We start from the raw sequence: 57,671 nt of genomic DNA, 5'->3' as shown, positions 1-57,671 counted from the left end.
CAGCGCCAGGTCGAGGCGGCGCTTCTCACCGCCGGACAGCTGCTTGACCCGCACGTTTCCCCTGCCGGTCAGGCCGACCATCTCCAGGGCCTCGCCGGCCGGGCGTGCGCCGGTGGTGCAGGCCGACCACATGCGCACGGTCTCCATGACCGTGAGGTCGGAGGGGAAGCCGCCCTCCTGGAGCATCACCCCGGTACGGGGGCGGACGGCGGCGCGTTCGCGGTACGGGTCGTGGCCGAGGACCCGTACCGTCCCGTCGGTCGGCGGTGCCAGTCCTTCGAGGAGTTCCACGGTGGAGGTCTTGCCCGCGCCGTTCGTCCCGAGCAGGGCGAACAGTTCGCCGCGGGCCACGGAGAAGGAGATCCCGGACACGGCCTCGAAGCCGCCGGCGTAACGCCGCCGGACCCCGTTCGCCTCGATCACGGGACCGTCCGCGCGGTCGCTGAGAATGTCGTCGCTGGTCATGCTTCAAGGGTTCCGCCGGAACGGGCCCGCGAGCAGTGCGCGCTGTCACCACTGCTCATGACAAACGTCATGAGGGCGGCGGGGGAGGCGAGAGGCGGGAGCACGACAAAGGCCCTGACCGAGAAGGTCAGGGCCTTTGATGCTGAGCGGACGACCAGGTTCGAACTGGCGACCTCAACCTTGGCAAGGTTGCGCTCTACCAACTGAGCTACGTCCGCAGTGCAGCCACTCGGCTTTCACCGGTGGAGCGAGCACTACTCTACCTGATCCAACGAAGTGGTTCGAAGAGTTGTGCAGAGCGGGTGACAGGAATTGCACACTGCGCCTTCCCCCTGGAAGGGGGATGTTCTACTACTGAACTACACCCGCACGCTGCGTGGGATTCGGCTTTGCGGCCTCGCCCCTCGGCGTGCTCCAGACTCTAGCCGACCTGCGGGGGTGTCGCGCAAGTCGGCTCCCCGAGGGCCCTGCGGAACGGCCCCCGGGACCCGGCCGGCGGGGCGCCCGGGGACGCCTGACGGGGCGTCCGGCTCCCGGACCCACCCCGCACCCGATGGGCCGCCGGGCCCGGAACCGCCACCGCACCAGCACCTGGCCCGGGCGGCCCGCCGGCCGGGCCGGAATCACCGTGGCTCGTCCTGCCGGCCACCGCCGCGGTTCCACCGGCCCGCGCGGCCGAGTCCGGCCGGTCGCCACCGCGGTGGCTCAACTCGCCGCGTCGAACGCCTCGTAGACCTTCTTCGGGATGCGGCCCCGGGCCGGCACCTCCATCCGGTGCGAGCGGGCCCAGGCGCGGACGGCCGCCGGGTCCGGGGCGAGGGAGGTGTGGTGGTAGGCCGTCGGTGTCCTGCCGTGCTTGCTGGCATTTGTCTGCTTTCGACCGGCGGCCACGTAAGGAGCCAGGGTCTTCCGCAGTTTCTTCGCATTGGCGGGATTGAGATCGATCTCGTACGTCTTCCCGTCCAGGGCGAAGGTCACCGTTTCCGCCGCTGCTCCCCCGTCGATGTCGTCGGAGAGCGTCACCACTACGCGCTGAGCCACGGATATCGGTCCTTTCCTACGGCGCCCGCGCGTCCATCGTGCGCGGGTGCCTGCCTTCCGGCTGCCAGGCGGGCGGATGTGGATCGACGAGATGTCGACTGTTCCGTTGTCCCGGGGGCAATGTTGCTTTCCCCGGTAATCATTTGTACAGCGGTGGGTACCGCATTGTGAAGCCCAGCCAATTGCATCCGCGTGTCCGTGTGCAATCCGTGTGCAATCCGGACGTGATTTTTCCAGACCTTTTCCCGCGCGGTGGAGCGCCCGATATCTCGGTGTGATCCGCGCAGGGCCCCGCGATGTCCGTCGCGCCCGATATCTACCCGCGTAGAAATTTTGGCCAGGTACGCTGAGTGGACCCGCGGGGGTCTGGGGAACCCCCCGGAGAGACAGCCGCACCACACCACCACACCGGGAGTGCCAGTGGCACGCGTCGTAGTCGACGTCATGCTCAAGCCCGAGATCCTCGACCCGCAGGGACAGGCGGTGCAGCGCGCACTGCCCCGTCTCGGCTTCGAGGGAATCGCGGACGTTCGTCAGGGAAAGCGTTTCGAGCTGGAGGTCGAGGGACCGGTGGACGACGCCGCCCTCGCCCGTATTAACGAGCTGGCCGAGACGTTCCTCGCCAACACCGTCATCGAGGACTTCGTCGTGAAGGTGGAGGAGGAGAAGTGACCACCCGTATCGGCGTCGTCACTTTTCCCGGCACCCTCGACGATCAGGACGCCCTGCGCGCCGTCCGGATCGCGGGCGCCGAGCCCGTATCCCTCTGGCACCGCGACAAGGACCTGCACCAGGTCGACGCGGTCGTCCTGGCGGGCGGTTTCTCCTACGGGGACTACCTCCGCGCCGGTGCGATCTCCCGCTTCTCGCCGGTCATGGAAACCCTCATCGAGCAGGCGAAGGCCGGCATGCCGGTCCTCGGTATCTGCAACGGCTTCCAGATCCTGACCGAGGCGCACCTGCTGCCCGGCGCGATGCTGCGCAACAACCACCTCCACTTCATCTGCCGCGACCAGGCGCTGCGGGTGGAGAACGCGGAGACCGCCTGGACCTCGGACTACAGCGCCGGCCAGGAGATCAGGGTCCCGCTCAAGAACATGGACGGCCGGTACACCGCCGACGAGCGCACGCTCGACGAGCTGGAGGCCGAGGGCCGCGTCGCCTTCCGCTACCTGGACGGCAACCCCAACGGCTCGCTCCGTGACATCGCGGGCATCACCAACGCCGCGGGCAACATCGTCGGCCTGATGCCGCACCCGGAGCACGCCGTGGAGCCGCTCATCGGCACCGGCCGCACCGACGGCCTCGGTTTCTTCACCTCGATCATCAAGAAGCTGGTCAACGCATGAGCCTGGATACGGTCAAGCACGCGGCCGAGACCCCGGACGCCGAACAGCCCTGGAAGGAGCTCGGCCTCAAGGAGGACGAGTACGCCCGGATCCGCGAGATCCTGGGCCGCCGTCCCACCGGCGCCGAGCTCGCCATGTACTCGGTGATGTGGTCGGAGCACTGCTCGTACAAGAGCAGCAAGGTCCACCTCAAGCAGTTCGGCGAGAAGGTCCCCGCCAACGACGCCATGCTCGTCGGCATCGGCGAGAACGCCGGCGTCGTCGACGTCGGCCAGGGGTACGCGGTCACCTTCAAGGTCGAGTCGCACAACCACCCCTCGTACATCGAGCCCTACCAGGGCGCGGCCACCGGCATCGGCGGCATCGTCCGCGACATCCTCGCGATGGGCGCCCGCCCGATCGCGGTCGTCGACCCGCTGCGCTTCGGCGCGGCCGACCACCCCGACACCAAGCGCGTCCTGCCGGGCGTCGTCGCGGGCATCGGCGGCTACGGCAACTGCCTGGGTCTGCCCAACATCGGCGGCGAGGTCGTCTTCGACGCCTGCTACCAGGGCAACCCGCTGGTCAACGCCGGCTGCATCGGCGTGATGAAGCACGAGGACATCCACCTCGCGCAGGCGTCGGGCCCCGGCAACAAGGTCATCCTCTACGGCGCCCGCACCGGCGGCGACGGCATCGGCGGCGTCTCCGTGCTGGCGAGCGAGACCTTCGAGTCCACCGGGCCGGCCAAGCGCCCCGCCGTCCAGGTCGGCGACCCGTTCCAGGAGAAGCTCCTCATCGAGTGCACCCTGGAGATCTTCAAGGAGAAGCTCGTCGCGGGCATCCAGGACCTCGGCGGCGCCGGGCTCTCCTGCGCCACCAGCGAGCTGGCCTCCGCTGGCTCCGGCGGCATGCGCGTCGAGCTGGACACCGTGCCGCTGCGCGACTCCTCCCTCTCGCCCGAGGAAATCCTCATGAGCGAGTCGCAGGAGCGCATGTGCGCGATCGTCGAGCCGCAGCACGTGGACCGCTTCCTGGAGATCTGCGAGAAGTGGGACGTCATCGCCACCGTCATCGGTGAGGTGACCGACGGCTCCCAGCTGGAGATCTTCTGGCACGGCGAGCAGATCGTGGACGTGCCCCCGCGCTCGGTCGCCCACGACGGCCCCGTCTACCACCGCCCGTTCGCCCGCCCGTCCTGGCAGGACGCCCTCCAGGCGGACGACGCCGGCAAGCTCACCCGCCCGGCGAACGCGGCCGAGCTGCGCGAGCAGGTCCTCAAGCTGGTCGCCTCCCCGAACCAGGCCTCCAAGGCGTGGATCACCGACCAGTACGACCGCTTCGTGCAGGGCAACACCGTCCTCGCGATGCCCGAGGACGCGGGCATGGTCCGCATCGACGCCGAGTCGAACCTGGGCGTGGCCATGGCGACCGACGGCAACGGCCGGTACGCCAAGCTCGACCCGTACACCGGCGCGCAGCTCGCGCTGGCGGAGTCGTACCGCAACGTCGCCGCCTCCGGCGCCAAGCCGCTCGCCATCTCGGACTGCCTGAACTTCGGCTCCCCGGAGGACCCGGACGTCATGTGGCAGTTCGCCGAGGCCACCCGCGGTCTCGCGGACGGCTGCCTGGAGCTGGGCACCCCGGTCACCGGCGGCAACGTCTCGCTGTACAACCAGACCGGCGAGACGGCGATCCACCCGACGCCGGTCGTGGCCGTGCTCGGCGTGATCGACGACGTCAACCGGCGTACGCCGGTCGCCTTCGCGGAAGAGGGCCAGCTCCTCTACCTGCTGGGCGACACGGCCGAGGAGTTCGGCGGCTCGGCCTGGTCCGAGGTCGTCCACCAGCACCTGGGCGGCCTGCCGCCGAAGGTGGACCTCGGCCGCGAGAAGCTGCTCGCCGAGATCCTCATCTCGGCCTCCCGCGACGGCATGATCGACGCCGCGCACGACCTGAGCGACGGCGGCCTGATCCAGGCCGTCACCGAGTCCTGCCTGCGCGGCGGGAAAGGCGCCCGGCTGGTCGTGCCGGACGGCCTGGACGCGTTCACGTTCCTCTTCTCCGAGTCGGCGGGACGCGCGGTCGTCGCGATCCCGCGCAGCGAGGAGCTCCGCTTCAACGACATGTGCGGTGCGCGCGGTCTGCCCGTCACCCGCATCGGGGTCGTGGACGGCGAGGAGATCGAGATCCAGGGCGAGTTCAGCATCCCGCTGAGCGAGCTCCGTACGGCGCACGAGGCGACGATCCCCGCGCTGCTCGCCTGAGCCGCGCGCCGACCGGCGTTTTCGAAGCCCCCGCCCGGGCCCTCCGGGCGGGGGCTTCGGCTTTCCCCCACACTCTTGTCAGAGATTACGTAATTACGTAAGGTTGGTGTCATGGAGCTGGAGCAGCGGGTCGCCGAGCTGGAGAGGCGGCTCACGGCGCTGGAGCGGCGGGACTCCGAGTCCCCCCGCTTGGGCGACGGCGACTTCTGGGCGCTGGACGGGCTGAAACAGCAGCTCGCCGAGGTCGGGGAGGCCGCGGCCGACGGGGGAGTGCTCTACACGGGCTCGGTGCGGCTGCCCACCGGTGAGAGTTACGAGTGGCAGTACGGCGCCCTCACCGAGGCCCTGTTCGACGGGGACTGGGCGGACGCCGCCGATTCGTTCGCCGCGCTGGGCCACCCGGTCCGGCTGCGGCTGCTCCGCGAGATCCTCGGCGGCCTGAGGACGACCGCCGAACTGGCCGCGCTCGACGAACTGGGCACCACCGGCCAGATCTACCACCACCTGCGCCAGCTGACCGGCGCGGGCTGGCTGCACGCGGCGGGCCGCGGCCGGTACGAGGTGCCGCCCACCCGGGTCGTACCGCTGCTGGTGGTGCTGACGGCAGCGCGGCCGTGACCTGACGACGAGAAGACACGAAGCCCTGGGGGAGACATGTCCGTCCGCACCGCCGTTCCGATCGCCATGCGGCTGTCCTGGCTGGTCCTGTTCGCGCTGATGATCAGCGAGTTCTTCACGGATCTGCCGGGACCGGGCTGGGCGACGACCTTCCTGCCCGCGACGGTCGTCCTCACCCTCGTGGTGGCGACGATGGCAGGGCAGACCAGGGCCGCCGCACCGCGGGGCGAGCCGAGGCCCCCGGTGGAGGTCGACCCGCCGGTCACCGGACGCTGGACGGCCCTGAACAGCCCGGCGGACAAGGTGCCGAGCCATGGGACGCACGTCTACGGGCAGACGTACGCGATCGACATCGTGGCCGAACCGGAGACGGGGGAGGGCGAGCCCCCGGCCCGGCCGGCGTTCGGTTGGGTCTGGCCGTTCTTCCGCCGCAACCGCGCCTTCCCGGCCTTCGGCGCCCCGCTGCTCGCGGTGGCCGACGCCACGGTCGTGAAAGCGAGCGACGGCCAGCGCGACCATCTGAGCCGCAACTCACTGGCCGGGGTCGCCTATCTGATGCTCATCGAGGGCACCGTCCGGTCGATCCTCGGCGTGCGCCGGATCATCGGCAACCACGTGATCCTCGACCTCGGCGACGGTACGTACGCCGTCTACGCGCACGCCCGGCGCGGCTCGCTCCGGGTGAAGGCCGGGGACACCGTCCGGGCCGGGCAGCCGATCGCGCGGTGCGGCAACTCCGGGAACACCACCGAACCGCACCTCCACTTCCAGCTGATGGACGGCCCGGACCTGGACGACGCCCGGGGCGTCCCGTTCACCTGGCGGGGCGTGGGAGTCCCCGCCAACGGCGAGGCGTTCACGGTGGAGGAGTATGTGGAGGGGCAGCAGAACGCACCGGCCCGACCGGGCGATGTCAGTGGGGCCCGCTAATCTCGGCCCCATGCCCCCGGCAAAGAAGCGCCCGCGCGCCTACGACCACTTCAGGACCCGGACGGCGGTCCTCGCCCAGTTCGCCCATGTCCGTGACGCCGTCGCCGCGTTGACGCCCGACCAGCTCGCCCGGCCGACCAGGCTCGGCGACTGGACGGTGCGCGAGCTCGCCGTGCACATCGCGATCGGGCTGAGCAGTGTCACCCGGGCCCTGGCCCTGCCGGAGCCGCCCGGCCCCAAGCCCCAGGTCGCCCTGCTGGAGTGGCCGTCGGTCACCGCCGCGTACGCCGCCGGTATCGCCGAGGGCGTCGAGGAGGTGGCGGCCGGCCGGCCCGACCTCGCCACGCTGTTCGAGGAGGCGGAAGAGGGGTTCACCGGAGCCGTCCCGGCCACCGGCACGGGGGAGCGGCTGCTGTCCGTCCGGGTCGGCTCCATACGGCTGACCGACTGTCTGGTCTCCCGGACCGTCGAGCTGGTCGTCCACACGGACGACCTGAACGAGGCGCTCGGCTCGGAGATCCCCTACGACCGCCAGGCCCTGGCCGCCTGCACCCGGTTGCTGGCGGACGCCCTCGCGGACCGGGCGCCCGGCGGCTCGGTCGAGGTGCGGGTCCCGCCGTTCGCGGTGGTCCAGTGCATCGGCGGGCCCAAGCACACCCGGGGCACCCCGCCGAATGTCGTGGAGGCCAGTCCGCTGACCTGGATCCGGCTCGCCACCGGGCGTACGGAGTGGGCGCGGGCTCTGGAGGACGCCGAGGTCAGCGCGAGTGGAGAGCGTGCCGACCTGGCCGCGCTGCTGCCGCTGATGGGTTGAGACGGCCCACTCGGCATCCCGCCTGGAAGCGGAGCCGACGGAACCGGATCGGCCCCCCGCTCCGTCACATCGCCATGCGCACACAACGGATGACCCTCAGCGTCAGTGTCCTGGCCCTCCTCGCCCTCGCCGCCTGCGGTACGGAGTCGGGTTCCGGCTCCGGCGACGGCGGCGACACCGTGCGGAGCGACGTCCCCGTCACCGGGGTCGCCTGGAGCGTCGACTCGGTGACCGTCGGCGGGAAGAAGACCGAGGCCCCGCCGGGGGCCCGGATGGAGATCGACCCGAAGGGCCGGGCCACGGCCGACTTCGGCTGCAACCACATCGGCGTGGACGCCCGGGTGGAGGGCGACCGGATCACCCTGGGCAAGCCCGTCACCACGCAGATGGCGTGCGACGAGGAGATCGAGAAGTTCGAGAAGGCCGCCATCGACGCGATGGGCGGCGAGCTCACCGCGAAGCTCTCCGGCGAGAAGCTGACCCTCACCAAGGAAGGCGGCCACACCATGGAGCTCAGCGAGGAGAAGGCGGCCGACCTGGTCGGCACCCGGTGGACGGTGACCACGCTGCTCAGCGGTGAGACCGCCACGACCGTGCCGGCGGATCTGCCGAAGGAGCGGACGCCTCATCTGACCTTCGCCGACGACGGCACCGTACGGGGCAACTCCGGTTGCAACTCCTTCAGCGGCCAGGCCACGGTCAAGGGCTCCACGATCGTCTTCGGATCGACGGCGGGCACCCGGAAGATGTGCCCGGAGGCGGAGATGGAGACGGAGCGTGCGGTGCTCGCCGCCCTCAGCGGCCCGACGACGTACACGATCAAGGGCAGCACGCTCACCCTCACCGCGGCCGACGGCAAGGGCATCGGCGCCACGGCCGCACGCCCGGGGGCCGGGAGCGCCACCCAGCACGGCTGAACCGGAGGACAGCCGTGCCCGCGGGCCCCGCGGCACGCGCCGAGCGGGCATCGGCCCCCGCCCCGCGCGTCCGAGGGCCTGCCGACGGAGACGCGACCGCCCGGCGCACGGCGGTGGGTCAGGAACTCGTTCCCGTGTCACGTCGTCGGCGGCCGTGGTGGCGGCGGCTGCCGGAACGGCCGCCTGTATCCCGGCCGCGGTGACGGCGGTCGCGCCGACCGCGGTCGCGAAGGCGCGCCGGCTCCCCGCCGTCCGCACCGCCGTCCGCACCGCTGTCCCGCACCGCTGTCCCGGCTCCCCGGGGTGTGAGGCTCACCACGAAACGAGCGTTCGGCCAGCGGGTCGGGGCGGCGATCGGGCAGTTCACCGAGCGCCACGCCCGCGCGTCCGCCCCCACCGTCCCCTACCTGTCGGTAACCGGGCTCTCGGCCCGGAAGTGAGCCGCGCACTCGCCTGGCGGGGCCCGTCCCGCCCGTGCGATGGTCACACAGTGTCACCGGTCGAAGTCCCGCGAATCGCCCGCTCCGGGCGGCGGGCGGGCCCGTTCCCCATGGACCGCCGTGGGTTTGTCCACCGGTCCCGAATTCGGACCAGTGGTCGATCTCGCCTACACTCGGTGTCGTGCCCCGTGGTGATGGACGACTCAACCACGACCTGCTCCCCGGAGAGAAAGGCCCCCAGGACGCTTGTGGCGTCTTCGGTGTCTGGGCTCCGGGTGAAGAGGTCGCCAAGCTCACCTATTTCGGACTGTATGCCCTGCAGCACCGCGGACAGGAATCCGCGGGCATCGCAGTGAGCAACGGGTCCCAGATCCTGGTCTTCAAGGACATGGGACTGGTCTCGCAGGTCTTCGACGAAACGTCTCTGGGTTCCCTCCAGGGCCATATCGCGGTCGGTCATGCCCGCTACTCCACCACCGGCGCCTCGGTGTGGGAGAACGCGCAGCCCACGTTCCGTGCCACCGCGCACGGCTCGATCGCCCTCGGCCACAACGGGAACCTGGTCAACACCGCCCAGCTCGCGGAGATGGTCGCCGACCTCCCGCGCAAGGACGGCCGCGCCACCCAGGTCGCCGCGACGAACGACACCGACCTGGTGACCGCGCTGCTCGCCGGGCAGCGCGACGAGAACGACAAGCCGCTCACCATCGAGGAAGCCGCCGCCAAGGTGCTCCCCGACGTCAAGGGCGCGTTCTCCCTCGTCTTCATGGACGAACACACGCTGTACGCCGCCCGCGACCCGCAGGGCATCCGCCCGCTGGTGCTCGGCCGTCTAGAGCGCGGCTGGGTGGTCGCCTCCGAGTCCGCCGCGCTCGACATCTGCGGCGCCAGCTACGTACGCGAGATCGAGCCGGGCGAGCTCGTCGCCATCGACGAGAACGGCCTGCGCACCTCGCGCTTCGCAGAAGCGAAGCCCAAGGGCTGTGTCTTCGAGTACGTCTACCTGGCCCGCCCCGACACCGACATCGCCGGGCGGAACGTCTACCTCTCCCGGGTGGAGATGGGCCGCAGGCTGGCCGCCGAGGCCCCCGTCGAGGCGGATCTCGTCATAGCGACCCCGGAATCCGGCACCCCCGCGGCCGTCGGTTACGCCGAAGCCAGCGGAATCCCGTTCGGCGTCGGACTGGTGAAGAACGCCTACGTCGGCCGGACCTTCATCCAGCCCTCGCAGACCATCCGCCAGCTCGGCATCCGGCTCAAGCTGAACCCGCTGAAGGAAGTCATCAAGGGCAAGCGCCTGGTGGTCGTCGACGACTCGATCGTCCGCGGCAACACCCAGCGCGCCCTGGTCCGGATGCTCCGCGAGGCGGGCGCCGCCGAGATCCACATCCGGATCTCCTCGCCGCCGGTGAAGTGGCCCTGCTTCTTCGGGATCGACTTCGCGACCCGCGCCGAACTGATCGCCAACGGCATGACCGTCGACGAGATCTGCACCTCCATGGGCGCGGACTCCCTCTCGTACATCTCGATCGACGCGATGATCGAGGCGACGACGATCGACAAGCCGAACCTCTGCCGCGCCTGCTTCGACGGCGAGTACCCCATGGACCTCCCGGACCCGGAGCTGCTCGGCAAGCAGCTGCTGGAGACCGAGCTGGCGGCGGGCCCGGCGGCGACTGCCGCGGCCGACGCGCTGCGCCGTCCGTGACCCGGACGCGCCGCCGCATCCCCCACCAGCCCCGTATCTCCACACGAAAGATCCCAGGCCATGTCTGAGACAACAGGTGCTTCCTACGCGGCGGCCGGCGTCGACATCGAAGCCGGTGACCGTGCCGTCGAGCTGATGAAGGAGTGGGTGAAGAAGACGCAGCGCCCGGAGGTCGCGGGCCTCGGCGGCCTCGGCGGTTTCGCCGGCCTCTTCGACGCCTCGGCGCTGAAGCGCTACGAGCGCCCGCTCCTGGCCTCCGCCACCGACGGCGTCGGCACCAAGGTGGACCTGGCCCGCCAGATGGGCGTGTACGACACCATCGGCCACGACCTCGTCGGCATGGTCGTGGACGACCTCGTCGTCTGTGGCGCCGAGCCGCTGTTCATGACCGACTACATCTGCGTCGGCAAGGTGCACCCCGAGCGTGTCGCGGCCATCGTGAAGGGCATCGCCGAAGGCTGTGTCCTGGCGGGCTGCTCCCTGGTCGGCGGCGAGACGGCCGAGCACCCGGGTCTCCTCGGCCCGGACGACTTCGACGTCGCCGGAGCCGGTACGGGCGTGGTCGAGGCCGACCGCCTGCTCGGCCCGGACCGTATCCGCAAGGGTGACGCGGTCATCGCCATGGCGTCCTCCGGTCTTCACTCCAACGGGTACTCGCTCGTCCGCCACGTGGTCTTCGACCGGGCCGGCTGGTCCCTGGACCGCGAGGTCGCGGAGTTCGGCCGCACGCTCGGCGAGGAGCTCCTGGAGCCCACCCGGATCTACTCCCTGGACTGCCTGGCCCTCACCCGGACGACCGAGGTGCACGGCTTCAGCCACGTCACCGGCGGCGGCCTGGCGAACAACCTGGCCCGGGTCATCCCGGACGGCCTGCACGCCACCGTGGACCGCTCCACGTGGACGCCCGGAGCCGTCTTCGACCTGGTCGGCAAGGCCGGTCAGGTCGAGCGGCTGGAGCTGGAGAAGACGCTCAACATGGGCGTCGGCATGATCGCGATCGTCCCGGCCGACTCGGTGGACGCCGCGCTGACGACACTGGCCGACCGCGGGGTCGACTCCTGGGTCGCCGGCGAGATCACCGACCGCGGTGAGCACACCACGGGCGCCGAGCTGACCGGCGACTACGCCCGATAGTCACCGTCGCGCCGTGGTGCGCCGGGCAGCCCGCCCGCCGCACCACGGCACCGTGGCACCACGGGATGGCACCGTGGCACCAGGGGATGGCACCACGGGAAAGCCTGGACCGGGACACACAGAACCCGGTCCGGGGCAGGCCCGGACCGGGTTGATGTGTCAGCGCGAGGTCAAGCGCCGCGGCGCTGTGACGACGGACCGGACTGATCGTCCTGATTTTCGTCATCGTCCTGGTTGTAGCGATCCGCGTACTGTGCGTACGGGTCATCTTCCTCGTCGTCGTCCTCGAACGGCTCTGCGTTCGGTGGCTGACTCGAAGGCGATGCGCCCAGCTCATTGGCCAGACGCGACAGGTCAGTCCCGCCGCTGCTGTACTTCAGCTGGCGGGCGACCTTGGTCTGCTTGGCCTTTGCCCGGCCGCGCCCCATGGCTCGACCCCCTCGGTGACGGGGCTCGACGGCCCCAGAGTCTTGACACGCGTTCATGTTTCGGGACGGACTCTCGACAGAGAGGCCGCGCCCGTAGAGCTTTAACGGTACCTGCTTCCGTGGCCATACGGTACGCCGCCCGCATTCCGGTCCCGACACAGGGCCAGCGAGGAGCCCCGTCCTCCCTGGTCAACCGCGATTTTAACCTCTTGTGGAGGTACGACCCGCCGACCGGCGTGAGTCTTGTCTCGTCGGCCGGTGGGTCGTAGGGGTGGTCGAGGGCCGCCCGGTCAGCGGGTGTGCGCCTCCGCCATCCGCTGTTCGGCGAGCCGGTCGGCCGCCGCGGCCGGCGGGATCCCATCCGCCTTCGCACGTGCGAATATTTCCAGCGTGGTGTCGAAGATCTTCGTCGCCTTCGCCTTGCACCGGTCGAAGTCGAACCCATGCAGCTCGTCGGCCACCTGGATGACGCCACCGGCGTTGACCACGTAGTCGGGCGCGTAGAGAACCGACCGGTCGGCCAGGTCCTTCTCGACGCCGGGGTGCGCCAGCTGGTTGTTGGCAGCGCCGCACACCACCTTCGCGGTGAGCACGGGGACGGTGTCGTCGTTCAGCGCGCCGCCGAGCGCGCACGGCGCGTAGACGTCCAGGTCCTCGGTGCGGATCAGCGCGTCGGTGTCCGCCACCACGGTCACCTCGGGGTGCGCATCGGTGATCCGGCGCAGCGACTCCTCGCGGACGTCGGTGATCACGACCTCGGCCCCGTCGGAGAGCAGGTGCTCGACGAGGTGGTGGCCCACCTTGCCGACCCCGGCGACGCCGACCTTGCGGCCGCGCAGGGTCGGGTCGCCCCACAGGTGCTGGGCCGAGGCCCGCATGCCCTGGAAGACGCCGAACGCGGTGAGCACCGAGGAGTCGCCCGCGCCGCCGTTCTCGGGGGAGCGGCCGGTGGTCCAGCGGCACTCCCGGGCGACGACGTCCATGTCGGCGACGTAGGTGCCGACGTCGCAGGCGGTCACGTAGCGGCCGCCGAGCGAGGCGACGAACCGGCCGTAGGCGAGGAGGAGTTCCTCGCTCTTGATCTTCTCCGGGTCGCCGATGATGACGGCCTTGCCGCCACCGTGGTCGAGACCGGCCAGAGCGTTCTTGTACGACATCCCGCGCGACAGGTTCAGCGCGTCGGCGACGGCTTCCGCCTCGGTGGCGTACGGGTAGAAGCGGGTGCCGCCGAGGGCCGGGCCCAGGGCGGTGGAGTGGAGGGCGATGACGGCCTTGAGGCCGGTGGCACGGTCCTGGCAGATCACGACTTGTTCGTGTCCTCCCTGATCCGAGTGGAACAGGGTGTGCAGGACGCCGTCGGTCACATCGGTCACTGTGGTGACTCCCAAGTACGAAGCGGCGGAGACCCTCCTGGGGGTGGGGAGGGCCCCGGACCGACCGGCACGGCCGGTCCGATGGGCAAGAGCGTAAGTCCTCCGGCGGCGCGGATCCGCCCCCGTGCGGAGGATCACCCCCTGGGGCCTCTCGTTCGGATCAGGTCGGGCTCGCGGGGTCCGGCACGCGCATCTGCGGCGTTGTCGTCAATCACCATGGCTCCGCCATGCCTCAATCCTCCGCCTTGCAGCTGCACGCACCGGACCCCGCTCCCTGATCCGACCTGATCCGAACGAGAGGCCCGGGGGTGTACCGCCGTGACACGATGCGCTGCATGTCGGTGGTGTCTTCGGTGCTCGTCCCTTACACGTCCTACCTCCGGATCTACGAGCCGCTCGCCGCGTTCGCCGAGCCCGAACGGAGTCACTGGGCGCGCTACGCGCGGCGCGAGGACCTTCCCACGGCCCAGGACGAACTGCGTCGCTCGCTGGCCGACTTGGCGTCGACGCCGCCGGTCGGGGTGCCGGTGCGCGAGAGCGGCGACGCGTTCGTGGCGGAGCTGGACGGGGTGGTGTGCGTCTGCCCGTGGCGGACCAGGTTGCGGGGCTGGCTGGCCCTGGAGGAACTGGGGGGCATGTTTCCGGCCAACGTGCTCGACGCCGTGCTCCCCGCGGTGGTGCGCGGTCAGGCGGCGGCGGATCACGAGCGCTGGCGGCGGCTCCACCCGGACGCGAGGCCCTGGATCCGCACGACGGTGTGGCAGGTCCCGGTGCGCTGGTTCGTCCTCTTCCGCGACGAGGAGCGGGAGTACGTGGTGGCGGACGCCGAGGGGGCGGGGCCCGTGCTGCGCTACCGCACCCCGATGGTCGAGGCCCGGCGCCGGCTGGCGCGGGCGCTGCGGACGCTGCGCGGGCACGTTCCCGAGGGCCCGCTGACCGAGGGCCTGGTGGACGTGGGGCGCTGGCTGGAGGAGTTCCACCCGCGCTCCCTGGTCGAGCTGGACTACGGGGGCCTGGTGCACGCGTTGTCGGCGGAGCGGCTCGCCGGGGACCGGTCGGCGGCGGATGTGGCGGAGGGGCTCGCCGCGCTGCGGGACGGCGACGGCGAGGGCGCGGGGGAGGCGTACGCGCGGCTCGCGGAGCGCTGGCGGGCGGTCCGGGACCTCCAGTTCATCAATTGACGTGAAAAGGCCCACAGTGGCATCAAGGTGATGGAACCGGGGCATCCTTCATCCAGGACGGCCGAGGGGCCGGCGGGCAGGCCGCGAGGCCGGGGCGTACGGAAGGAGGAGGAAGCCGGGTCGCCTCGACGGAGGGCGACGAAGTGGGGCTCGGCAAACAGTTGACGGGCCGTGAACCTGCGCCCTGTGTGGCGCGTGTGATGTGTGGGGCGGAAGCGTACTCCGCTGGGCTTAGGACCTACGTCCTGAACCGGGCCTTTGCCTCAAGCGTGATGGACAGCACTAACGGGGCCCTTGCGCCTATCCCTACCCCTCATGCCAAAATAGGACAAGGAGTCCGGGGAGGGCTCCTTCTGTCCAAGTAAGGGCGGAATGCTCGGTATTGCACTCTATGGGGGGTCTGACGGCTCCTGTTCGCTCTGTGACTGATCGTCACTGGGGCGTGACTGTCCGCTATGGCATGGTCCATCGGCTTCCGTCGCTGATGAACACCTGGGAGGGCAATTCCATCGGTTTGGCCGACGTGGCTGGACGGATGGTGTAGTTGTAGTGCCGAGGACAAGCCGTTCGTCCTATAACCGACTCGGCCCGCGTCCGCCATTTCGGGCAACGCGGGTCAAGGTGCAGAATTTAGAGGAAAGAACCGAGAAGGTTCGGTTCTCCCGAGGAGGCCGCTCATGACCGCTCGCACCCCTGATGCCGAGCCGCTGCTGACCCCGGCTGAGGTTGCCACGATGTTCCGCGTGGACCCGAAGACGGTCACCCGTTGGGCCAAGGCTGGCAAGCTCACGTCCATCCGCACGCTCGGTGGGCATCGCCGGTACCGCGAGGCCGAGGTCCGCGCACTGCTTGCGGGTATTCCGCAGCAGCGCAGCGAGGCCTGACACACCCCTGCCCCGCAGCAATACAGCAGCACAGCATCACTATCCGGGCAGCTGCAAGGTCCCCCAACCCCAGCCGCCCACCCATAGCTCCACTCGACGGACGCCTGCCCCAACGGGCGTCATACCTGTGTCTACGGGTGTCGTCGTATCGATCGCGCTGGACTCCGCCGGGTCCAGCGCGATCTTTTTTTGTGCCCCGGACGGCCTCCCTGGTCGCTCCCGGGCCGCTGCCGGCCCTCGGGGGCCTCTTCCGGCCCTCTGGGACGGCCGGGACCAGAACCGGGCGGTCGGTCGGCTTCGGGGGTCGACGGGGGACCCTCGCGGGTCTGCGAGCGGGTCTGCGAGCGGGTCTGCGCGGGAGTGCGGGTGGGCGTCCCGGACGCGTTGGGACAGCCCCGGACGGAACGGTCCCCGTGGGCCCGCCACCCCCGTGCAATTGCACATATTAAATTCACCAGTTGTAGGGGAGGCGTAAAATCCCCCGGTCTGAAAACTCTTTCAGTGACTACCGTCACACCGTCCGACGCTTGCCAACTTCCAGACTGCCACTGGCCGGACGCGGAGGCACCCGGCCGATGGTCATGTCGCGGAGGGTCTTTCGGTCCCCGTCCCGGCCTCGGCCCCGTTTTCGTCGGGCCGTCCGGCGGAGGCCTGGCCCTCGGCGGCTTCCCGCGGGGCTTCCGACGGGCTCCCGGAGGCTCGGCGGTCCCCGTCGCCCCCGGGCTCCATGGCGAGCCGCAGGAGGCGATGGCAGACCGCGCAGTGCCGGGTGAGGTGGCGATAGGCGGAAGCGGCCGCCAGGTGGGCGCGCAGCAGCGCGCGGGTCTCATGTCGTGCCGTGGACGCGGACATACGAGCCACCTCCCGGTGAGCCCGGTCGTCCCCCGCCGTGTGAAGCGCCGAGGAACGCCGAGGAGCAGGGTCAGCCTCTGCTTCTCCGGGGTACCCGCGGCGGAGGGAGCCGTCAAGACGCGGGGCAGAACGCGAGAAAGCCCGGATCGGAACGATCCGGGCTTTCTTCTACTGCGGTCCTGACGGGATTTGAACCCGCGGCCTCCACCTTGACAGGGTGGCGAGCACTCCAAACTGCTCCACAGGACCAGGTTTTCGCCGCTTGCCTTGCGGCTTGCTGCGAAACCAGACTGTACAGGAGGTGGGAGGCCCAGGTCGACTTCACTCCTGGTGGTGACACCGTCACCGCTTCACGAGCCCCCGTCAGCCCCCCGCGTCAGGGCGCGAGGGCATCGATCGCCTTGACGATCCGCTTGTCCGAGACGGGGAACGCGGTGCCCAGCGCGTGGGCGAAATAGCTGACCCGCAGCTCCTCGATCATCCAGCGGACGTCCAGCACCTCCTGCGGCACCGGCCGGCCCTGCGGGAGCTGTTCGAGCAGCCAGGCGTACTCGTCCTGCATCTCGTGGACCTTCGCCATCCGCGTGGTGTCCCGCTGCACCGCCGTCGGCATCTGCTGGAGCCGCCGGTCGGCCGCCACGAGGTAGCGCATCAGGTCCGGCAGCCGGCGCAGTCCGGTGGCCGTAACGAAACCGGGCGGTACGAGACGGGCCAGCTGCTCACGTACATCGGTGACGTTGGCCACCAGCGTCAGGCTGTTCGTCGACTTCAGTCGGCGCTCGCAGGCCTGCCACGCGGCCAGGATCTGCTGCACCTGGTCGATCGTGCGGACGGTCAGGTCCACCAGATCCGCGCGCACCTTGTCGTACAGCGTCCGGAACGCCTTCTCGTCCCACGCCGGTCCGCCGTGCGCGGCGATCAGCCGGTCGGCCGCGGCGGTGGCGCAGTCCTCGAAGAGGGCCTGGACCGAGCCGTGCGGATTACGGGACAGGGCCAGCTTCTGCTGGTTGGAGAGCCGGTCCGAGGCGAACTTCGCCGGGTGCACCGGAATGTTCAGCATGATCAGCCGCCGGGTACCGCGCCACATCGCCTGCTGCTGCTCGGCCTCGGTGTCGAAGAGGCGTACGGCCACGGTCCCACCCTGGTCGACGAGGGCCGGATAGGCCTTGACCGGCTGCCCGGCCCGCCGGGTCTCGAAGACCTTGTTCAGCGTGCCGATCGTCCAGTCGGTGAGCCCGGACCGCTCGATGGACTCCCCGGAGGGCCCGGCGGTCGCCGCCGCGGCCTGGGAGAGCGCCTGCCGGGCCTTCGGCCGCAGCTGGAGCCTGAGCGCCTCCAGGTCCTTGTCCTCGGCGACCTTCCGCCGTCGCTCGTCGACGATCCGGAATGTGATCTTCAGATGGTCCGGGACCCGGGAGAGGTCGAAGTCGTCCGCCGTGACCGGCACGCCGACCATCCGCTGGAGCTCCCGCGCCAGGGTGAACGGCAGCGGCTCCTGGAGCGGGACCGCCCGGTCCAGGAACTTGTCCGCGTAGTTCGGCGCGGGGACGTAGTGCCGGCGGATCGGCTTCGGCAGCGAGCGGATCAGCTCCGTGACGACCTCCTCGCGCAGCCCCGGAATCTGCCAGTCGAAGCCCTCGGACGTGACCTGGTTGAGCACCTGGAGCGGTACGTGGACGGTCACGCCGTCCGCGTCCGCACCGGGCTCGAACTGGTACGTCACCTTGAACTTGAGCTTCCCCTGCCGCCAGGAGTCCGGGTAGTCGTCCTTGGTGACGGCCCCGGCCTTCTCGTTGATGAGCATGGAGCGCTCGAAGTCGAGCGCGTCCGGCTCCTCGCGCTTCTTGTTCTTCCACCAGGAGTCGAAGTGGGCCCCGGACACGACGTGCTCGGGAATCCGCTGGTCGTAGAAGTCGAACAGCGTCTCGTCGTCCACGAGGATGTCGCGGCGGCGGGCGCGGTGCTCCAGCTCCTCGACCTCGCCGAGGAGTTTGCGGTTGTCATGGAAGAACTGGTGGTGGGTGCGCCAGTCGCCCTCGACCAGGGCGTTGCGGATGAACAGATCCCGCGAGGCCTCCTGGTCGATACGTCCGAAATTGACCTTGCGCTGGGCGACGATCGGCACCCCGTAGAGGGTGACCCGTTCGAACGCCATCACCGCGGCCTGGTCCTTCTCCCAGTGCGGCTCGCTGTAGGTGCGCTTCAGCAGATGCCCGGCCAGCGGCTCGATCCATTCGGGCTCGACCTTGGCGTTGACCCGCGCCCACAGCCGGGAGGTCTCCACCAGCTCCGCCGACATCACGAACCGGGGCTGCTTCTTGAAGAGCGCCGACCCGGGGAAGATCGCGAACTTGGCGCTGCGCGCGCCCAGGTACTCGTTCTTCTCGGTGTCCTTCAGCCCGATGTGCGACAGCAGCCCGGCCAGCAGCGAGGTGTGCACCGCCTGCTCGGGGATGGACCCCTCCGCCTTGGGCTCCTCGACGGTGATGCCCATCTGCTTGGCGACCGTACGCAGTTGGGCGTAGATGTCCTGCCATTCGCGGATGCGCAGGAAGTTCAGGTACTCCTGCTTGCACATCCGGCGGAACGAGGACGAGCCGCGCTCCTTCTGCTGCTCGCGGACGTAGGCCCAGAGGTTCAGATACGCCAGGAAGTCGGAGGTCTCGTCCTTGAACCGGGCGTGGTTCTGGTCGGCCTGCGTCTGCTTCTCCGCGGGCCGCTCGCGCGGGTCCTGGATGGAGAGCGCGGCGGCGATGACCATGACCTCGCGGGCGCAGCCGTTCTTGTCGGCCTCGATGACCATCCGGGCCAGGCGCGGGTCGACGGGCAGCTGGGAGAGCTTGCGGCCGAGCGGGGTGAGCCGCTTCTTCGGATCCTTCTCGCCCGGATCGAGCGCACCCAGCTCCTGGAGGAGCTGCACGCCGTCGCGGATGTTGCGGTGGTCCGGCGGGTCGATGAAGGGGAACTTCTCGATGTCGCCGAGCCCGGCGGCGGTCATCTGGAGGATGACGGAGGCCAGGTTGGTCCGCAGGATCTCCGGGTCGGTGAACTCCGGCCGGGTGACGAAGTCGTCCTCCGAGTACAGCCGGATGCAGATGCCGTCCGACGTACGGCCGCAGCGGCCCTTGCGCTGGTTGGCGCTGGCCTGGGAGATCCGCTCGATCGGCAGCCGCTGGACCTTGGTGCGGTGGCTGTAGCGGGAGATACGGGCGTTGCCCGGGTCGATCACGTACTTGATGCCGGGGACGGTCAGCGAGGTCTCGGCGACGTTGGTCGCGAGCACGATGCGGCGTCCGGTGTGGCGCTGGAACACGCGGTGCTGCTCGGCGTGCGAGAGGCGCGCGTAGAGGGGGAGCACCTCGGTGTGTCTGAGGTTCCGCTTGTTCAGCGCGTCCGCCGTGTCCCGGATCTCGCGCTCGCCGGAGAGGAAGACCAGGACATCGCCCGGGGCCTCGTGGCCCAGTTCGTCGACGGCGTCGCAGATCGCGGTGATCTGGTCGCGGTCGGAGTCCGCCGCATCCTCGTCGGCCTCTTCGAGCAGGGGGCGATACCGCACCTCCACCGGATACGTCCGCCCGCTGACCTCCACGATCGGCGCCTCGCCGAAGTGGCGGGCGAACCGCTCCGGGTCGATGGTCGCCGAGGTGATGACGACCTTCAGGTCAGGGCGCTTCGGGAGCAGCCGGGCCAGATAGCCGAGCAGGAAGTCGATGTTCAGGGACCGCTCGTGGGCCTCGTCGATGATGATCGTGTCGTACGCCAGCAGCTCGCGGTCCGTCTGGATCTCGGCGAGCAGGATGCCGTCCGTCATCAGCTTCAGATACGTCGACTCCGGGTTCACCTGGTCGGTGAAGCGGACCTTCCAGCCGACCGTCTCGCCCAGCGGCGTCTTCAGCTCGTCCGCGACCCGCTCGGCGACCGTACGGGCGGCGATCCGTCGGGGCTGGGTGTGCCCGATCATGCCCCGGACCCCGCGCCCCAGCTCCATACAGATCTTGGGAATCTGCGTGGTCTTCCCGGACCCGGTCTCCCCGGCGACGATCACGACCTGGTGGTCGCGTATCGCCTCCAGGATCTCGTCCTTCTTCTGGCTGACGGGCAGCTCTTCGGGATACGACAGGGCCGGCAGCCGGGCCGCGCGCGCCGCGAGCCGGCTCGCCGCCCTGCCCGCATCGGCCGCGATCTCGTCCAGCACGGACTGGCGGGCCTCGGGCTTGCGGATGCGGCGCGCTCCTTCGAGGCGCCGGCCGAGCCGGTTCGCGTCACGGAGCGAGAGCTGTCCGAGCTGGGACTGGAGATCGGCGAAGGAAGTAGACATACGGCTCCCAGGATCTCACCCGGGCGCACGGAGTGGCGACCTCATTTCGCGCGGGCTGCGTCACGCGGCACGTACCATTTCGGGCAGTCGAACGCTCAGCCCCGCTTCCAGGGGGAAAGGCCCGGTCCCGTGTCCCGTACGCAGTGGTGGAGCCTGACGGCGCTGCTCGCGGTCGTCGTGGGGCTGCTGTGCGGATCGGTGGCGCTCCCGGCAGCCGCGCTGGGGGCTCCGGCTCCCGCCGCTGCGGCTCCTTCCGCTCCGGCTTTCTCTGCTGCGGCCCCTTCCGCTGCGGCTGCCTCTGCTTCGGCTTTCTCTGCTGCGGCCCCTTCCGCTCCGGCTGCCTCTGCTCCCGTGCCTGCCGCTTCCGTGCCTTCCGCTTCCGCGCAGGGGGCCGCCGGAGTGCGGGACGCACCGTCCACCCCGGTGGCCGCCGAGGCCGCCGACGCGGGCACCCCGGTCCCAGGCTGCGGGAAGCTCCGCGACCACGACGGCGAGCCCGCCGTCCCCTCGCGCGCCCGCTCCGCGCACGACCAGGCGCCCGGCCTCGCCCCGTGGGGGCTGCCCGCCGCGACGGGCGCGCTGCCGGCCGAGCCGCCGCCCGGCACCCGGGCCCGCGCCCCGGCGCCGTACACCCCGACCCCCGTGGAACTCTCCGTGCTGCGGGTGTAGGCCGGGCGCCCGCCCGACCCGCGCCCTTCCCTCCCCCTCCCGCACCCACCAGCCCGGAGTGCCGCATGTCCACGCCCAAGAAGCCCGTCTCCACGGGGCAGAAGTCCTCCTCCCGCAAGCCCCTGGTCTACGGCGCCGTGACCGTCGTGGCCGCCGGCCTCCTCGGCTTCGCGTCGTACCGGGCCACCGCCCCCGACGACACCGCACCGGACACCTCGTCAGCTCCGGCCGCCGAGGTCTCCGCCGACCCGAACGAGGGCGTCTACCCGGAGCTGGCGAAGCTCGCCCGCCGGGACGCCGACGACAAGCTGGCCGTCGGCCGCGCCGACGCCCCGGTCGTCCTGATCGAGTACGCCGACTTCAAGTGCGGCTACTGCGGCAAGTTCGCCCGGGACACCGAGCCGAAGCTGATCGAGAAGTACGTGAAGGACGGCACGCTGCGCATCGAGTGGCGCAACTTCCCCATCTTCGGCGAGGAGTCCGAGAACGCCGCGCGCGGCGCCTGGGCCGCCGGGCAGCAGAACCGCTTCTGGGAGTTCCACGGCGCCGCCTACGCCGAAGGGGCGAAGGAGAAGGGCTTCGGCAAGGACCGGGTCAAGGCGCTCGCCGAAGAGGCCGGGGTGAAGGACCTGAGCCGGTTCATGAAGGACCTCGACGGTGACGCGGCCCGTGCGGCGGTCAAGAAGGACCAGGAGCAGGCGTACGGGATCGGCGCGACGTCCACCCCGTCGTTCCTGATCAACGGCCGCCCGATCGCGGGAGCGCAGCCGGACGAGACGTTCAACCAGGCCATCGAGGCCGCCGCCGAGCAGGCGAAGGCCACCGGCGAGAACACCGGCAAGGACACCACCGGCAACGCGCGCAACGACGCCGAGGGCCCCGCCAAGTGACGGCGGACATCGGCTACTTCGCGGCCTTCCTCGGCGGGCTGCTCGCCCTGGTCAGCCCGTGCAGCGCGCTGCTGCTGCCGGCCTTCTTCGCGTACTCCATCGACTCCACCTCCCGGCTGCTGGCCCGCACCGGCATCTTCTACGCCGGGCTCGCCACGACCCTCGTCCCGCTCGGCGCGGCGGGCAGCTACGCGGGACGGCTGTTCTACGGCCACCGGGACGCCCTCGTCACGGGCGCGGGCTGGCTGATCATCGTGCTCGGCGTCGCGCAGATCGTCGGGCTCGGCTTCGCGTCCCGGCGGATCGTGGCCCTCAGCGGCCGGATCCGCCCCACCACGGCGTTCTCCGTCTACGCCCTGGGCGCGGTCTACGGCCTGGCCGGATTCTGCGCGGGCCCGATCCTCGGCAGCGTCCTGACCGTCGCGGCGGTCAGCGGCAGCCCCGTCTACGGCGGGCTGCTGCTGGCGGTCTACGCGCTCGGGATGGCCGTACCGCTCTTCCTGCTCGCCCTGCTCTGGGAGCGCTTCGACCTCGGCCGCCGGGCCTGGCTGCGCGGCCGTGCCGTCCGGCTCGGCCGGTTCGAGCTGCACACCACGTCGTTGCTGTCGGGGCTGTTCTTCATCGGACTCGGCGTGCTGTTCCTCGTGTACGACGGGACGACCGCGCTGCCCGGACTGCTGGGGGTCGACGCGTCGTTCGAGGTCGAGCAGTGGGCGCGGAACCTGGGCGAACAGGTGCCGGACGGGGTGCTGCTGGGCGCCGTGGTGCTGGTGGTGCTGCTGGTCCTGGGCGGCCGGGCCCTGCGCCTGCGCCGGCGCGGTACGGAGGTACCGACGGAAGAGGCCGAAGAGGCCGAGAAGGCCGAGAAGGCCGAGAAGGCCGAGAAGGCCGAGAAGGCCGAGAAGGCCGAGAAGGCCGAGAAGGTGTGACACGGCGAAGGCCCCGTCCATCGGACGGGGCCTTCGAGTGGTGGCTGGGGCCGGGATCGAACCGGCGACCTATCGCTTTTCAGGCGATCGCTCGTACCAACTGAGCTACCCAGCCACGCAGCCGCTGGGGCTGCAGCGGTCCTGACGGGATTTGAACCCGCGGCCTCCACCTTGACAGGGTGGCGAGCACTCCAAACTGCTCCACAGGACCAAGCGGTGTGCGAAACAAGTCTCGCACACGGTGAAACGTGCCCCCAACGGGATTCGAACCCGTGCTACCGCCTTGAAAGGGCGGCGTCCTGGGCCACTAGACGATGAGGGCTATTGGCCCGCCTGTTCGCTTCGCAGCGCGTCGGGGACGTCAGAAGCATATGGGATGGGTGGAGCTATCGCCAAAACGGTTTACGGCGACGGGGTGGGGCGCGCCGGGGAGCGGGTGGCGGAGGGCGAGGAGGGTGACGACGGGGTGGGGGAGAGGGGGGCGTCCTTCTTCAGGTTCTCCTCCGGAAGGTGGCGGCTGACCTCGGCGGTCGTCAGTCCGAGACCGCCCAGCGTGATCTCGTCCCAGGCCTGGAGCCGACGGGTGGAGCGGTCCATGTAGAGCACCGAGGCGCGCACCTTCTCCGGCTTCTCGTTCTGCACGGCGCGCAGCCCGCCGCCGCCCGTGGAGCCCTCGACCTTCAGCCGCGTGCCGAGCTTCAGCTGCTCGTTGATCCGGCGGTGGAGGTGGCCCGACAGCACCAGCGGGACCGTGCCGTCGGTCTCCCGGGCGGTGTTCGGGTCGTGGGCGACGGCGATGTCCACCGGGGTGCCCGCGCGTTCCTGGTCGCGCAGCGCGGAGGCCAGCCGCGCGCCTTCGAGCCGCGCGGCCTCCTTGCCGCCGACCGGGGCGGTCCGGTCCGGGGTGAAGGAGGCGTCGCCGGTGCCGGCGATCCGCAGCCCGCCGACGTTCACCGCGCTGCCGTCGTCGAGGACGCTCACGTTCTCGAACTTCTTCAGATAGGCCTGGGTGACGGGCGAGTCGTGGTTGCCGCGCACCCAGACGTAGGGCACGCCGAGGTCGCGGACCGGGTCGAGGAAGCCGTTCTCGGGGGCGGAGCCGTGGTCCATCGTGTCGCCCGAGTCGACGATGACGTCGATCTCGTACTGCTCCACGAGCGAGGCGATGATGTGCCAGGCCGCCGGGTTGAGGTGGATGTCGGAGACGTGCAGGACCCGGATCGTGCCCGGGTCGGGCTGGTAGACGGGGAGCGTGGAGGTCGCGTCGTACAGCTTGGTGACGTTGGTGACCAGGCGGGCCAGTTCCTGCTGGTAGATGTCGAACTCGGTGACGATGGAGCGGGCGTCGCCGACCAGGGACGGGGCGCTGGAGAGCAGCCCGGAGAACTTCGGCTCCAGGACGGACTTCGGGTTCCAGGTGGCGTACGCGCTGACGCCGGACGCGGCCAGCAGGGTGAGGGCGAGCCCGCCGGCGGCCAGGGCGCGGCGGGGGTGGCGGTAGACGACGAGGCCGAGCGCGGTCGCGCCGGAGACGACGGCGACACAGGAGCGTACGGCCAGCTCCCGGGTGCCGGCGGCGACGTCCCGGGTGACTTCGTCCTGGAGGCTGGAAAACCGTTCCGGCTGGTCGACCAGGGCCTGGGAGCGTTCGGGGTCGAGGCGGTCCACGTCCACGTCGAGCCGGAGCGGCGCGCTGTGCGAGTCCAGCTCCAGGGCGCCGAGCGGGGACACGTTGATCTTGCTGCCGCCGGTCAGGGAGGGGCGCAGTGTCATGTTGGTGTCCATGGGGCCGACCGGAGTACGGATGGAGCCCACGGCGAGCAGTCCCAGCCAGGCCCCCAGCACGACGACGGCGAGCATGCCGAGGGCGCGGAGGTACGGGCGGCGGGCGGGTCCCGTCAGGTCGCCGGAGGCCGCCGCGCCGGTGCCGGCGGGGGTACGGGAGCGGGTGCGGGTGCGGGCGGAAGCGTGGCCCCGGGACTTCGGGCCGATGAGCTGGGTGAGGCGGTGCCGGACGCGGGCGGCTGCGGCACGGAACGGGACGCGGACCATTGGGCCCGTATGCCCCGGTACGGCCCCCGCCATGCCGGGCGGCCCGCCCGGTCATGAGTCCGGGACGGTCGCCGTCTGCCCGCACCCCGCCTCCGTACGGGACAATGGCCGGGTGCTGGAGATGACGCGCGAACAGTTCGAGGAGCTGGTGAGCCAGGCTCTGGACCGGATCCCGCCGGAGCTGACACGGCTGATGGACAACGTAGCGGTGTTCGTCGAGGACGAACCGGAGCCCGGCGACCCCGATCTGCTCGGGCTCTACGAGGGCACCCCCCTCACCGACCGGGGCGAGTGGTACGCCGGGGTGCTGCCGGACCGGATCACCATCTACCGGGGGCCGACGCTGCGGATGTGCGAGTCGCAGGAGGATGTCGTCGCGGAGACCGAGATCACCGTGGTCCACGAGATCGCCCACCACTTCGGCATCGACGACGAACGGCTGCACGCCCTGGGTTACGGGTGAGCGAGCAGGCCCCGCGGGAGCTGCCGGAGCCCGGCCCGCCCGCCGCCCCGCAGGCCCGGGTGCTGGCGGCGGTCGCGGTCGGCGGCGCGCTCGGCGCGCTCGCCCGCTACGGGGCTCTGGTGCTGTGGCCCGGCGCGGGCGGCTTCCCGTGGACGGTGTTCGCGGTCAACGTGATCGGCTGCGCCCTGATCGGCGTGCTGATGGTGCTGACCGTCGAGCGGGGCCGGGTGACCCGCCCCCTGGTGCGGCCCTTCCTCGGCGTCGGCGTGCTCGGCGGCTTCACGACCTTCTCGACGTACGCGGCCGGCGTCTCGGACCTCCTCGTGCGTCAGGAGGCCCTGACCGCCCTGGCGTACGCGGCGGCGACGGCGGTGGCCGCGCTCGGGGCGGTGTGGGCGGCGGCCGCGGGAACGAGGACCTGGCTGGACCGGGGGCCTCGGGAACCTCGGGCACCTTGGGGTCCCCGAGGCCTCCGGGGCTCCAGTGGCTTCCGGGGTTCCGGGGGCTTCCGGGGTTCCCGTGGACTCCGGGGCTCCAGTGGCTCCAGTGGCTCCAGTGGCTCCAGTGGCTCCAGTGGCCTCCGGGGTTCCCGTGGTTCCCGGGGCGAGGGGCGGGCCGCGTGAACTGGCTGCTGGTGGCGATCGGCGGGGCGGTGGGCGCGCCGCTGCGCTATCTGACGGACCGCGCGGTGCGGGCGCGCCAGGGGCCGGGCGTCCCGTACGTCTTCCCGTGGGGCACCTTCACCGCGAACACGGCGGGCAGTCTGCTGCTCGGGCTGCTGACCGGCGCCGCGGTGTCCTCCCCGGCGCACGTCCTGCTGGCGACGGGCCTGTGCGGGGCGCTGACGACGTACTCGACGTTCTCGTACGAGACCCTCCGCCTGGCCGAGACGGGCCGGGCCTTCCTGGCCGCGGCCAACGTCCTGGCATCGCTGCTGGCGGGCCTGGGCGCGGTGTTCCTGGGGGCGGAGCTGACGGGCGGGTTCGGGGGGTAGCGCGGGCGCGGGCGCGGTGCATGGGCGCGGTGCCGGGCGTCGCGTCCGGGGCCGTTCGCCGGTCGTCGCCCGGGCTCGTCCGGCGGGTGCCGGGGGTGGTGTTCCGGGGCCGCGTCGCCGGTCGTCGCGCGGGCGGGTGGCGTTTCGGGCGTGTCTCCGGCGGGGTCGGGGGAGTTGGGCACGGTGCGACGCCGTACCGCGCGCTTCCGTTCCCGCTCCGCCCCGGCGCCGGGCTCTCCGCTACCGCCCTGCGCCCCCGCTCTCCGCCCCCTCGCTCCGGAGGTGCCACTCGTGCGCCAGTTGTCCGCCCCTGTCCGCTGGGCAGCCGTCACCGCGCTGACGATCGCCGCGTCCACCGGCTGTATGAGCGTCGGCGAGGACGGTGCCGGGGCGCCGGGGCCCTCACGGTCCGCCGGCCCGAAGGGCTCCGCCGCCGACCCGGCCGGGGACACGGTTCCCGGCTCCGGACGGACCGGAGGACGGGTCGGCGGCGCCCATCCCCACTCGGACCGGGCCGTGCCCGGGGGCAGCCCGAGCCCGGAGGCCTCCGCTGCCGTACCGTCGGTCACCCCCGAGGACCCGCGCCCCGAACCGGCCGCGCCCGGGCCCACCCGGGGCGGCCCCCCGCCCTCGCCGACGCCCTCGGCGCCGGGGCCGGGGGAACCTCCGCCGATCACCCCGGAGCCGCCGGCGTCACCGACGCCGGCCCCGGACCCGGAGCCCGAACCGGAGCCCACCGATCCACCGGAACCGGCGCCCTCGGCCTCGCCCGCCGCGCAGCTGCGGGCCCATGCGATGAGCGGACCGGAAGCCACCCGGCCGCTGCGGACCCCGGAGGCATCGCCGCAGGTGGGGCCGGTTTAGCCGGGGGTCCTCGGAGGCTGGTTTGCGCAATGTGGGTGAGAGTGCGTATGGTAGTAGATCGTTTGATCCCATTGCCCGGCGCCGACACAGAAGAGCGCCGTGTGGCGCGTACTCTCCCTTGCCGTGGCTGGACCGCATTGAGGCGGTCGAAATTGCGAATCACGGAGTTATGGGCGCGTGCCGAGACTCCGGAAGGTTTCGCATTTCGCATGTCAATTTCCAGTTCTGACCGCACCGTCATGCCCGAGAACGTCGACAACGCCGAGCTCGCCGAGCTCGTCGAGGCCGCTGTGACCGAGGCCCCCGCCGGCGCGACCGCCCCGGCCGCCGAGAAGACCGTCGTCGCCGAGAAGTCCGTCGCGGACTTCATCACCGACGTAACCGCCGACACGCAGGCCGACGCCCCCGCCGAGGAGATCGCCGCTCCCGCGGCCGAGATCGCCGCTCCTGCGGCCGAGATCGCGGACTCCGCCGAGGAGATCGCCGACGAGGCCGTCGCCGAGCCGACCGTCACCTTCGGCGACCTGGGTCTGCCCGAGGGCATCGTCCGCAAGCTGGCGCAGAACGGTGTGACCGCCCCCTTCCCGATCCAGGCGGCGACCATCCCGGACGCCCTGGCCGGCAAGGACATCCTCGGCCGCGGCCGTACGGGCTCCGGCAAGACGCTCTCCTTCGGTCTGCCGCTGCTGGCCTCGCTCTCCGGTGGCACCACCGAGAAGAAGAAGCCGCGCGGCATCATCCTCACCCCGACCCGTGAGCTCGCGATGCAGGTCGCGGACGCGCTTCAGCCCTACGGCGACGTGCTCGGCCTCAAGATGAAGGTCGTCTGCGGCGGTACGTCGATGGGCAACCAGATCTACGCGCTGGAGCGCGGTGTCGACGTCCTCGTCGCCACCCCGGGCCGGCTGCGCGACATCATCAACCGCGGCGCGTGCTCCCTGGCGAACGTCCAGGTCGCCGTCCTCGACGAGGCCGACCAGATGTCCGACCTGGGCTTCCTGCCCGAGGTCACCGAGCTGCTCGACCAGATCCCCGGTGGGGGTCAGCGGATGCTCTTCTCCGCCACCATGGAGAACGAGATCGGCACGCTGGTCAAGCGTTACCTCTCCAACCCGGTGACGCACGAGGTCGACAGCGCCCAGGGCAACGTCACGACCATGTCGCACCACGTCCTCGTCGTGAAGCCGAAGGACAAGGCGCCGGTCACGGCGGCCATCGCCGCCCGCAAGGGCCGCACGATCATCTTCGTCCGCACCCAGCTGGGCGCCGACCGCATCGCCGAGCAGCTCATCGAGTCCGGCGTGAAGGCCGACGCGCTGCACGGCGGCATGACCCAGGGTGCCCGTACGCGGGTCCTGGAGGACTTCAAGAAGGGTTACGTCAACGCGCTCGTCGCGACCGACGTCGCCGCCCGCGGTATCCACGTCGACGGCATCGACCTGGTCCTGAACGTGGACCCGGCCGGTGACCACAAGGACTACCTGCACCGCTCGGGCCGTACCGCCCGCGCCGGCAAGTCCGGTGTCGTCGTCTCGCTGGCGCTTCCGCACCAGCGCCGCCAGATCTTCCGCCTGATGGAGGACGCGGGCGTCGACGCCTCGCGCCACATCGTCCAGGGCGCGGGCGTCTTCGAGCCCGAGGTCGCCGAGATCACCGGCGCGCGTTCGCTCACCGAGGTCCAGGCCGACTCCGCGAACAACGCCGCCAAGCAGGCCGAGCGCGAGGCCGCCGATCTGACGAAGCAGCTGGAGCGCGTCCAGCGCCGCGCCGTCGAACTGCGCGAGGAGGCCGACCGCCTGGTCGCCCGCGCCGCGCGCGAGCGGGGCGACGACCCCGAGGCCGCGGTGGCCGAGGTCGCCGCCGAGGCCGAGGCCGCCCTTGAGGCAGCCGTCTCCGTGCCGGAGCAGCCGGCCGCCCGCGACGAGCAGCGCCGCGACGAGCGGGGCAACTACGAGCGCCGCGACAACCGCGGTGGCGACCGCGGCGGCTACCGCGGTGGCAACGACCGTCGTGACGAGCGCCCGTCGGGTGGTTTCCGCTCCGGTGGTGGCGACCGTCGCGATGACCGTGGTGGCCGTTCGTTCGAGCGTCGGGACAACGACCGTCCGGCGTTCAACCGTGACCGTCGTGACGAGCGCCCGTCGGGTGGTTTCCGCTCCGGTGGTGGCGACCGTCGGGACGACCGTGGTGGCCGTTCGTTCGAGCGTCGGGACAACGACCGTCCGGCGTTCAACCGTGACCGTCGCGACGAGCGCCCGTCGGGTGGCTTCCGCTCCGGCGGCAGCGACCGCCCGTTCAACCGTGACCGTCGTGACGACCGCCCCTCCGGCGGCTTCCGCTCCGGCGGCGGCAGCGACCGCCCCACCGGCCGTCGTGACGACCACCGCGGCGCCAACACCGGCACCAACACCGGTTCCTTCGGCCGCCGCGACGACAAGCCGCGCTGGAAGCGCAACGGCTGACCCCCGCGCGGCCGGTAACCGGCCGAGCAGGTCCGCCTGACAGACCGGCAGGGCCCGTACGCCACCGAACCGACTCGGTGACGTACGGGCCCTGTTGCTGTCCGGAGAGCTGGAGTTCCACCGCGTTCGCATGACGTTCCACCGCGTTCGCAAGACGTTCCCGTGGTGTGGAGATCCTGTTAAGATCCGCACACTCGTGTGGGGGGGCACCGCCGGGGAGCGAGCCCGGGACTTCCACGCCGGCCTCCGCCGACCGCTGCCGATAGATCGCGTCCCCCCGCGCCCACTGTCTTCCACGGGGAGGAACCCGAGTGGCCCAGCGTGCCCTCACGAACGGCGTCGTCGCCGCAGCACTGGTTCTGTCGGTCACCGCGGGGCTGGGACCGATGGCCGCGGCCGCGACCCCGGCTCCCGCGAACGTCCCGACGGCTCTCGCGGCGCCCGCCGCGGCGGCGGACCCGGTGGTCATCCCGCCCGCGATGAGCAACTTCGTACAGCCGTTCAACTTCGCGGCCGTCGGCCGGCAGCGCGGCGCCGATGGAGCCGGAGCGGCCGGCGTCTTCCACCGGGTGTCCGGGCCGCCGAGCGGCTATGTCTGGACCCGCTTCTCCGACGGGCGGATCTTCCCCGCCGGCCCGTCCGTAACCGCACCGGTCGACAAGGTGCACGGCACGGGCACGGACACGATCGTGTACCAGCGGGGGAACACCTTCGAGCTGCGGGACATGGCGGCCGGTACCACCCGCACCCTCACCCTCCCGGACGGGCTGCTCTTCTCCGGCGTCTTCGGCCGTACGGTCGTCGCGGTCAGGATCGCGCCGGACGCCACGGGCGACACGCCCCGCGCGGCGGACGAGGCGCATCTGCTGGACGTGCGCGAGGACGGAACCGTACGGGACCGCACGGTCGAGGGGCTGCCGGCCGACACCCGCTTGCTGCACGCCGACTCGGCCGTGGCCGGGGACAGCACCTCCGTGGCCCTGCGCTACGTCAGCGGCGGCGCCGCCACCCTGGCACTCGTCGACGTGGCGGGCGCGCGGGTCGACCAGCGGCTAGGCGCGGGGGTCAGGGCCTCGGGGAACGCGTTCGTCCTGTCCCCCCGGCACCTCCTCTTCTACGTGGTGGGCAGCACCGGGACGACCATCGGGGTGCTGCCCCGGTCCGACCTCGGCGGCACCCCGCGGACGATCACCTCGGTGCCGCCCGCCGACCGCTACTTCTCCTCCCTGCGCGTCGTCGGTGACTGGCTGATCCACAACCGGGGCAACAACTTCCCCCTCATGGCCACACCGCTCGACGGCGGTGCGCCCCGCGTGCTGCTGAAGGCCGCCAAGAAGGACATCGCGGCCGCCGAGGACGGCTCCGCGATCGTCGTCGGCGGGGCGAGCAGCCAGGGGGATGACCGCGCGTGGGGCGCCCACCGCATCACCGAGGGCCCGGGCGGCGTTCCCGAGCTGGAGCGCGTGATCGACCTCGCCCCGCTGCCGCAGAGGACCCAGGGGATCGGCCTGTCCGGCGGGCGGCTCACCGTGGCGGACAGCCAGGTCTCCAACGTCCGCCGCGCCACGGTGCGCACCCTGAGCCTGTCGGGAACGCCGTCCTACGGACCGCAGGTCCCCGCCAGGATCACGTTCCACACCGAGTGCGGGCCGGAGGACCCCGACTGCCACGCGATGTTCGGAGCCCTCGACGGCGGTGTCACCTTCCTCGCCCGCCGGGACGGCGCCTCCGGCGACGAGGTGCGCTCCTCCGAGGGCAGCTCCTTCATCACCGGCGCCTCCGGCGGCACCCTCACGGACGCCGACGGGGAGTACGCCGTCTACACGAACGAGGCGGCGGGCGTACAGACCGTCTACCGGGCGTACGGGCCGGAGAAGATCCTCACCCGCAAGCCGGTCGCGTCCGCCCTGTGGGAGCAGACCCTGTGGAGCGCGGCGGAGAAGCCGGGCACCGTGACGGAGACGGTCCTGGCGACGGGCCGCACACGGCAGACCGTCGATCTGGGCACCGGCTGCGCACCGCGCGAACTCCAGGCGCTGGGCCGCTGGCTCTACTGGTCGTGCGGGGCTTCCGGCCCGGCCGGGGTGTACGACCGGACGACGAAGAAGTCGGTGCCCGTCCCCGCCGACGAGGCCCTGCTCGGCGACGGCTACCTGGTGCGTCACGACAAGGCCGCCGGGAAGCTGGTCCTGAGCGACCTGGTGACCGGCATCCGCACGGGTACGGCGCCGGAGCGGGTCGTCGGTGAGCTGCCGGCGACCGAGAACGCGCAGCGGCGCGTGGCGTGGACGGTCGACAAGCGCGGCGGGAACGTCGCGTACGTGGACGCCGGCCAGCGGATCCACGTGGTGCCGACCGGTGTGCCGGCGCAGGCGCTGGGGGTCCATGACGAGCGCTCGGAGAGCTGGCCCTCGGAAGAGAGCGGCCACTGGGCCTACTCCGCCCGGCTCTCCCGGCCCGTGGCTTCCTGGAAGGCGAAGCTCGTCGACCGGCGGACCGGCAGGACGGTCCGTACGCTCACCGGCGGCGAGGCCCGCGACGTCCTGACGGCCGACTGGGACGCCCGGGACACCAACGGCCGGCTCGTGGTCAACGGAACCTACGACTGGACGCTGACGGCGCAGCCCGCGGACGGCCAAGGCCCTGCCCTGACCAGGTCCGGCAACGTGAGGCTCACCCACGCGGCCCCCGCCTGGCGGGACTTCGGCGGCCGGGACGCCCTCGGCGACCTCTTCGTGGTGGTGGAGGACCGGAGCCTGGGCATGCGCCGGGGCAAGCTTCCCGGCACGGTCGGCCCGTACACCGGCTACTTCGGCATCCTCGACGCTCCCGCCACCAGCATCGTGCCCACCGGCGACCTGCGCGGCGACCGCTGCAACGACTACCTGGTCGTGAACAGCGACGGCGCCCTGTACCGGCTCGACGGCACGTGCGACGACGACGGCCAGTACGGCTTCCTCCACGACCCGGCGAAGATCGGGACGGGCTGGAAGGCGTACGACGTGTACTCGCCCGGCGACCTCAACGGAGACGGCGTGGCCGACATGCTGGCCCGTCAGAAGTCCACCGGTTCCCTCTACCTGTACGCGTCGGACCGTGCGGGCAAGCTCAAGGCCGGTGTCCTGATCGGCACGGGCTGGAAGGGCCTCACGGTCGTCGGAGCCGGGGACCTGACCGGCGACGGCATCGGGGACGTCCTGGCCCGCGACTCCTCCGGGGTGCTGTGGCGGTACGCCGGCACGGGCGCCGGAAAGCTGGCCGCCAAGCAGCGGATCGGCTCCGGCTGGAACACGTACAACGCGATCGCGGCGGTCGGCGACATCACGGGCGACGGCAGGAACGACCTGTTCGCCCGCGACAAGGCCGGGGTGCTGTGGCGGTACGAGGGCAGGGGCGACGGGCTGTTCGCCCCCCGCGAGAAGCTCAGCCCCGGCTGGCAGGGCTACCTCTCGCTGTTCTAGGGAAGTGCCGGGCCCCGGCGGGTGGATCGCCGGGGCCCGCGTCCGGCGACGCCGTGCCGGGACGCGAATCGGATACCGCCTCGGCCGTCGGGCCGGGGGCGGCTATGCTCGTGGAGTGATCTCCCAGGGGCCGTTAGCTCAATTGGTCAGAGCAGCGGACTTTTAATCCGTTGGTTGTGGGTTCGAGTCCCACACGGCCTACCCGTCGACCCCAGGTCAGAGAGTTTCTCTGATCTGGGGTCGCTGCTTGTTCGGGTTCATTTCGGACGCTCGCTCCATCGATGCTCCATCGAAGTGCAAACGATCACGCGAAGCAGCCCCCGCCTCTCGTGAGAGGCAGGGGCCGCGGTCGTTCTGGGCGGGCTACGCCTCGGGCTCGGCGGGGAGCGTGAACCCCCGCACCGGCCGGGGCTCCTCCGGGTCACGCGAGTCCGGGGCCTGCCCGGCCCTCCACGCGGCCACCCTGTCCGCGTACCGCGGGTCAGGAGCAGGCCGGCCGTGGTGAGTGCGGCGGTGAAGGTGTGTCTGGTGCGCATGGTCCCCCAGGGCGTCGCGTGGTGTGAGGGGCCGCCATCATCGGGCACCGGGGGCACCGGGGGCACCGGGGGCACCGGGGGCGCCGCTGTCCGGGTTCCGGCCATGGGGCTCGCCTCCGTCCCGGAGGAGCTCCGCCGTAATTGGTCAAGGGCGCGCCGGGTATGCCGTAGAGTTGTGTTTACCGACGCGGGGTGGAGCAGCTCGGTAGCTCGCTGGGCTCATAACCCAGAGGTCGCAGGTTCAAATCCTGTCCCCGCTACTGAAGGCCCGGGCCCGGCACGCACAGCGTGCCGGGCCCGAGTCGTTTCCCGGCGTCGTGATGGCGCGGCTTGACCTTGACGCAGCGTTTCCGGCATGGAGTGGTCCATTCAGGAAATCGCCCGTCGGGCCGGCACCACGAGCCGCACGCTCCGGCATTACGGAGACGTCGGTCTCCTCACGCCGAGCCGGATCGGGAGCAACGGCTACCGCTACTACGACCAGGACGCCCTCGTCCGGCTGCAGCGCATCCTGCTGCTGCGGGAGCTGGGCCTCTCGCTGTCCGCCATCAAGGACGTGCTCGCGGGGCAGCGGGACACGGCGGTGGCGCTGCGGGCGCATCTGCGGCTGCTCGAACAGGAGCAGGCGCGCATCGGGCGGCAGATCGCCTCGGTGCGGACCACTCTCCACAAGACGCAGGAGGGGATGGAACTCATGGCCGATGAAGTGTTCGACGGCTTCGATCACACCGCCCACGAGCAGGAGGTCACCGAGCGCTGGGGCCGGGACGCGTACGAGGAGGGCGACCGCTGGTGGCGTTCGCTCGGCGACGAGCAGAAGAAGGCGTTCCAGGACGAGCACGAGGCCATCGCGCGCGCCTGGGGACGGGCCAGGGAGGGAGGGCTCGCCGCCGACGGGGCCGAGGCGCAGGACCTCGCGCGGCGGCACTGCGCCTGGCTGTCCTCGGCCAAGGCGCCCAGTCGTTCGTATGTGATCGGGCTCGGCGAGATGTATGTCGCCGACCCCCGCTTCGGAAAGAACTACGATCGCTACGGGGACGGCACCGCCGCCTTCGTACGGGACGCACTGACGGTATACGCGGAACACCGGCTCTCCGACTGACCACGGAAGGCCGGGCCTCCGCCCGCTCCCCCTATTCGGCCGATGCGGAGTAGCCGCTCGGCGCGGCTCCGGGAAGCCTGGGCGGGGCGCGGTACCGTCCGCAGCCGTGGGTGGACCGGGCAGGAGTGCACAGGTGGGGATGGCCGACGAACGGCGCAGTGCCACGGCGGGGAGTTTCGACGCCGTGGGCCGGGTGGTGTTCGGGTCCCGGGAGGGCCAGCTGACGTCCGACGGGCGGCGCACCGGACGGTTCGTCCGGCTGCTCCCGGCCCTGCTGATCCTCGGCGGGCTGGTGCTCGACTCGCTGACTCCGCCCAACTTCACCGCTGTCCCCCTGTTCGTCGCGGCCCCGCTGATCGCCGCGCCGTTCTTCTCGAAGTCCCGGACCGTCCGTACGGGCATCGCCGCGGTCCTCTCCGTCATCGCGATGAGGCTCTCCGACGGGACGTCCACCCAGGTGGTCCCGATCATCGAGCTGATCACCGTGCTCACGGCCTCGGTGCTGGCCCTCGTCATCAACGGCGTCGTACGGCGTGGCAACGAGCAGCTGGCCTCGGCCCGGGTCATCGCGGAGACCGCCATGCGGGCCGTGCTGCCGACCCCGGCCGAGCGGATCGGCGGACTCCAGGTGGCCGCGCGGTACGAGGCGGCCCAGGCGGACGAGTTCGTGGGCGGCGACCTGTTCGCCGTCGCGGACACCCCGTACGGAGTGCGTCTGGTCGTCGGCGACGTACGCGGCAAGGGGCTGGACGCCGTCGAGGCGGTGGCGGTGATCATCGGGGCGTTCCGGGAGGCGGCCGAGCAGGAGCGTTCGCTGGAGGGTGTCGCGCAGCGGCTGGAGCGGGCGCTGGCCCGGGAGGGGACGCGGCGGTACGGGCTGGACGCGATGGAGGGGTTCATCACCGCCGTGCTGGCCGAGATCCCGCCCGGTGCCGCCTCGTTGCGCCTCGTCAACCGCGGTCACCCCGAGCCGATCCTGCTGCACGCCGACGGCGCCCTGGAGGTGCTGGCACCCTCGGTGCCCGCCATGCCGCTGGGGATGGACCTGGGGGTGTGGCCGGACCGGTCCGACGAGTGGGCGATGCCCGCGGGGGCGACGCTCCTCGCCTTCACGGACGGCCTGTCCGAGGCCCGGGACCCGAACGGGGTCTTCTACGATCCGGCGGCCCGGCTGCGCGGCCGGATCTTCCCGGGCCCGGAGGAGCTGTTGTCCGCGCTGACGGACGACGTACGGCTGCACACCGGTGGGCGGACCACGGACGACATGGCGCTCATCGCGGTCGGCCGGCCGGCGGAGGGGCAGCCCGTGCGCCGGACGACGGTGAAGATCGTGGGCCGGGGCGATGACGCCGGGCGGTGACGCCGGAGTGATGGTGCCGGGCGGTGACACGGTGCGTAATCAAAAGGCGCCGCTCCGCATAACATTTGACACACTGTCAGAAAAAGCAGTGTGGCTGAGGCGTGGTCAAGTCGCCCGATTGCGCCCGGTTGTCACCCGTACATCCCTGCCGTGTTCGTTAATGATCAACAGGAACAGCTTGGAATAGGGCCCGTCCGTCTATTAACGTTCGATAACGCAGCGCGGTCGTCACAGCCGTCGTCAGAGACGGCGCCGCGCGCGAGCGCCGAATTCCGCAAGGGAACCGGGGAACCACCTACATGGGGTGAATCGGACGCCTGCGTCTCGTGAGAGACGGAGGGGCCCGTAGGAGACCTTCCTGCTCCGAACCCGTCAGCTAACCCGGTAGGCGAGAAGGAAGGAAAGGAGTGCGCCCACGTGGCGTCCAACAAGCCTGCCCCTGAGGCCCCGTCACCCTTCAGTGCCGACACCCTCGGTGGCGAGGAGCGCACCTGGGAGGAATGGAACCCCACCGCGGAGTCCATCCGTCCCGTGCGCGGCAAGCACCGCGTGGCCAAGCAGCGTGGTCTGGCCCGTAGCTCCACCGTCCTCGGAGTCGGTGTCATAGCGGCTGTCGGCGCGGGCGGTATGGCCACCGCTCAGGACAAGGCGCCGGTCTCCATCTCTCTTCCCGATTCCATCGTGGACAACCTCCCCGACGCCAAGTCCCTTCCCGGCGTCGGGTCTTTGATGTCCGAGGAGGCGGAGCCCGCCCCGGTCGCCGCGTCCGCGCCGCTCACCACCGCCGGCCTCACCACCGCCGAGGCCGAGCAGGGCACCGGCGCCGGCGAGGCGCTGCGCGCCCGGATCCTCCAGCAGGCCGAGCAGCAGCAGGCCAGCGCCGACGCCGAGGCCAAGGCCGCCGCCGAGAAGGCAGCGGCCGAGACCGCCGCCGCCGAGGCCAAGAAGCAGCAGGACGAGGCCGAGGCCGCTGCCGCCGCGAAGAAGAAGGCGGCGGAGGAAGCGGCGAAGAAGAAGAAGGAGGCCGAGCGGCTCGCCAAGCTCGCCGCCAGCTTCTCCCTCCCCACCTTCTCGTACACGATCACCTCGACCTACGGTCAGTCCGGCGCGCTCTGGTCCTCGGGCCAGCACACCGGTCTCGACTTCGCCGGGTCGGCCGGCGCACCGCTCAAGGCCGTGCACAGCGGCACGATCACATCGGCCGGCTACTCCGGTTCGTACGGCTACCGCACGGTCCTGCAGCTGGAGGACGGCACGGAGATCTGGTACGCCCACCAGTCCTCGATCGAGGTCTCCGTCGGCCAGAAGGTGACCACCGGCCAGACCATCGGCCGCATGGGCGACAGCGGCAACGTCACCGGCGTCCACCTCCACCTGGAGGTCCGCACCGCGGGCGGTTCCGCGATGGACCCGATGGCCTGGCTCAACAGCAAGGGCCTGAACGTCTGATCTCCAGGCCCCGCGGCTGACGTCCTTCGTCGCCGCCCCGCAACCCCGGCAGCCCTGACGCACACCCCCCGACGTCAGGGCTGCCGGTCTGTCCGGGGACGGTACGGTCCGGCGGGCGGCGGAATACCGTCCCCGCCCCGTCCCGTTGAACCTCCACATGACTTCTCCGCGCATTCTCGGCAGCTCCGACCTCCAGGTTTTCCCTCTCGCCCTCGGCGGCAACGTCTTCGGCTGGACGGCGGACGAGGACCAGTCCTTCGCGGTCCTGGACGCGTACGTCGCGGCCGGCGGCAACTTCATCGACACCGCCGACGCCTACTCCGCCTGGGTCGAGGGCAACGAGGGCGGTGAGTCGGAGACCGTCATCGGCAAGTGGCTCGCCTCCCGCTCCAACCGGGCCGACATCGTCGTCGCCACCAAGGCCGGCGCCCACCCCGACCACCGGGGCCTGTCCGCCGGCACCATCAAGGGCGCGGCGGAGGCATCGCTGCGCCGCCTCGGCACCGACCACATCGACCTCTACTACACGCACTTCGACGACGAGGCCGTCCCGGTCGAGGAGATCATCACCGCCCTCGACCAACTGGTGAAGGACGGCAAGGTGCGGCACATCGCCGCTTCCAACATCAGCCCCGAGCGCCTGCGGGCCTCCCTCGACTTCTCCGAGCGCGAGGGCCTCGCCCGGTACGTCGCGCTCCAGCCGCACTACAACCTGGTCTCCCGCGGCACCTACGAGGGCGAGCTCCAGGACACCGCGGCCCGCGCCGGCCTCGCCGCCGTCCCGTACTACGCGCTCGCCTCCGGCTTCCTCACCGGCAAATACCGCCCCGGTACGAGTGTGGAGAGCGCCCGCTCCGCGACGGCGGGCGGCCACCTGGAGTCGGAGCGGGGCCGCAAGGTGCTGGCCGCCCTCGACCGGGTCGCCGGGGAACGGGACGCCGAGATCGCCACGGTCGCCCTCGCCTGGCTCGCCGCACAGCCGACCGTCGCCGCCCCGATCGCCTCCGCCCGTACGGTCGAGCAGCTTCCCGCTCTCGTCGCGGTGGCCGACCTGCGGCTGACCGACGGCGAACTCGCCCTGCTCACCGAGGCGTCGGCCTGACGGAGCCGGACGCCGCCGCCGTACGCGGACGCCGAAGCTGTGGTGGTGAGTGTGGCTGCGGCTACGTCGGCGGGCGGCGGTGGCTGGGTGGTGCGCTGCCGTACGGCTGGGGCGGCGGGTAGGCGGCGGGGCCGTATCCCGATCCCGGCGGGTGCCCGTGCGCCTGCCCGTATCCGGGCGTCTGCCCGTACCCGTAGCCATTTCCGTACCCGTTTCCGTACGACGTCGGCATGGAGTGGGCGCGGTGGGCGCCCGGGCGGGCCGTCAGCAGGGCCGCGTGGGTGAGGGCCGGGGCCGCGAACTCCCGGCGCTGCCAGAGGTGGTGGAGCAACTCCCGCTCCCGCGCGCCGAAGTCCTGGCCCACCGCGCCGTGGCGGGCCCGGCGGCGCAGCCCCGCCAGGGAGGTCGCGAACGACTCGTACTCCGCGACCGCGCGGGCCGCCGCCCGGCCCCGCGCCCGGTCCGGCTGCCAGTGGCGGGCCAGGTCGCGGGCCATGCCCCGGGCCCGCATGGAGGAGAGCGCCGACGGCTCGGCGGGGGTGAGCCAGCCGGCCGCCGCATAGGCGGGCAGCTCGGCCGCGAGGGCCCGCAGCTCCCGCTGGCGCGACCAGATCGCCAGCCAGGTCACCAGGCCGAAGGCCGGGACCATGACGATCCCGTACACCGCGTAGAAGCCGTACGGGCCGAAGGCCGACGAACCGTTCCACAGGGCGTGCAGGCCCATCGCCAGGAGCAGTCCCAGCACCGGCAGGGCGATCCGGCGGACCCGGTGGCGGCGGGCGCTGACGGCCGCGAAGCCGAAGCCGAGGCCGGTGAGGACCGTGAACAGGGGGTGCGCGAACGGCGACATCACGATCCGCACGAAGAACGTCCCGGCCGTCACCGAGGCGAACCCGGAGCTGCCCAGCTGCTGGTCCTCGCCGAAGGCGTTGCCCAGATAGAGGATGTTCTCGGTGAACGCGAAGCCCGTCGCGGTGAAGCCGGCGACGACGACGCCGTCCACCACCCCGCTGAACTCCCGTCTGCGGAACAGGAAGATCAGCAGCACGGCCGCCGCCTTCGCGCTCTCCTCGACCACGGGGGCGATCACTGTCGCCCCCAGGGTGTCGGCGCTGGCCGGATCGGCCGTCGCGGTGGCTATCCAGCGCGTCGCGAACGAGTTGGCGATGATCGCGACGAGCGCGGCGGCGCACGCGCCCCAGGCGAAGGAGAAGATCAGATTCCGCCAGGGGCCCGGCTCGACCCGGTCCAGCCAGCGGAACGCCGCCATCAGCAGCGGGACCGGCAGCACCGCCAGACCGAGGCCGACCAGGAACCCCTCCGGGCCGGTCTGTTCGCGGACGAGGGCGAGGATCACCAGCCCGCACAGCACGAGCGCCACGATCACGGCCCCGGCGCGGAACGCCTTGCTGCGCCACACCATGCCGACGCGGCGCGGCCGATAGCGTGCTCGGCCGTGCTCCGGTGCGGCGCCCAGGACCTCGTCGGGCCGCCGCTCATGGAGGACCGGGACGGCGGGTCGCGCCTGCTGATGCTGCACGGAGGGGTCGGACACCTCTCGACCCTAACGAGGAGCACCGACACCCGGCGACGGGCATCCGGCCAGGACGTGGCCGCACAGGGTGTGTCAGACGCGGGCGAACAGCAGGTCGTGGACGACGTGCCCCTTGTCCAGGCCCTGTCCCTCGAAGCGGGTCAGGGGCCGGAACGCGGGGCGCGGGGCGTATCCGCCGTCGGCCGCGGTGTTCGCGAAGCGGGGGTGCGCGGTGAGCACCTCCAGCATCTGCTCGGCGTACGGCTCCCAGTCGGTCGCGCAGTGGACGATCGCGCCGGGCTTCAGGACCGGGGTCACCAGGTCCAGGAACTCGGGCTGGATCAGGCGCCGCTTGTGGTGCCGGGCCTTGGGCCAGGGGTCGGGGAAGTAGACCCGCAGGCCGTCGAGCGACTCGGGGGCCAGCATCTCGCGCAGCAGGATGACCGCGTCGCCGTTGGCCACCCGTACGTTGGTCGAGCCGGCCTTGTCCGCGAGGCCCAGCAGATTGCCCTGGCCGGGCGTGTGGACGTCGACCGCGAGAATGCCGGTGCCCGGGTCGTCGGCCGCCATCTGCGCGGTGGCCTCGCCCATGCCGAAGCCGATCTCCAGGACGACGGGCAGACCGCCGAACATCTCGCCCAGGTCCAGGACGCGCTGCCCGTCGATGTCCAGGCCCCACTTCGGCCACAGCCGCTCCAGGGCGTCCTGCTGGCCGGTCGTGACGCGGCTGCGACGCGGCTGGAAGCTGCGGATCCGGCGCTCGTGGTGCGAACCGGCGGGGTCGGCGGCGGGGCCACCGGGGAAGCGGGGCTCCTGACGCAGCCGACGCGCGCGCTCGAAGGAGGCGGCCCGCAGCGCGGCGGCCTCGTCGGCCGTGACGTCGGCTGTGACGTCGGTCGGGGCGTCGGCGAGCGCGTCAGCCGCCGTGGAGCCGGTCGCCGTGGAGCCGACCGGCGTGCTGTCGGTCAGCGTGCTGTCGGTCGGCGTGGGGCCGGTCGGCACGGTGCCGGCGGGCGCCGTGTCGGGCGCGTCGTCGTCGGGCGCTTCGGTGGGGGCGGGGTTCAAGGGCTGCTCAGACACAATGACCGGATTCTACGGCGGGCGGCTTCCACCCCGATCCCTGAGCCCGGCGCAGCGCGAGCCGTGCCACCTCCCGGCCGATGGGCAGGCACGCCGTCGCGGCGGGCGACGGGGCATTGAGCACATGCACGGTGTGCGGGGCCTCGCGGATCAGGAAGTCGTCGACCAGCGTGCCGTCCTTCAGCACCGCCTGGGCCCGGACCCCGGCGGGCGACGGGCGCAGGTCGTCCTCGGTGACGGCGGGCAGCAGTCGCTGGACGGCCCGGGTGAAGGCGGACCGGGACAGCGAGCGGTGCACCTCGCCCGCCCCGTACCGCCAGTGTCTGCGGGCGATCTGCCAGGTGCCGGGCCAGCTCAGCGTGGACAGCAGTTCGGCGGGGCGGACCTGGGGCCAGGTGTATCCCTCACGGGCCAGGGCGGGGACCGCGTTCGGCCCGACGTGGACGGAGCCGTCGAAGCCCCGGGTGAGGTGGACGCCGAGGAAGGGGAACGCCGGGTCCGGCACCGGGTAGACCAGGCCGCGCACCAGCTCGGGGCGGGCCAGCGTGTAGTACTCGCCGCGGAACGGCACGATCCGCACCCCCGGGTCGTCCCCGGCGAGACGGGCCACCCGGTCGCTGTGGAGTCCCGCGCAGTTGACCAGCACCCTGGCCCGGACGACCGTGCCGTCCGCCGTGCGCACCGCGACGCCCCAGGGGCGCCGGTCTATCGCGGTGACCTCCGCGCCGTACCGCACGATGGAGCCGGCGGCGGTGACCTCGGCGGCGAAGCGCCGGGCGACGGCCGTGAAGTCGCAGACGCCCGTCGTGCCGACCCGGATCGCCGCGAGGCCCCGGACCTCCGGCTCGTACTCCGCGATCTGGGCGGGGCCCAGCTCCCGCACGGGCAGTCCGTGCTCGCGGCCGCGCTGCACCAGGCCGTGCAGCCGGGGCAGCTCGGAGCGCTCGGTGGCGACGATCAGCTTGCCGGTGGTGGCGTGGGCGATGGAGTGCTCGGCGCAGAAGTCCGCCAGCTCGGCGGAGCCGCGCAGCGCGTACCGGGCCTTGAGGGAACCGGGGCGGTAGTAGATGCCGCTGTGGACCACGCCGCTGTTGCGGCCGGTCTGGTGGCGGGCGGGGCCGCGCTCCTTCTCCAGGACCGTCACTCTGGTGCCCGGCGCGGACCGTAGAAGCGCATACGCGGTCGACAGACCGACGATCCCGCCGCCGATCACCAGCACATCGCAGTCGTACGCCGCGTGCGTCATCATCACGCCACCTCCCACCCCGATAGTGCACTGACCCACTGACAACCGGCTCAAACCCCAGCCGGGCAGGGCGTGGCGCACACTCCGCCTGGGACCCCCGGAGCGGGCCCCTGGAGCGGGCCCCTGGAGCGGGCCCCCGGAGCGGGCCCCGCCGGGGGCCCGCTCGTCGCCCGGCTCAGCCCTGCGTCGCCCGGCTCAGCCCTGCGTCGCCCGGCTCAGCCCTGCTCCGCGCTGGTCACCCCGGGGTGACCAGCAGCGGGCGGGCCCGCTCCCGCAGCTCCGCGACGCGGGGCTCGTCCCCGTACGGCTCCAGGCGGTGGAGCAGATCGCGCACATACTCCGTGGTGCGGGCCGAGGAGATCCGGCCGGCGACCTCCACCGCCCGGGTGCCCGCCGCGCAGGCCGCGTCCAGGTTGCCCGACTCCAGCTCGGCGACGGCGGAGACCACGAGCCGCAGCCCGTGGCTGCGGACGAACTCCTCGGTCGGCCGGGACAGCGCCTGCTCGGTGAAGCGACGCACCTGCCGGGGCGCCTTCAGGTCGCGGTAGCACTCGGCGGCGTCGGCGGCGAACCGGTCGTAGCCGTAGAAGCCGAGCCAGGGCGGATCGGAGTCGCCCGCCCGGGACCGCTCCAGCCAGCTCTCCGCGCCCTTGAGCGCGGCCCCCGCGGCCGGTGCGTCGCCGGCCTTCGCATGGGCACGGGCCTCCACCAGCCGGAAGAAGCTCATGGTGCGGGCGGTGGCGAGGCCCCGGTTGCGCTCGACGGCCGCCTGGGCGAGGTCGACCCCTTCGTCGGCGAAGCCCCGGTAGGTCGCCTGGAGGGACATCGAGGCGAGGACATAGCCGCCGAGCGGGACGTCCGCGGCGGCCCGGGCCAGGCGCAGGGCCTGGATGTAGTAGCGCTGGGCGGCCTCCTGCTGGCCGGTGTCGAAGGCCATCCAGCCGGCCAGCCGGGTCAGCTCGGCGGACGCGCCGAACAGGGCCCGTCCGACCTCGTCGGTGTACGAGCCGAGGAGCAGTGGTGCGGCGTCGACGCGTAAACACTCGGGAACCATGGAGGAGCGCCAGTCGCCCCCGCCGTACTTGGAGTCCCAGCGCCGGGCGTCCTGCGCAGCCTCGCGCAGCTTCGACACGTCGCTGTGCCCGACCCGCAGCGGTGAGGCGTCCGCCACGGCCTCCGGGCCGGGCTGGAGCGGGACGGAGCCCGCCGCGCCGGGCGCGGAGCCGCCGGTGTGGAGGATCTGTGCGCCCCGGGCGTCAGGCGCGGCTCCCGGGCCACGGGCGCCGGCCCCGCCGGGGCTCCCCGATCCGCCGCCGCGCGCCCCGAGAACGGCGGCCTGCGCCGCCGTCGGGTCCCGGGCCACCGACGGATCGGCGGGGGTTATCAGCCAGCGCGAGGCGGGCGTCGCGTAGGCGCTCACGGAGAAGGACCCCGCCAGGGACTGCCAGATCCCGCCGCCGCCCCGCCGCCCGGCCAGATCCAGCCGGTACAGCTCGGTCGCCGACCGGACCGCCTCACCCACGTCCCGGGGGAAGGCCAGGCCGACCTCCGGGGCCGGGTCCGCGTCGGCGAGACCGATCTCGTGCAGCGGGACCGGCCGGCCGAGCTTGGCCCCGATCGCCGCGGCGATGAGATGCGGCGCCGCGCCCTGCGGCACCATTCCCTTGGCGACCCACCGGGCCACCGAGGTCTTGTCGTAGCGAAGTGTCAGACCGCGCTGTGCTCCGAGGTCGTTGACCCGCCGGGCGAGCCCGGCGTTACTGATTCCCGCGAGGGCGAGAACCGTGCCGAGCTTCTCGTTCGGCCCGCGTTGCTCCCTGGACATGCGCCACCCCTCGACACACAGACAGCCGCCGCGTCACCGAGGACGGCGCGCGGCATTCGTACCGATGCCTCCCCAGGTTCGAACCTCCGTACTCCGCCTGCACACGCATGTGGCCGAGCCCCGAGGAATATGCCCCCCTGCCGAGAACACCAGTAAACACAGCGTAGTTCTCCCTATCCCTACCGTTAAGGGGCAGACGTCCGGATGGCGGGATTGTTGTCCGTGCGGGCGGTCCGGGCCGCCCGGGCGGCGGCGCGCGGGCCGGGGTGCGGCGTGCCCCCGGCGTGTGGCCGTGCGCCCGGCCGTGCGCTCTGCCCCGGCGATTGCCGGAGCGCTTGTCTGGGACCTGCGTGGGTCGGCCCGCTGCACTGGACTCAGTGGGCTGGGGGAAACCGCCGCTCCATTCCCCGCGGGCGGTGGACCGGTCCGGGAGGTGAGGCCCACCTCCCGGACTGTGCGTGGAAGGGTCCGCCAGGGGGGCGCGGCACGACATGCGCGCAGGGTGGCGCTTCGAGAGAATGGCCGAATAGCGACGGTCCGGTGAGGGTCTGGCCAACGGTCCGACTATGGCCGGATATCGGCGCTGTTTCCGGGCGGCGCCGGCCCCTCCCGCTTCTGCGGGGGTGGGCCGGGGCGGCGCGGAGACCGGACGGCCGCGCCTCCGCAACTCCCGGAACCCGTAATTCCGTTGCTGTCGTCGCGGTGAAGACCGCGCCGGGCCTTTGCCAGGGGCGCATGCTCTTCCGGTGTGCGCCGCCCGTACACCCTCCCCTGCGGCATTGTCGTGGCAGCATGTCCCGCAGCGGCGTTTCGCTCGTCAAGTGCGCCGTTTGTCCACAGCCTGTGGAGGCGGCGATGCGTTGGTTGGTGGGATGGAGCAGTATCGCCGCGAGCTTCGGCACCGTCGGCGCCGTCGGAAACGGCGGAGAGGGGCGCACGGTTCACCCCGTGGGCTCCCAACTCCTCTGGGGAGACCCCGATCCGCTCTGGGCGGTCGGCGACTGGCGGCCCGACGAGATCCGGGTGATCGGCGTCGCGACCCCCGAGGGGGCGCCCACCGCCCGCCTCGCGGTCCTCGGCTGCTGTGGCGCCACCGACGAGCAGCTGCGCGTCGGACTGCTCTCCGCACGTGGTGGAGCGATGCGCCATCTCACCGCCTGGCCCGGCAGTTACACCGCCGTCGTGCAGATCGGCCGCCGCATCACCGTCGCGGGCGACCTGGCCGGAGCCCGGCCCGTCTTCCACACCCCCTGGGCCAACGGCACCGCCTTCGCCACCGCCGCCCTGCCGCTCGCCGACCTCATCGAGGCCCAGCTCGACATCGGGCACCTCGCCGCCCTGCTCGCCTGCCCGGAGACCCCCGAGGCCCTCGGCGACGGCACGCCCTACGTGGGCGTGAAGCGGGTCCCGCCGGGCCACGCGCTCATCCTGCGGGAGGGCTCGCGGGAGATCACCGGGTACGAGGCCGTCGCCTCGCTCGCGGTCGCCGCACCCCAGGCCGACCCGGTGCACGCCGTGGAGGGCGTACGGGACGCGCTCGTCGAAGCCGTACGCGCCCGGCTCACTGCCCCGCGACACGCGCCGGAATCCCAGCCGCCGGACCCGGGGCCCGTCCCCGGCATGGGCCCCGCCGACCGGCGCGCGGCCAGGGGTGGACCCGTGGCGGGCATCGGCGCCGACCTCTCCGGAGGCAGTGCCTCCGCCACCCTCGCCCTGCTCGCCTCCGGACTGCCCGGGCTGCCCGGCACCCTCCTCGGCCACGGCACGGGCGCGGGGGAGCGGCTGCTCGCCGTCACCTTCAACGACCTCACCACCCGCGGTGACGAGGACGAGCTGGAACGGGCCCGCGCCATCGCCGCCAACCCGCGCCTGCACCACGTGGTCGTCGCGGCGGGCGAAGAGGCCCTGCCGTACGCCTCGTTGGAGGTCGGCGTGCTCACCGACGAACCGGCCCCCTCGCTCGTCCTCGCCGAACGCCACCGACGCCGGCTCTCCGCGGGCAGCGCCGACCACCTGGTCGGGCACGGGGCCCGGCAGGTCCTGGACGCCCACCCGGCCCGTCTCGCCGACCTCCTGATGGACCGGCGCAGACGCCATCTGCTGCGTCCCGTCGCCGCCCTCACCAAGGCCGAAGGCCCCACGGCACACTCCCTGTTCGTCCCGCTGACGGTCTACCGCGCCGCCCGCCGCCTGGCCCGTACGTCGTACCGCACCGGCCTGGAGTCCGCCGCCGGATTCCTCCCCGACGCCAACCGTCACGCCCCCGACCTCGCCACCCCCGCCGACGCCTCGCTCGCCGCCCTCGCCTGGTCGCGCCCGGGGCCGGCGGCGCGCTGGCTGACCGGGGAGGCGCTGGCCGAAGTATCGGTTCGTCTCCAGGAGGCGGCGATCCGGCCCGCCTCCGTGCAGCGCCCCGGGGAGGCCCGGGCCCGCGCCGCCCTCGCCCGGGGAGCCGCCGACCACCGGATCCTGGAACAGGCCGCGGAGATCCGCAGCCAGCGGCTGCACGCCCCGTTCCTCGACAACCAGGTCGTGCGGGCGGCCCGCGCCCTGCCCGAGTCGCTGCGCGTCCAGCCCGGCGCACGGGCCGCGATCCTGCGCCGGGTGCTCGGCGGGGCGGGCATCCACGATCTGCCGCCCGGCTGGGGCACGCCCTCCCAGGCCACCTCCACCGCCGTCACCCGCACCGGCCTGCGCATCGCGCTGCCGGAGCTGATGGCCCTCTTCGACGCCCCGCTGCTGGCCGACGCGGGTCTGGTCGAGGCCAGGGTGGTCCGCAAGGCCCTGCGCGCCGCCTCCGAGGGCGAGCCGCTGCCCCTGGACGGCCTGGCGGACCTGGCCTCCACCGAACTGTGGCTGCGCCGCCTGGTGACCCGACGCGGCACCTGCTGGACGGGTACCGCCGCTCCGCGCCAGCGCGCGGTCGCGGGCGGTGTGGCCCCCGCCCGGCGCACGCTCCAGCCCTGACCGGAACAGGCCTGGTCCTGGCCGGAAATCGACGCGGGGAAGCGACGGCGGGAAGCAACGGCGGAAGCAACGGCCGAAGCGACGCCGGGTAGCGACGTTGGGCAGCGACGTTGGGCAGCGACGGCGGGAAGCCCGGCCGGGGAGTGCGTACGGCTCGGCTCAGGCGCAGCTGATCCGGGACTCCGCCCAGTCGGCCAGAGCCACCCCGCCGAACGGCGTCTCCGGCTCCACCACGAGGCGGATCGAGGACTGGCCGGCGATGCCCACGCTCACCGGAACGGCGGGATCGCCGCCCTCCATCACCGGGGAGTGCCACAGCCGGGACCCGTCCCCGTCGAACACGGAGAAGCGCACCGCGCCGAGCCCCATGGTCAGGTCGTCCACGCCGACCACGGCCTCGTAGCGCGTGCAGGGCCGGTTCAGCTGGATGGTCACCGAGGACCGGGCGTGCACGGTCACCCCGTGCGCGTAACGGGTGGAGGCGATGGACACGTTCGAGCGCTGCCAGATCCAACTGCTCTGCCCCATCTCGACCTCCGGCTCGCTCCGGTCGCCGAACACGGAGTACGCCAGCTCGCTGACCTGGTACACCTCCGGGGCGGGCGGGGGCGGCGTGGGTTTCGGCGGCTTCGGCGTCGGCTTCGGGCTCGGCGGCGGGCTCGGCGCCGGGGGCGCGGGCTTCGGCGGCGGCTCGGGGGAGGGCGTGGGCCTCGGCGTCGGCGTCGGCTTCGGGGCCGGCTCGGACGGGGCAGGGGCAGGGGGCGCGGGCGGCGCGGGGGCGGCCGGCGGCTTCGGCGTCGGCTCCGGGGGCGGCGGGGGAGTCGGCGTGGGCACGGCGGGTGCCACGACCGGCGGCTTCGCGACCGGCTTGGGCTCCGGCTTCGGCCGGTCGTCGCCGACGAGCGCCCACACCAGACCGGCCGCGGCGGCCACCGCCAGGGCGGCGGCGATCCCCGCCTTGGCGGGGGCGCCAAGCCCCTCGGAGATGGCGGCGCCCCCGGCGGCCCCACCGGCGGAACCGGACCCGGTGGCCGCCGCGGCGGCTCCGGCCCCGGCGGCCCCGGCCGCGCCACCGGCCACGATGCCCGCGGCCTTGAGTGAATACCCGGCGGCGAACCATCCGATGACCGCGACGGGCAGCAGCGCCGGAATCCCGGCGTTCACATGGTCCAGCTCGCCCGCCGCCACCCGGCACTTGGCGCAGGTGTCGAGGTGCTTGCGCAGCCCGCGCTCGGCCCGGGTCCGCAGCCCGCCCCGGGCGTGGGCGCCGAGCCGGTCGGCGTACTGCGCGCACTCCCCGCCGGTGGTGAGCGCCTGGCTGACGTGGGCCTGGAGGTAGGCCTGCTTGAGCCCTTCGCGGGCGCGGCTCGCCAGGACGGCGGTGGCGTTGGCGGTGAGGCCGAACAGCGGGGCGATCTCGCTCGGCGACTCCTCCTCCACCGTGGTGTGCCACAGGACCGCCTGCCAGCGCTCCGGGAGGCTCCGGAACGCCTGCATGGCCATCGTCTGCTCGGCCTCGTGCATCGCGAGGACGTCGGCGCCGAGGTCGAGGGTGTCGTCGTCGGAGAGCTCGGAGGAACGGGCGGCCTGGGCGGCGAACACCGCGAAGTCGTCGACCAGCTGCTCACGCTTCGCACTCTTCGTCCAGGCGGCGGCGACATGGCGGACGGCGGTCATCAGATAGGCCCGGACCGCTTCCGTCGGCCCTTTTCCGCCCCGTACGGCCTGGAGCGTGCGGGCGAACACCTCGGCCGTCAGGTCGTCGGCGGTGTGCGCGTCCCGGCAGCAGCCGCGGGCGTAACGCAGGACGGCGCCCGAATGCCGTCGAAACAGCTCCTCGTAGGCCTGGTCGTCGCCGGCGCGCATGTCCTCGATCAACCGGGCGTCGGACAGTCCGGCTTCGGGGGCTCCATCGCGGCCCGCGCGCTGTTGCGGAACCGCATGGGCGCCGACCCTGCCGGAGACGTCCTCCTCGGCGACGGCGGGCCACGGTCCGGGCAGTACGGTGCCGCCCTCAACCGACTCGTCCGACGAGCCGCGTACGGCCTGGGCGGGCACCTGGCCGACGGACAGTCCGTCCGCTTTCGTGTCCTTGCCGGCCGCTGCGATCTCACCGAGCGGCTCTTCCTGCTGCTCGTTACCGCTCATCGCGGAAGCCCCCGTATGCACCCTCGGACTCGAATACCGGCCAAGACTGCCACATGGCTCAATCGTGCTGGCCCCTCAGTCCCGCCAACCACTCATCCGGGGCGTTTTCTCGAATGCGAGTACTAGAGGCCCTGCTTTCGGGGAATGACTCTCCGCTGATTCGTCCCCCCGAACCCGCTCAGCGACCACCCTTACCGGCCGCGCGCCCGCCCGTGCCCGTCCGCCTCGCCCGCACTGCGGGCGAGGCGAACGGAACAGTCGATGCGGGACGACCGATGCCCGGAACGACCGATGCCCGGGACGACTGACGCGGGACGCGTGGGGCCCCGGGCGGGCGGGCGGCCGGACGTCACGCCGGGCGCGACCTCAACCCCTCCAGCAGGATGTCCAGCAACCGGGCCGAAGCCGCGGCCTGCTGAGCGGCGTCCGGCAGCGAAGGAGCCGCCGTGGCGATGACCAGCAGCACATCGGCCACCGTCACGTCCCGGCGCAGCTCACCGGATTCCCGCGCCCGGTCGACCAGCCGCCCCACGACCTCCAGCAGCTCGACCGCGCCGGTGTCCTCACCGAGGCCGTCGAACCCGTCCGTGCCCCCGGAGCGCCGGTCGACGACGCGGAAGTCGTCCTGGCCCACTCCCTGCCGCTGCTGCGGAACGCGGGTCTCGTCCACCGCGCCCGGAGCCGACGCCGCCCCGGAAGCCGTCGGCACGCCCGGCTCCTCCCCGTCGACCCCGACCCGCAGCACGTGCGGCGGCAGCAGCCTGCCCGCGCCCGACGCCACCGACGTACGCAGAAAGCGGGACAGCGCCGACCAGGGCTTCTCCTCCTGCCCCAGCGCCGTACGCGCCTGCTCGGTCAGCCGGGAGGTCTCTTCCTCGGCTATCCGGCGCACCAGCACGTCCTTGCTCGGGAACCGCCGGTAGACGGTGCCCACGCCGACGCGCGCGCGACGCGCCACGTCCTCCATCGGAGCGCCGTAACCCAGCTCCCCGAACACCTCGCGAGCCGCCCGCAGCACATGCTCCAGATTCCGCTGCGCGTCGACGCGCAGCGGAGCCGAGCGCGGCGTGCCCGCGGTCCCCGCCGCTCCCACCGTCGCCGTTCCCGACGTCGTCGCCCCGTTCGGGGCGTGTCCCGCAGCGGTCGAACCCATCGCCGCGGCACTCACCGCCGCCGCGGAACGAACGGCGTCCGCCGAACTCATGACGCCGAGCGCGCCCACGGAGCCGAGGCGTCCTTGGTCCTCGGACGCGCGAGAGAGCGCAGTCTGGCCATGCTTATCCTGAATATGCATAACTTCCCCCGGTTATGACGTCTCCCCCCGGAGACTCCCCGCCGTTTTTCAGCCGGGGAGCGGAGCACAACGAAATCCGCACCCACCACCCCGGCGGGTTACGAACATAGTTGAGCCTGCGTCAATTCAGAAGGGGGTAGTTCCGCATGGGGCGCCCCCCGGTCGGACCAAGATCTGATCCACACCGCGACATCGCCCCTCCACTCACCCCGTGCGCCCTGCCTGACCTGCGCAGCTGCCGCCCCTCACCGACCACGCGTCCCGAGTGCCGTCGAGGAACCTCCGGTCACACAATTTGCCGGGCCTGTGGACAAACCACTGACTCCGTTGCGTCATGGGGTGGTGATGGCTCCAGATTCCCGGGGGACGACCCCCGGCACCCGGCCAGGTGTGCGCATTCTCGTCGTCGGCGGTGGCTACGTCGGGATGTACACAGCGCTGCGTCTCCAACGGAAGTTGAAGCAGAGACTGAGGAGCGGCGAGGCCGAGATCGTGGTCGTCACGCCCGAGCCGTACATGACGTACCAGCCCTTCCTCCCCGAAGCGGCCGCCGGCTCGATCTCGCCGCGCCACGTGGTCGTGCCGCTGCGCCGCGTCCTGAAGGACTGCACGATCGTCATCGGCGAGGCCCAGCGCGTCGACCACGCCAAACGGACCGCGACCGTCACCACCCTCGCCACCGGTGAGGACGGCACCGGAGCGCTGGAGATCGGTTACGACGAGATCGTCATCGCCCCCGGGTCCGTCTCGCGCACCCTGCCCGTCCCGGGCCTCGCCGCATTCGGCATCGGTTTCAAGACCGTCGAGGAGGCCATCGGACTGCGCAACCACGTCATCGAGCAGATGGACATCGCCTCCGCGACCCGGGACCCCGCGATCCGCGACGCCGCTCTCACCTTCGTCTTCGTCGGCGGTGGCTACGCGGGCGTGGAGGCGCTGGCCGAACTGGAGGACATGGCCCGCTACACGGCGCGGTACTACCACAACATCAAGCCGGCCGACCTGAGATGGATCCTGGTCGAGGCCTCGGGGCGGATCCTCCCCGAGGTCGGCGAGACCATGGGCACGTACGCCATCGGGGAGCTGCGCGGCCGGAACATCGACGTACGCCTCGAAACCCGCCTCGACAGCTGCGAGGACCGCGTCGCTGTCCTCAGCGACGGCGCCCGCTTCCCCACCCGCACCCTCGTGTGGACCGCGGGGGTCAAACCGGCCCCGCTGCTGGCCGCCACCGACCTGCCCCTCACCGAACGCGGCCGGCTCCGTTGCACCGCCACCCTCGGCGTCGAGGACATGCCGCACGCCTGGGCGGCCGGCGACGCCGCGGCCGTTCCCGACCTGACCGCGTCCGAACCGGGGCGCGAGACCGCTCCCAACGCCCAGCACGCGGTGCGCCAGGCGAAGGTCCTCGCCGACAACGTCCTCGCCTCGATCGACGGCCGGCCGCTCAAGGAGTACCGGCACGCGTACGTCGGATCCGTCGCCTCCCTCGGCCTGCACAAGGGCGTCGCCCACGTCTACGGCCGCAAGCTCAAGGGTTACCCCGCCTGGCTGATGCACCGTGCGTACCACCTCAGCCGGGTCCCGACGTTCAACCGGAAGGCGCGCGTCCTTGCCGAATGGACCCTGTCCGGGCTCTTCAAACGCGAGATCGTCTCCCTCGGTTCGCTGGAGCACCCCCGCGCCGAGTTCGAACTCGCGGCGGGCGGCGGCTCCGGCACCCCGGGCCTCCCGGGCCCCGGCCGCCGGAAGGGGCCCGGAGAACCGCCGGACGACCGCCGGGCGGACGACCCCCGGACGGGCGGCTGACGGACGGCCGACAAGGCAGCCGACAGGACGGCCCCCGCGCGGCCCCGCCGGGGCAGCCGACAAAGGCTCCGGCGGGGCCTCCGGCCGACGCCGGCACCGGGCCGATCGAGGGTCGGAACGGCGACGGGGCGACGACTGTCAGTACGGTCGGTCACACTGGACGTGTGACCATAGGTGGGCCCACACCTGCACAGAGTGACCCGGTCGGCAGTGACCAACAGTGACCAGCAGCGACGCACCAACAGAACGACGAGGCCCGGCTGCGCCTGCCCGGGGGTACGGCCCCCGGTGCCCCCGAACACGGCAGAAGAAGCAGCCCGCCCGAGCGGACCAGACCGACACACGAGGCCAGAAATACCGTGAACTTCACGCGTTGGAGCGCCCGCCTTCCCGGAACGCAGCGCCGAGCCGCCGCACGGGACGACCGTAGTTCCGTGCCGGCGGCCCGAGCCGAGTACGCCGGGGCGGACGGCTCGCCCGCCCTGCCGGACGACGCCTCCCCGGCGTCTTCCGGCCCCGCCTCGACGGAAGCCCTCCCTGGGCCCACCCTCGACGACCTCTCCGCCCGCGAGATCCTCGGCCGGCTCCCCGCCCCCGTCGCCCTGCTGCACGGCCCGGACCACCGCATCGCCTACGTCAACGACGCGTACGAGGCCGCGTTCGGCCCCCGCCCGTGCGGCGTCCCCGCGGCCGAGGCCATGCCCGAGCTCGCCCAGCTCAGCGTGGTCCCGCTGCTCGACCAGGTCCTGCGCAGCGGCACCGCCCGTACGGTCAAGTCCCGCAGGACCGCCGAGGGCGGTTCGTACACCGTGACCTGCACCCCCGTCGCCGCCTGGGGCCACGCGGACGACGAGGGAGACAGGGGAGACAGGGGAGACAGGGGAGACAAGGCAGAGAAGGGAGAAAAGGGAGAGAAGGCAGGCGACAAGCGCAACGGCCGGGCCGACGGCAAGGGAGAGGGCGGCGTCCTCGTGTACGCCGCCGACGTCACCGACCACGCCGAAGCCGCCGAACGCCTGCGCACCAGCGAGCGCCGCCACCGCGAAACGGCCGTCACCCTCCAGCGCTCCCTTCTCCCGCAGGAGCTGGAACAGCCCGACGACCTCCGTATCGCCGCCACCTACCAGCCCGGCGGAACCGACGCCGCGGTGGGCGGCGACTGGTACGACGTCATCACCCTCGGCGCGGGCCGCACCGCCCTGGTCATCGGCGACGTGATGGGCCGGGGGGTCCGGGCCGCAGCGGTGATGGGCCAGCTCCGCACCGCCGTCCGCGCCTACGCCCGGCTCGATCTCCCGCCGCACGAGGTGATCCAGCTGCTGGACGGCCTCGCCGCCGAGATCGACGCCAGCCAGATCGCGACCTGCGTCTACGCCGTCCACGATCCGAACGAGGGGCAGCTCGTCTACGCCTCCGCCGGACACCTCCCGATCCTCGTCCGCGACGAGGACGGCACCGTCCACCGCGCCGCAGAGCCCACCGGCCCCCCGCTCGGCACCGGCGGCTGGGTCCACACCTCCGGCACCATCGCGCTGCCGCCCGGCTCCACCGCGGCCCTCTATACGGACGGCCTGGTCGAACGGCGCAGCGAGGACATCGACGAGGGCGTCGCCTCACTGGCCCGCGCCCTCTCCGGCGCCAAGGGATCACCGCAAGTGGTCTGCGACCGGCTGATCCGCTCCCTCGGCGTGACCGCCGAGCACGACGACGACGTGGCGGTCCTGGTGGTCCAGCACCCCGCCCGTACGGGAGCGAACGCGGAGCTGTTCCACAACGCCGCGCTCGATCTCCTCGGCGGCGTCGAGGCCGCACCGCGCGCCCGCGCCTTCGCCACCGGGGTCCTGACCTCCTGGCGCTTCCCCGTCGAGCTCCGTGACCTGGGCGTCCTCGCCACCAGCGAACTGGTCGCGAACTCCCTCCAGCACGGCACCCCGCCGATGCGCCTGGGACTGCGCCGTACGGACCGCCGACTGATCATCGAGGTCACCGACGGCGACGACCACCTGCCGCGCCGCCGCCAGGCCGAACCTGCGGACGAGGCGGGGCGCGGCATCTCGATCATCGCCTCGATCGCCACCTCGTGGGGCAGTCGGCGAACGCCGGGCGGCGGCAAGGCGGTCTGGTGCGAGTTCGCCCTCCCTCGGTGAGCGGATCGCTCCGTCAGTGACCGGCGGGCGCGGACACCGGGGCGGAAACCGAGGGCGACCCGGATCCAGGGGTGGACCCGGTGGCCCCGGGCCCGGTGCCGGCGGACCCGGTGGCAGCGGTCTCCGCACCGGCTCCGCCCTCGGGCAGTGACACCGCCACCACCCGCGACGGGACGCCTGCGAGCGACGGCTGGTCCTGTACGGGGGTGAGCCGGCGTCCCAGCCGCAGGGCGAGCCAGGTGATGCCCAGCGAGAACAGCACGAACGTCACGATGTACGGGCCGTGCAGCGACGCCCCCATCGGCCCGCCGACGGCCGGACCGACCGCGAGCGCGAGCTGCTTGCACAGGGCGAACGCCGAGTTGTACTGCCCGACCATCGACTCCGGCGCCAGATCGGCGACCAGCGGGGCGACGGTCGGCGAGAGCATCGCCTCTCCCAGCCCGAACAGCGCGTACGTCGAGATGAACGCGGCCGTCGCCATGGTCTGGCTGCCGTGGCCCAGCCCCGCGTACCCCGCCACGATCCAGGCGAACGCCCAGATCAGGCCGACCGCGGCGATGACCCGGCTGCGCCGCCGCCGCTCCACCAGCCGCAGCACGACGAACTGCGCCGCGACGATGACCGCGGTGTTGGCGGCCAGCGCGAAGCCGAGGGTGGAGGGCTCGATCCCGGCGGCCTCCGTGCCGTACGCGGCCAGGCCGGACTCGAACTGCCCGTAGCAGGCGAAGAACAGCACGAACCCCAGCACGCACAGCTGCACCATGGCCCGGTGCGAGAGCAGCGTCCGCAGGCCCCCGCCCTTCGCGGCGGAACCGTCCGCAGGGCGGATCCCGCCCAGCGAAGCCGGACGGGGCATCCGCACGGTCGTCACCACGACGCCGAGCACCACGAACATCACGGCCTCGATGAGGAACAGCATCGTGAAACTCGCCGGACGGCTCACGTCCACCAGCTGCCCGCCGACGAGCCCGCCGAGGCCGAGCCCCAGGTTCTGCAGGAAGAACTGCGTGGCGAAGGCCCGTGTACGGGTCGCGGTGCTGGAGCACCACACGAGCATCGTGGCGAGGGCCGGCTGCATGACGGCGGTGCCCGCGCCCAGGACAGCGGCGGACAGCACGGCCGCCGGCACACTGCTCGCGAACCCCAGGGCCACCGCGCCCACGGAGGCCAGAACGGAGGCCACCACCAGCACGGGCAACGGGCCCCGCCGGTCGATGGCCCGCCCGGTGAACGGCAGAACGGCCAGCGCTGCCATCGCGAAGGCTGCCAGGACGACTCCCGCCGTCCCGGCGCCCAGATCCCGCACCTGCGCCACGTAGACGTACAGATACGGGACGGTGAACCCGAGCCCGAACGCGCTCAGCGCGCTGCCCAGCTGGATCCGCCGCAGCGCTGCGCCCATCTCCCTGGTCACACTCACCTACCTCAAGAACTCGACGGCCTCGATCGCGGAGCGTCGAGGCCTGGCACGAAGAAATCAGACTCGAAGACTTTAGCACTAAAGTTAGAAGGTGAAAACTACAGAGTGAAGGACTTCAGAGGGAGGGGGCGTGCCATACTGCCCGCCATGTCTGAGAGCACCGAGGAGCCCGGCCCCAGCGAGCCGAGCCTCGACGAACAGATCGCCGCCTACCAGCGCGAGTTCCGCGACCTCGACCCGCAGGTCGAGCAGGTCGTCTCCGCGCTGGGCCGACTGAACCGCCGGATGAACGTCGCGTACGGGAGACAAGTCGCCGCGCTCGGCATCAGCAACGCCGAGTGGGAGGTCCTCAAGACCCTCGTCCTGGCAGGCGCTCCCTACCGTCTGGGGCCCGGCGAACTGGCGAAGCGCCTCGGCCTCACCCCGGCCGCCATGACGCATCGCATCGACCGGATGGCCGGCGAGGGCCTGGTCACCCGCGACCGCGACGAGAACAACCGGGTCCGTGTCATCGTCGAGCTGACCGACGAGGGCCGAACGAAGTGGCTTGAGGCGATGCGCATGGCGAGCGACTTCGAGGAGGACCTCCTCCAGGACCTCTCCGGCGATGAGCGCGGTGTCCTCGGCGAGCTGCTGGTCCGCCTGCTGCGCAGGGTGGAGCACGCCCAGCCGGACGCCGGCGGCCGGCTCACCGATCTGGACTGAACGCCCAGGACAACGGCCAGGAAAGACGCCCTGCGGAGACCACCGGGGGAGGGTTGACACACCCCTGGTGGATCCGTAAAGTTCTCCGAGTTGTCACGGAGCCGGATGGTTCCGAGGCAGCCGATCCCGCCGCGGACGCGGCAACCAAACTTCAGCACGATCTCCCACTCGGGATGATTTCTGCATGCCGGAATTCATTACGAAGGCCCGATTATGAGCCGCCGGGAGAATCCGCTAGAGTTTGAGCGTCGGAACGGCCCAACAGCCGGGAAGACAAGCCCCGCTGACTGGGAATCAGGCCCGAAAGGATCTGATAGAGTCGGAGTCGCCGGAAAGGGAAAACGCGAAAGCGAAGAACCTGGAAGGCGAGATGCGAGACCCGCTTCGACCGGGAATCGGACACGAAAGAGTCTGATAGAGTCGGAAACGCAGGACAGCAAGACAAAGAAGAAAACGAAGGGA

General features: G+C 72.0%; 41 protein-coding genes, 8 tRNA genes, 1 pseudogene and 1 riboswitch (1 of these 51 running past the window's edge). Of the genes and pseudogenes, 30 read left to right on the top strand and 20 right to left on the bottom strand.

The genetic code is table 11. The features are described 5' to 3' along the window. From ACH4KB_RS16115 to ACH4KB_RS16100, 4 genes are all read right to left on the bottom strand, one after another. Positions 1–465, bottom strand: the 5' end (the start) of a protein-coding gene (locus tag ACH4KB_RS16115) for an ABC transporter ATP-binding protein (protein WP_398066580.1). Its footprint begins 561 nt before the window's first position; 465 of the gene's 1,026 nt are visible here — the first part of the coding sequence; the start codon lies at positions 463–465; its stop codon lies beyond the left edge, outside the window. A gap of 145 nt (positions 466–610) precedes the next feature. Next, positions 611–683 (bottom strand) — tRNA-Gly (locus tag ACH4KB_RS16110). A gap of 79 nt (positions 684–762) precedes the next feature. Then, positions 763–834 (bottom strand) — tRNA-Gly (locus tag ACH4KB_RS16105). 336 nt (positions 835–1,170) lie between these two features. Beyond that, the gene (locus tag ACH4KB_RS16100; protein ID WP_265600715.1) at positions 1,171–1,506 is read right to left on the bottom strand and encodes an Lsr2 family protein; all 336 of its coding nucleotides are present in this window, start codon (positions 1,504–1,506) and stop codon (positions 1,171–1,173) included. A gap of 420 nt (positions 1,507–1,926) precedes the next feature. Here ACH4KB_RS16100 and purS point away from each other — a divergent pair, with 420 nt between their 5' ends. The 9 genes from purS to purM all read left to right on the top strand — a co-directional run bounded on the left by purS (position 1,927) and on the right by purM (position 11,662). Next, positions 1,927–2,178: a phosphoribosylformylglycinamidine synthase subunit PurS gene (purS, locus tag ACH4KB_RS16095; protein ID WP_003968034.1), complete on the top strand. Its 252-nt coding sequence runs from the start codon at positions 1,927–1,929 to the stop codon at positions 2,176–2,178. Further along, positions 2,175–2,855, top strand: coding sequence for a phosphoribosylformylglycinamidine synthase subunit PurQ (gene purQ / locus ACH4KB_RS16090; protein ID WP_398066579.1), 681 nt, complete (start codon positions 2,175–2,177; stop codon positions 2,853–2,855). The genes purS and purQ overlap by 4 nt, the downstream gene beginning before the upstream one ends. After that, entirely contained in the window at positions 2,852–5,101 is a 2,250-nt protein-coding gene (purL, locus tag ACH4KB_RS16085) for a phosphoribosylformylglycinamidine synthase subunit PurL (protein ID WP_398066578.1), read from the top strand. The genes purQ and purL overlap by 4 nt, the downstream gene beginning before the upstream one ends. 111 nt (positions 5,102–5,212) lie before the next feature. Next, positions 5,213–5,719, top strand: a complete 507-nt coding sequence (locus ACH4KB_RS16080) for a helix-turn-helix domain-containing protein (protein WP_361876762.1) — start codon at positions 5,213–5,215, stop codon at positions 5,717–5,719. Positions 5,720–5,755: 36 nt separating this feature from the next. Then, the gene (locus ACH4KB_RS16075) at positions 5,756–6,649 is read left to right on the top strand and encodes a M23 family metallopeptidase (protein ID WP_398066577.1); all 894 of its coding nucleotides are present in this window, start codon (positions 5,756–5,758) and stop codon (positions 6,647–6,649) included. Between the two features lie 10 nt (positions 6,650–6,659). Further along, positions 6,660–7,463 (top strand): sterol carrier family protein, encoded by an 804-nt coding sequence (locus tag ACH4KB_RS16070; RefSeq protein WP_398066576.1) that lies wholly within the window; start codon positions 6,660–6,662, stop codon positions 7,461–7,463. A 74-nt stretch (positions 7,464–7,537) separates the two neighbouring features. Then, on the top strand, positions 7,538–8,380 hold the full coding sequence (locus tag ACH4KB_RS16065; RefSeq protein WP_398066575.1) for an META domain-containing protein: 843 nt from the start codon (positions 7,538–7,540) through the stop codon (positions 8,378–8,380). 621 nt (positions 8,381–9,001) lie between these two features. Next, complete coding sequence (purF, locus tag ACH4KB_RS16060; RefSeq protein WP_398066574.1) at positions 9,002–10,528, top strand: amidophosphoribosyltransferase; 1,527 nt, start codon at positions 9,002–9,004, stop codon at positions 10,526–10,528. Positions 10,529–10,588: 60 nt separating this feature from the next. Further along, positions 10,589–11,662, top strand: a complete 1,074-nt coding sequence (gene purM / locus ACH4KB_RS16055; protein ID WP_398066573.1) for a phosphoribosylformylglycinamidine cyclo-ligase — start codon at positions 10,589–10,591, stop codon at positions 11,660–11,662. A gap of 170 nt (positions 11,663–11,832) precedes the next feature. Here the strand turns inward: purM and ACH4KB_RS16050 are convergent, their stop codons facing one another. Together ACH4KB_RS16050 and ACH4KB_RS16045 are read right to left on the bottom strand one after the other, a co-directional pair. Then, the gene (locus ACH4KB_RS16050) at positions 11,833–12,090 is read right to left on the bottom strand and encodes a DUF3073 domain-containing protein (RefSeq protein WP_398066572.1); all 258 of its coding nucleotides are present in this window, start codon (positions 12,088–12,090) and stop codon (positions 11,833–11,835) included. Positions 12,091–12,380: 290 nt separating this feature from the next. Continuing rightward, entirely contained in the window at positions 12,381–13,463 is a 1,083-nt protein-coding gene (locus ACH4KB_RS16045) for a Leu/Phe/Val dehydrogenase (RefSeq protein WP_398066571.1), read from the bottom strand. A gap of 335 nt (positions 13,464–13,798) precedes the next feature. Here ACH4KB_RS16045 and ACH4KB_RS16040 point away from each other — a divergent pair, with 335 nt between their 5' ends. Together ACH4KB_RS16040 and bldC are read left to right on the top strand one after the other, a co-directional pair. Next, positions 13,799–14,644, top strand: coding sequence for a hypothetical protein (locus ACH4KB_RS16040; protein ID WP_398066570.1), 846 nt, complete (start codon positions 13,799–13,801; stop codon positions 14,642–14,644). A 677-nt stretch (positions 14,645–15,321) separates the two neighbouring features. Further along, positions 15,322–15,528, top strand: a complete 207-nt coding sequence (bldC, locus tag ACH4KB_RS16035; protein ID WP_003949541.1) for a developmental transcriptional regulator BldC — start codon at positions 15,322–15,324, stop codon at positions 15,526–15,528. Between the two features lie 579 nt (positions 15,529–16,107). Here the strand turns inward: bldC and ACH4KB_RS16030 are convergent. From ACH4KB_RS16030 to hrpA, 3 genes are all read right to left on the bottom strand, one after another. Next, positions 16,108–16,380: a DUF6274 family protein gene (locus tag ACH4KB_RS16030; RefSeq protein WP_398066569.1), complete on the bottom strand. Its 273-nt coding sequence runs from the start codon at positions 16,378–16,380 to the stop codon at positions 16,108–16,110. A gap of 174 nt (positions 16,381–16,554) precedes the next feature. Next, positions 16,555–16,629 (bottom strand) — tRNA-Asp (locus tag ACH4KB_RS16025). 127 nt (positions 16,630–16,756) lie between these two features. Next, positions 16,757–20,698 (bottom strand): ATP-dependent RNA helicase HrpA, encoded by a 3,942-nt coding sequence (hrpA, locus tag ACH4KB_RS16020; RefSeq protein WP_398066568.1) that lies wholly within the window; start codon positions 20,696–20,698, stop codon positions 16,757–16,759. 129 nt (positions 20,699–20,827) lie between these two features. Between hrpA and ACH4KB_RS16015 the strand changes: the two genes are divergently transcribed. The 3 genes from ACH4KB_RS16015 (at position 20,828) to ACH4KB_RS16005 (ending at position 23,186) form a co-directional block, all read left to right on the top strand. Then, a complete protein-coding gene (locus ACH4KB_RS16015) occupies positions 20,828–21,367 on the top strand; it encodes a hypothetical protein (protein WP_398066567.1) in 540 nt (179 codons plus the stop codon). A 65-nt stretch (positions 21,368–21,432) separates the two neighbouring features. After that, complete coding sequence (locus ACH4KB_RS16010; protein ID WP_398066566.1) at positions 21,433–22,257, top strand: DsbA family protein; 825 nt, start codon at positions 21,433–21,435, stop codon at positions 22,255–22,257. Then, positions 22,254–23,186, top strand: coding sequence for a cytochrome c biogenesis CcdA family protein (locus ACH4KB_RS16005; protein WP_398066565.1), 933 nt, complete (start codon positions 22,254–22,256; stop codon positions 23,184–23,186). The genes ACH4KB_RS16010 and ACH4KB_RS16005 overlap by 4 nt, the downstream gene beginning before the upstream one ends. 38 nt (positions 23,187–23,224) lie before the next feature. Here the strand turns inward: ACH4KB_RS16005 and ACH4KB_RS16000 are convergent. The 4 genes from ACH4KB_RS16000 to ACH4KB_RS15985 form a co-directional block, all read right to left on the bottom strand. Next, positions 23,225–23,301 (bottom strand) — tRNA-Phe (locus tag ACH4KB_RS16000). Between the two features lie 21 nt (positions 23,302–23,322). Next, positions 23,323–23,397: transfer RNA gene (locus ACH4KB_RS15995), tRNA-Asp, on the bottom strand. A gap of 38 nt (positions 23,398–23,435) precedes the next feature. After that, positions 23,436–23,508: transfer RNA gene (locus ACH4KB_RS15990), tRNA-Glu, on the bottom strand. Positions 23,509–23,588: 80 nt separating this feature from the next. After that, positions 23,589–25,238 carry a metallophosphoesterase gene (locus ACH4KB_RS15985; protein WP_398066564.1) on the bottom strand — a complete coding sequence of 550 codons (1,650 nt, stop codon included), beginning with the start codon at positions 25,236–25,238 and terminating at the stop codon, positions 23,589–23,591. A 112-nt stretch (positions 25,239–25,350) separates the two neighbouring features. On the opposite strand from ACH4KB_RS15985, the gene ACH4KB_RS15980 reads away from it, so the two are divergent. The 12 genes and pseudogenes from ACH4KB_RS15980 (at position 25,351) to ACH4KB_RS15925 (ending at position 39,031) form a co-directional block, all read left to right on the top strand. After that, positions 25,351–25,701, top strand: a complete 351-nt coding sequence (locus ACH4KB_RS15980; protein WP_032790371.1) for a metallopeptidase family protein — start codon at positions 25,351–25,353, stop codon at positions 25,699–25,701. Continuing rightward, positions 25,698–26,141, top strand: a pseudogene (locus tag ACH4KB_RS15975) (fluoride efflux transporter FluC); the annotation flags it as partial. The gene ACH4KB_RS15980 and the pseudogene ACH4KB_RS15975, both read left to right, overlap by 4 nt. 179 nt (positions 26,142–26,320) lie before the next feature. Then, positions 26,321–26,695, top strand: a complete 375-nt coding sequence (gene crcB, locus ACH4KB_RS15970) for a fluoride efflux transporter CrcB (RefSeq protein WP_398066563.1) — start codon at positions 26,321–26,323, stop codon at positions 26,693–26,695. 291 nt (positions 26,696–26,986) lie between these two features. Further along, positions 26,987–27,559, top strand: a complete 573-nt coding sequence (locus ACH4KB_RS15965; RefSeq protein ID WP_398066562.1) for a hypothetical protein — start codon at positions 26,987–26,989, stop codon at positions 27,557–27,559. A gap of 239 nt (positions 27,560–27,798) precedes the next feature. Further along, positions 27,799–30,021 carry a DEAD/DEAH box helicase gene (locus ACH4KB_RS15960; RefSeq protein ID WP_398066884.1) on the top strand — a complete coding sequence of 741 codons (2,223 nt, stop codon included), beginning with the start codon at positions 27,799–27,801 and terminating at the stop codon, positions 30,019–30,021. Between the two features lie 311 nt (positions 30,022–30,332). After that, positions 30,333–33,482 carry an FG-GAP repeat domain-containing protein gene (locus tag ACH4KB_RS15955; RefSeq protein WP_398066561.1) on the top strand — a complete coding sequence of 1,050 codons (3,150 nt, stop codon included), beginning with the start codon at positions 30,333–30,335 and terminating at the stop codon, positions 33,480–33,482. A 127-nt stretch (positions 33,483–33,609) separates the two neighbouring features. Next, a tRNA-Lys gene (locus tag ACH4KB_RS15950) sits at positions 33,610–33,683 on the top strand. A gap of 521 nt (positions 33,684–34,204) precedes the next feature. Next, positions 34,205–34,278: transfer RNA gene (locus ACH4KB_RS15945), tRNA-Met, on the top strand. 95 nt (positions 34,279–34,373) lie between these two features. Beyond that, positions 34,374–35,120, top strand: coding sequence for a MerR family transcriptional regulator (locus ACH4KB_RS15940; protein ID WP_398066560.1), 747 nt, complete (start codon positions 34,374–34,376; stop codon positions 35,118–35,120). Between the two features lie 139 nt (positions 35,121–35,259). Continuing rightward, positions 35,260–36,480: a PP2C family protein-serine/threonine phosphatase gene (locus ACH4KB_RS15935; RefSeq protein WP_398066559.1), complete on the top strand. Its 1,221-nt coding sequence runs from the start codon at positions 35,260–35,262 to the stop codon at positions 36,478–36,480. A 253-nt stretch (positions 36,481–36,733) separates the two neighbouring features. Beyond that, a riboswitch (cyclic di-AMP (ydaO/yuaA leader) is annotated at positions 36,734–36,886 on the top strand. Positions 36,887–36,897: 11 nt separating this feature from the next. Further along, positions 36,898–37,929 (top strand): M23 family metallopeptidase, encoded by a 1,032-nt coding sequence (locus ACH4KB_RS15930; RefSeq protein WP_398066558.1) that lies wholly within the window; start codon positions 36,898–36,900, stop codon positions 37,927–37,929. Positions 37,930–38,086: 157 nt separating this feature from the next. Then, positions 38,087–39,031 carry an aldo/keto reductase gene (locus ACH4KB_RS15925; protein WP_398066557.1) on the top strand — a complete coding sequence of 315 codons (945 nt, stop codon included), beginning with the start codon at positions 38,087–38,089 and terminating at the stop codon, positions 39,029–39,031. A gap of 61 nt (positions 39,032–39,092) precedes the next feature. Here ACH4KB_RS15925 and ACH4KB_RS15920 read toward each other — a convergent pair whose 3' ends face one another. The 4 genes from ACH4KB_RS15920 to ACH4KB_RS15905 form a co-directional block, all read right to left on the bottom strand. Beyond that, positions 39,093–40,586, bottom strand: a complete 1,494-nt coding sequence (locus tag ACH4KB_RS15920) for a PrsW family intramembrane metalloprotease (protein ID WP_398066556.1) — start codon at positions 40,584–40,586, stop codon at positions 39,093–39,095. A gap of 72 nt (positions 40,587–40,658) precedes the next feature. Continuing rightward, positions 40,659–41,645: a tRNA (guanosine(46)-N7)-methyltransferase TrmB gene (trmB, locus tag ACH4KB_RS15915; RefSeq protein ID WP_398066555.1), complete on the bottom strand. Its 987-nt coding sequence runs from the start codon at positions 41,643–41,645 to the stop codon at positions 40,659–40,661. Then, positions 41,638–42,894, bottom strand: a complete 1,257-nt coding sequence (gene lhgO, locus ACH4KB_RS15910; RefSeq protein WP_398066554.1) for an L-2-hydroxyglutarate oxidase — start codon at positions 42,892–42,894, stop codon at positions 41,638–41,640. Before lhgO ends, trmB begins: the two co-directional genes overlap by 8 nt. A 232-nt stretch (positions 42,895–43,126) precedes the next feature. Next, on the bottom strand, positions 43,127–44,716 hold the full coding sequence (locus ACH4KB_RS15905) for a sporulation protein (RefSeq protein ID WP_398066553.1): 1,590 nt from the start codon (positions 44,714–44,716) through the stop codon (positions 43,127–43,129). Positions 44,717–45,571: 855 nt separating this feature from the next. Here ACH4KB_RS15905 and ACH4KB_RS15900 point away from each other — a divergent pair. After that, entirely contained in the window at positions 45,572–47,683 is a 2,112-nt protein-coding gene (locus ACH4KB_RS15900) for an asparagine synthase-related protein (protein ID WP_398066552.1), read from the top strand. 159 nt (positions 47,684–47,842) lie between these two features. Here ACH4KB_RS15900 and ACH4KB_RS15895 read toward each other — a convergent pair whose 3' ends face one another. Beyond that, positions 47,843–49,831 carry a sigma-70 family RNA polymerase sigma factor gene (locus tag ACH4KB_RS15895; protein WP_398066551.1) on the bottom strand — a complete coding sequence of 663 codons (1,989 nt, stop codon included), beginning with the start codon at positions 49,829–49,831 and terminating at the stop codon, positions 47,843–47,845. A gap of 349 nt (positions 49,832–50,180) precedes the next feature. After that, positions 50,181–51,053 carry a TetR/AcrR family transcriptional regulator gene (locus ACH4KB_RS15890; RefSeq protein ID WP_398066550.1) on the bottom strand — a complete coding sequence of 291 codons (873 nt, stop codon included), beginning with the start codon at positions 51,051–51,053 and terminating at the stop codon, positions 50,181–50,183. 498 nt (positions 51,054–51,551) lie between these two features. Here ACH4KB_RS15890 and ACH4KB_RS15885 point away from each other — a divergent pair, with 498 nt between their 5' ends. After that, complete coding sequence (locus ACH4KB_RS15885) at positions 51,552–52,934, top strand: NAD(P)/FAD-dependent oxidoreductase (protein ID WP_398066883.1); 1,383 nt, start codon at positions 51,552–51,554, stop codon at positions 52,932–52,934. 359 nt (positions 52,935–53,293) lie between these two features. Then, positions 53,294–55,081, top strand: a complete 1,788-nt coding sequence (locus ACH4KB_RS15880; RefSeq protein WP_398066549.1) for a SpoIIE family protein phosphatase — start codon at positions 53,294–53,296, stop codon at positions 55,079–55,081. 13 nt (positions 55,082–55,094) lie between these two features. Here ACH4KB_RS15880 and ACH4KB_RS15875 read toward each other — a convergent pair whose 3' ends face one another. After that, positions 55,095–56,486, bottom strand: coding sequence for an MFS transporter (locus tag ACH4KB_RS15875; protein WP_398066882.1), 1,392 nt, complete (start codon positions 56,484–56,486; stop codon positions 55,095–55,097). Positions 56,487–56,651: 165 nt separating this feature from the next. On the opposite strand from ACH4KB_RS15875, the gene ACH4KB_RS15870 reads away from it, so the two are divergent. Continuing rightward, entirely contained in the window at positions 56,652–57,209 is a 558-nt protein-coding gene (locus ACH4KB_RS15870) for a MarR family winged helix-turn-helix transcriptional regulator (protein ID WP_007456156.1), read from the top strand. Positions 57,210–57,671 lie beyond the last annotated feature (462 nt).

The organism is Streptomyces sp. NPDC017520, from assembly GCF_044329855.1.
Classification (GTDB): domain Bacteria; phylum Actinomycetota; class Actinomycetes; order Streptomycetales; family Streptomycetaceae; genus Streptomyces.
Note: the sequence above shows the minus strand (reverse complement) of the source record. Positions and strands in the feature narration are given on the sequence as shown.

Coding starts and splice junctions, on each gene's coding strand:
- purL (WP_398066578.1), top strand. CDS start 2,852: ATGAGCCTGGATACGGTCAAGCACGCGGCCGAGACCCCGGACGCCGAA.
- ACH4KB_RS16080 (WP_361876762.1), top strand. CDS start 5,213: ATGGAGCTGGAGCAGCGGGTCGCCGAGCTGGAGAGGCGGCTCACGGCG.
- ACH4KB_RS16075 (WP_398066577.1), top strand. CDS start 5,756: ATGTCCGTCCGCACCGCCGTTCCGATCGCCATGCGGCTGTCCTGGCTG.
- ACH4KB_RS16070 (WP_398066576.1), top strand. CDS start 6,660: ATGCCCCCGGCAAAGAAGCGCCCGCGCGCCTACGACCACTTCAGGACC.
- ACH4KB_RS16065 (WP_398066575.1), top strand. CDS start 7,538: ATGCGCACACAACGGATGACCCTCAGCGTCAGTGTCCTGGCCCTCCTC.
- purM (WP_398066573.1), top strand. CDS start 10,589: ATGTCTGAGACAACAGGTGCTTCCTACGCGGCGGCCGGCGTCGACATC.
- ACH4KB_RS16050 (WP_398066572.1), bottom strand. CDS start 12,090: ATGGGGCGCGGCCGGGCAAAGGCCAAGCAGACCAAGGTCGCCCGCCAG.
- ACH4KB_RS16040 (WP_398066570.1), top strand. CDS start 13,799: ATGTCGGTGGTGTCTTCGGTGCTCGTCCCTTACACGTCCTACCTCCGG.
- bldC (WP_003949541.1), top strand. CDS start 15,322: ATGACCGCTCGCACCCCTGATGCCGAGCCGCTGCTGACCCCGGCTGAG.
- ACH4KB_RS16030 (WP_398066569.1), bottom strand. CDS start 16,380: ATGTCCGCGTCCACGGCACGACATGAGACCCGCGCGCTGCTGCGCGCC.
- hrpA (WP_398066568.1), bottom strand. CDS start 20,698: ATGTCTACTTCCTTCGCCGATCTCCAGTCCCAGCTCGGACAGCTCTCG.
- ACH4KB_RS16010 (WP_398066566.1), top strand. CDS start 21,433: ATGTCCACGCCCAAGAAGCCCGTCTCCACGGGGCAGAAGTCCTCCTCC.
- ACH4KB_RS15985 (WP_398066564.1), bottom strand. CDS start 25,238: ATGGTCCGCGTCCCGTTCCGTGCCGCAGCCGCCCGCGTCCGGCACCGC.
- ACH4KB_RS15960 (WP_398066884.1), top strand. CDS start 27,799: ATGCCCGAGAACGTCGACAACGCCGAGCTCGCCGAGCTCGTCGAGGCC.
- ACH4KB_RS15940 (WP_398066560.1), top strand. CDS start 34,374: ATGGAGTGGTCCATTCAGGAAATCGCCCGTCGGGCCGGCACCACGAGC.
- ACH4KB_RS15935 (WP_398066559.1), top strand. CDS start 35,260: ATGGCCGACGAACGGCGCAGTGCCACGGCGGGGAGTTTCGACGCCGTG.
- ACH4KB_RS15925 (WP_398066557.1), top strand. CDS start 38,087: ATGACTTCTCCGCGCATTCTCGGCAGCTCCGACCTCCAGGTTTTCCCT.
- lhgO (WP_398066554.1), bottom strand. CDS start 42,894: ATGATGACGCACGCGGCGTACGACTGCGATGTGCTGGTGATCGGCGGC.
- ACH4KB_RS15905 (WP_398066553.1), bottom strand. CDS start 44,716: ATGTCCAGGGAGCAACGCGGGCCGAACGAGAAGCTCGGCACGGTTCTC.
- ACH4KB_RS15900 (WP_398066552.1), top strand. CDS start 45,572: ATGCGTTGGTTGGTGGGATGGAGCAGTATCGCCGCGAGCTTCGGCACC.
- ACH4KB_RS15895 (WP_398066551.1), bottom strand. CDS start 49,831: ATGAGCGGTAACGAGCAGCAGGAAGAGCCGCTCGGTGAGATCGCAGCG.
- ACH4KB_RS15885 (WP_398066883.1), top strand. CDS start 51,552: ATGTACACAGCGCTGCGTCTCCAACGGAAGTTGAAGCAGAGACTGAGG.
- ACH4KB_RS15875 (WP_398066882.1), bottom strand. CDS start 56,486: ATGGGCGCAGCGCTGCGGCGGATCCAGCTGGGCAGCGCGCTGAGCGCG.
- ACH4KB_RS15870 (WP_007456156.1), top strand. CDS start 56,652: ATGTCTGAGAGCACCGAGGAGCCCGGCCCCAGCGAGCCGAGCCTCGAC.